A 57,671-nucleotide genomic window follows, 5' to 3' on the forward strand; every position below is an offset into this window, starting at 1 on the left:
CATGCTGATAATGAAATTGATAATTCGATGTCACTTCTTTCGTAAAAGGAAAATGGCGAATGGTCTTCGTCTCTTTCCCTTCCATTAACGTATGGATGCGATCCCAGTATTCACGCTTGTCTCGTGTGACACCCATCATTTTCGCAAAGAGATTTGGAATCTGTATCGTGTCCCGGTCTGCTTTGAAATTGGGGCGGATAAAGGATCGTTCCTTTGCGATTAAAAACAGCTCATCATACGTTGTCTTCAGCGTAATAGAATGAGGAGTATGATCTCTGAATTGCCACGGCTTATAGAGCATTGAATCTTCCGTGTGAAGCACCTCTTCAAGCTCTCTTGTCGAGCGGTACGCCACCGTTGATTTCCTCTCAGGCCTTTCAGTAGGGAACGGCTCAAGCTTTGAAGTCCCCGGGTACTGATCAATAAAAGTCAGCTTTTCTTCTGGATCTAATTCGCGGAACGAATCCTCGCCTTCTGGATGAAATAGCACAACATCACAGCCAATCAGCATGACATAGTAAAGAAAATAAAGCTGACTTTTATTCGCCTCTCCATACCAAATGACAGCCGGCATTTTTTCTTCGATATTGACTTCCTTCAGCCATGGACCTAGATGGTTATTTGAAAACTTCACGACATCCAGCAGAACCCGGCGGAAATCAGGATGCTGAAATCCACCTTCATGCATCTGCTTGAAATGCTCAAACACCTTGATCAATGAAAGACGAATATGCCGGTTCATTACAGGGTTTGGATGGCGTACAATCAGCTGTTCACCATCTAAAAAAGCCACAAAGCGATTCACGGACAATCCCTTTTCTTCTTGGTTAATCAAATGAATGCGCTGCAGCGCTTGAAAATGCTCTGGCTCAATATGACGATTGAGCGTTTCACTTAAAATATGCATGCCGTCTGTTTCGTATAATTCATGTAAATAAATAAAATAATCGGTTGCATCATGCGGAGTTCCAAGGACCCGGGCGGCGAGACGCGGCAAGGACAACGTATGCTCGTCCTTTACATAACCGTCTCTTTCAGGGAGCGGCTTTTTCAGCACGTTTTTCCAGGCTTCCTGCTCCGCCCGTGTATGGGTGACATTGATTTCTTTATAACTCACGCCGCTCCTTCCTTTCTCCTATATTTTCTCGAAAGCTACTACTATCATATCATTCAGCCTTCTACTTCTGCTATCGAATCGAAGGCTTTTTTGCGTTCATCATCTGCTCGATGACACAAGCGGTGATTTCATCTGCTGCGGCCATGCCAGATGCTGCTGTCGGCTCAAGGTCTGGGTCAAAGCCGAGAACTTCTCCATGCCTTGGGGCAAAGCCCATATCTGATTGACGAATGAGCCCCGCATCTAACAGAGAATCACCCGCACCATAGACGTATTCTAGCTGCAGCCTGTCCTTTAGAAAAGCAACAGCATCCCACTTATTAAGCGGCTGTGGAATAAAATAAAGCTTCCGTCCCTGAAGAGAAACCTGCCATCCTCTCTCCTCACCCCACAGCTTCAATTCAGTAAGTGGAATGTGAGATAGATACTCCTCTTTCATAATCAAATAAAGGAATCTTCCCTCTGCTGTACGGGTACGCTTCACCCATGCCGCAACTGGAAGCTCGGAGATCGCCCTCAGCATCTCTCTGACTGGCATACACTCCCTAAGTCTCTCATCAACAATGGCCTGCCAATCCTCAAGCGGCTTGCCATGATGAAGAATACAGCCCCCGTTTGTTGTGACAGCATACTCCGGTATAAGCTCTTGCTCAAAGAAGGTGATTCGTTCATACTGTGCGGTTGTTCTTGTCGTCACTGGAATGAACCAGCCTGATTGATGAATCGTCTGCAAAGATTTTTTCGTTTCAACAGACATATAGGAAAGCGGCCGTTCGTCCAGCACCTCAACTAAATCATACTCTCCTTCATACGCATACTGGTCAAGCACTCGATGTGAGTAAATCAGCGTCCGGTCTAAATCACTGGCAAATGCAAATGTCTTCATGACGTTTGCTCCAGCGGGCGAATTAACCCACAGCACGTGTAGGACATATTGGCATATTCAATGACAGGAACCCCTCTGTCCTCAGCCAAAAGCAAAATATGCTTCAGCTTTTCCTGAGATCCAGGCTGAATCAAGATTTTCCAAGGGATTCTTCTAAGCAGCACGCGGGTCGTCTCACCAACTCCCGGCTTAATCAAATGGGTATTTTCAATTTGAAACTCCTGACCGATTGCTTCAATGGATGCCATTCCCCGCCAATCTGCCGGCGTTCCCTGCGAGAGTATGGTTTCTGCTTTCTCTTGTACATTTGGTCCGAGGCTGGAAAATGCTTGTTCAATTGTATCCACATATAGATTGGACACATCCTCATCAAGCAGCTCTTTATAATACTTTGCCCCATGGAAATCATCGGCATTGATCCAGCGGTTGTTTAGTACCGTACGACTGACAAGCCCTGATACCGTCGAATTTAGGCAGGCACTTGGAATGAGAAAGTCCTCTCTCGTTCCGTATACATGTGTACAATAGCCGGGGTCTGCCAGCACAGCCAGTTCACTCGAGAGACGTACACCATACTTTTTTTCAAAATCAAGAACAGCTTTTTGGAGCTCTTTCGAAATCGCCCCTTTTCCAGTCCATCCATCGATAAAAGCAATTTCAAAACCTGGATGTTCTTTCAGCATATAATGCAGTGCATTCTCGTCTATTCCGCGGTCGCGAATAATAGAGATGCTGTAATGAGGCAGATCGACACCATACGTCTTTCGAATATATCGTTTGATCAGCACCCCGATCGGTGTCCCCGCACGCGCCAAACTGCAAAGCACGGTTTGGAAGCCTCGCTTTTTCACAATCTGTTCTGCTACAACAGCTACTGCTTCTGCTACCTTTTCCTTACTTTCTTCAAGAGATTGATAGAATAAAGTCATATAAGATGCCGTTGGTTTGTACTCAATTGGCAGCATTTCTGAATAATGCGCACCGCTCTGAATCGAACGCTCCCGCTCCTCTGTACTTTTCTCCATCTCAATAGAGGATAAATCTTTGAGTAAGAAGGTTACATCCTGCTCTGGATAGCTCCCCATCTTTGTATACACATTAGCCATTCACCTTCACCTCGTCTGATAAAGTCACAATATGCACATGCTTCACATGCCGCTCAGCAAATAAGTGAACAAGCGGAAGCAATGACTCCTGAGAGACCTTTTTCTCAAAAAAGAGAAATACATCATCATATTCACCTTTTGGAATGTTGTACACGTAGTGCTGAATTCGGGCATCCTCTGGATTCATAAAGGTAAACCCATTTTGGACAGCGTATCCATCCTTTTCGACTGGGTGAATAGGGCTTCTCGTTGTTGAATGAAAGAGAACACCTTGCCCCATGTGTGCAGACAGTCTCATTGGCACATACATCAGCTCACCTGTCCCTAAGCAGAGTGTTTGTTTTCCTTTGCGTTCCTGCCGCAGCTTCAATCCCGCTTCAGCAGCTGCTTGGTCGAGCGCTTCCGTATCTGCTGCATTTAAACCAAAACGGCCCGTTTCATGTATATATGGCGAATGACCAGCCGAATTTGCTGCATGAGAAAGTGAATATGGCACCTGCTTAAAGAAAGATTGAAGAGAGTGAAAAGAGAGACTTGGCTGCTTCTCTTGCTCCGCAATCTCATACGAATAAGCTGGCTCATCGAGCGTCTTGCCTCGAAAAATCATCTGCCCTTTTAATAAAGACAATGATGTGATGTGAATTCCAAGCTCCTCTTCAAGCTGGCACATGGCTTTCTCATGCTCCTCCGTCCGCCAGTCCAAAATGGAAAGAATGGTATAAGAATGCCTTGGATACTTTGCGTGAAGGTCACGAATGATGTTGATATTGGTACGGCCTGTCGTGACTTCATCATCTACTAACACGATGGGGCGGTCTGTGCGAAGTAATGCTTCGTCTGCATAACAAAGCTGATCTGTTGCATGCGAATGTTCTTCTTCAAATACCAATGACGGGTCAAGATCCAGCAGCTGTTCACGTGTCGTATGAATGTATGATGCGCCTTCTATCACATCATACACACCATGTCCAAGGGCTGTTGCCGTTTCCGCAAAGCCGATGACGACAGGCACATTGCCAGCTGAAAGCTTTTCTTCTTTGAGTGTTTCATAGGCTGCCGTTAACACCGTGTGATCATCCGTCTTGAGTGCCTCGACGATAAAATCTTGGTGCAGGGGCGTCTTTCCCGTTTGCTCTTTGGCATATGCCATCGCTAAAAGACCCGAGACAAGGAGCGGTTTTACTGGATGAACAGGAATATGCTTTCCAAGCACCCTACTAACGAATAAAAAGGCTCTTTTTTTGTTCACCCTTGCCGCCATCTCAAAAAGATGCTCTTTTTCCAGCTGGAGCTCACCCTCTTTGAGGTCAAGCTCAACCTCCATATGTTCCAAGATGTTCAGCGTATGCCGCTTCTGATTCTGTGAGTATGTCGATATAGCTTCTATTTTCATGAAACACCCCGTAAATGTCTGACTTAATTAAAATGTGCTCTGCCCACCTGTAATGGGGCTTCGTTTCATTCATCTTATTAGAGAAAGCACTCTTCATCACGCCAACTGTGCCGTCGGCATGTTCCAGAATGCTTAATGCATCCAAGTACTCTTCCTTTGTCACAACGTACATGCTTTGCACTGGCTTGAGATGTGTTGGATGGATCACTGTCTTTCCATGTATGCCGTTGGCTACATCGAGTCTTGTCTCTTTGAGTAAACCTTGTACGTCATCGAATTCAGATAAGGACAGCTCACCGCCCTTAGAAAGCGCACGGATGAAAGGTTTTTGTTCCTTTCTTGCAGGGCCAAAATGCTCCCATACAGCACCTGATACAACAAAGGAACGGCCAAAATAATTGATAATATCTGTGATCAAATCAGCAATCAATCTGATTTCATAGATGGTGGTGTCGCGATCACGGCGAATGCCATGTAGGCCGCAAAGATCCGTTGCCCCAATACGAATATTCAAAATATATTCTTCATCATTCAGCATGATCTGCTTTAACTCAGACAGCACCGTATATCTTGTTTCTTTTTCTAATAAATCGGGTGTTTCCAAAATGGGCATACCGTACAGCGTTGTCTTCGTTTGTGCGGACGCCTGTTTCAAGCTGTCCAAATAATCCTTCGCATTATGAATAGAACACTTTGGAAATACAAAGCCCGTCAATAAACGAAGAGATGGACCAAGCAAATCTGCCATTTTCAGCAGCTGCTCCGGCGAACGAACCCGAATAAATAAAAGCGGTATTTTTTCAGCCGTTTCAGGTGTATGCGTCAATTTGTCCGACAGTTTGGCGAGTTGTACCACTAGATTCTGTTCAGCCAGTTCCACTTCTTGATCACCGATGGCATCCTCTAAACAAAATACAACAGAGCAAAGCGCTTCATATTTCTGCGACAGCAGCATGTCTGCTATATCCTGTCTTGTCGCAGGCATATACAAAGTAGCACCTAATGCATGCGCAAGTACGTGCCTTGGCGTCATCAAATGCATCGCCCCCGGCCGTTTGAAGAAAATATCGTGCTGCCTCGCCTCTGATAAAAACTGAAAATACCGCATGCTGTGCCACCTCCTGTTGTTGAGAGAAAATCGAACAAATGACTTGATGATTCAAAAAAGGATGGAGCCGCTAATCAACTCCATTCCTTTTTGATCGTCCTATTCTTCTTTTGAAGCCGCAGCTTCGTTTGTCACTTCTTGATGTTTCTTCTTATTGATCTTATGAACAATAAACGTTCCGATAAATGCTAGGATAATAATCGCAAAGAATACAAGATGCGGGATTTCAATGTGAGCAGCACTCAAGCCCATTTTGATCGCAATGATCCCGATGAGAATAAACGCTGTATTCTCGAGCTCTGGGATACGATCAATGAGAACAAGGAATAACTGCGCGACTGTACGCATCATGAGAATTCCAAGCATTCCGCCTAATAGTAGAATCCATACTTCCTCAGATACAGCAAATGCTGCAAGAATACTATCAACCGAGAAGGCAAGGTCCATAATTTCAACAGAAATAACGGTTGCCCAGAACACACCAAAGACACGAACCATCCAGCCTTCTTTTTTCAGTTCCTTCGCTTCATCATCGCCGTCACCTAACCAGAAGTGCTTAATCACAAGCCATGCTAAGTAAGCAGCTCCGAGGACCTTAATCCACCAGAACTTAATAAGCAGCATCCCTACGCCAATGAATAGAAAACGGAAGAAATAAGCGCCAATTAATCCGTAGGTTAATGCCTTTTTACGCTGCTTTTCTGGTAAATGTTTCACCATCACAGCTAATACAAGTGCGTTATCTGCTGATAACAATCCTTCAAGCACGACAAGAGTCCCAATAAGCCCCCAAGAGACAGGGTCTGTTAATACCTCTGCCCACATATGCCAATCAAAAAACGAGGCATATGTATCCAACATATGTTTCAAAATGTCCAACTGGTTTTCCTCCTATAAGTGTAGAAGCATCAGCAGGCTTTCGCCTGCTGCTATTCTTGATCGCTGTTTCTTTCTCACTTAGGAAAAGGCCCTCATATGAGCTTTTGACAGCATCTCTTGAATTGATTTGTTTCTCTTATTTACACTTCTAACCCATAATTTTGACAAAGAGCTGCAAGTCCGCCAGAGAATCCGCTTCCGATCGCGTTAAACTTCCAATCACTTCCGTGGCGGTACAATTCACATACCACAACAGCTGTTTCAATTGAGAAGTCTTCGCCTAAATCGAAGCGAATCAATTCTTCCCCGCCCTCTTCATTTACAACACGAACAAATGCATTAGAGACTTGTCCAAAATTCTGGCTGCGCGCCTCTGCATCATGGATCGTAACTGTAATTCCGATACGATCAATGTTAGCAGGAATTTTCGAGAAATCAACGAGAATTTGCTCGTCATCTCCATCTCCTTCACCCGTACGGTTATCACCTGTATGAGTGACACTGCCGCTCGGATGCTGAAGGTTATTATAGAATACAAAATCTGTATCTTGCTGACAACGATTGTTTGCATCCACCAAGAAAGCCGAAGCGTCCAAATCAAATTCGGCTCCGCCAGAATATTTATTCGTATCCCAGCCAAGACCGATCATCACTTTCGTCAGCCCTGGGTTGGTTTTGGTTAAATCGACACGTTGTCCTTTTGAAAGCTGAATCGCCATATTCGTATCTCTCCTGTCTTTGAAAATAGGAAGTTATCGTTATCCGATATCTAAGCCGAAGTCCGTTGCAATGCGGGCAAGACCGCCTTGATAGCCTGATCCGACAGCTGAGAATTTCCATTCCCCGCCATGACGGTATAATTCACCTACAATAATGGCTGTCTCAATTGAGAAATCCTCTGCCAAATCGTAGCGAATGAGTTCTTCATTCGATGCTGCATTTAAAATACGTACATATGCGTTAGACACTTGTCCGAAATTTTGACTGCGCGCTTCTGCATCATGAATTGTAATGACAAATGAAATCTTCTCAATACTTGCTGGTACAGCTGCAAGGTCAACATTGACCTGCTCGTCATCTCCGTCCCCTTCGCCAGTGCGGTTATCGCCTGTATGTACGACACTTCCGCCTCCGCCAGTTGTTTGATTGTAAAAGACAAAGTCAGATGGAGAGCTTGCTTTACCTGCCGCATCTAAAAGGAAAACACTTGCGTCTAGATCAAAGTCATGTCCGCCGTCATACTTATTGACGTCCCAGCCAAGACCGACGACTACTTTTGTTAAACCCGGATTCGTTTTTGTTAAATCAATTTTTTGACCTTTCGCTAAAGAAATTCCCACTAGGAACCTCTCCCTTCTGTTTAAATATAGTTTCTCGTAATATCGGCAAGCTTCGCATCATTTGTACCATTTCCAAGCGCCGCAAACTTCCACTCATTCTCATGGCGATAAAGTTCTCCGACGATTAACGAAGTTTTTCCTGCATAGTCATCTTTTAAATTATATTTCACTAATTCTTGATTGTTAGAACGATCAACGATGCGAATGTAAGCATTTTGAATCATACCAAAGTGTTGGTTTCTTCTAAGGGCATCATAAATGTTGACGACAAACACCAATTTGTTCACATTGCCCGGCACCTTGCTCAAGTTGACGAGGACTTGTTCATCATCTCCGTCTCCTTCACCAGTCAGGTTGTCACCTGTATGCTCCACACTGCCGCATTTGCTTTTTAGGTTGCCAAAATAAATCAAATCTTTATTTTCCGTAAACTTATCATTTTTCAGCATGAGCACTGAAGCATCACAATCAACATCAGCGCCGCCTCCGCCGCCAAACAGCTTTCCTAAAAATCCGCCGCCTTGTGAGACAGGGTCCCAGCCAAGTCCAACAAGAATATTTGTTAGCCCTGTTTTCCCTTTTGTTAAATCAATACGTTGACCTTTTTCTAATGTAATCGCCAAATCAATCACTCCTCCAGCATAATAAAAATCTATTTATTAAGCGATGGACCCTATTAAAATCATCATACATGAAAATTCGACAAAATTCATGAAATGACATTGGAGCCTCTTACTCTTTTTTCTATTTACTAGTATATACGATCTATGTTCAAGATAGGTTTCAAACACTTTATATTTTTTTAACGAAAGATGCACATTGGAAATGGTTCATGTCGTTAATGAAGTGTTTCATGTGAAACATTGTCGAAAAATCACGGTGAACAGCTCTTGCTGATAAGGAGCGTATTGATGTGGTTTCATATGTTGATATAGAAAGATAAAAGCAAGGGATCAAAGGATAAACCCTTTCGTTTCCTTCCATCCATGGATTTCTTTATACTTATATTCAGCATGTTGATGAAAGGATGTTGATGATGCCATCACTTCATATATTAGATCAAGTCGCCATTCCTAAAGGTCAGTCTGCTCAGGAGACATTGATTCATACAACGCAGCTGGCCCAGCTGGCTGAAACGCTTGGGTATGAGCGCTATTGGTTCGCTGAACACCACAGCACAAGGGGGCTCGCTAGTACAGCGCCTGAAATATTAATGGCTCATATTGCGGCTCATACAACGACCTTGCGTACCGGATCTGGCGGTATTTTACTTCCTCAGTACAGTCCTTTTAAAGTAGCAGAGGTCACGCGGCAGCTTGAAGCCCTTTATCCTGGACGGATTGAGATTGGTGTCGGCAAATCTCCGGGCGGGATCGAAAGGACGAGACTCGCTTTGACGGACGGCGTGCATAAAGATCTGTCTCAGTTTGACCGCCAGCTGAAGGACCTTCTTTTTTACTTATCAGACAGCCTGCCTTCTGGTCATCCGCATGCAGGCGTGAAAGCTGCTCCGCTTGTTGATGCTCATCCGCCAGTTTGGCTGCTCGGACTTGGAGAAAATAGTGCCGTGCAGGCGGCGGAGCTTGGAATCAACTATATTTTTGGCCACTTTATCCATCCTGCACGCGGCACACAAGCATTTGAGACGTATCGATCACACTTTTCTCCATCTGTCTTTTCTAGGCAGCCACAATCTATGTTTGCCGTCTTTGTCATCTGCGGTGAAACAGATGAAGAAGCAGACAGGATCGCCAGCAGTACAGATTTATGGCTGCTTCGTGTTGAAAAAGGACTGGACAGCCGAGTTCCTTCTATAGAAGAAGCAAATGCGTATCACTACACCACACAGGAGAAGAAAAAAGTGCTGCAAAACCGCCATCGGATGATTGTCGGCTCGAAGAAAACGGTGAAAGAGCAACTACAGACCTTGATGGACCGCTATCAAACGGATGACATCATGATTCTGAACAATTCCTTTGATCCGATCGAAAAACAACGTTCCTTCAAGCGAATAGCAGAATTATTTTGAAGCCAGCTTTTCAGGCTTCTTTTTTACATTGTCATAAAAAATGGGAAATGTAACATCAAGATGTCAAAATCCTTCCGTCTGTCATCTGATCGCAAATGTGTCTTCTAATCGTTAGCGAACTGTAAACGCATAAGTGGTGTACCTTTTATATAGTAGAGGTACATATTCAATGAACGGTTTACGACGCTGAGAAAGAAGGAGATGACAGACATGAAAAAGAGACTCGATTGGGTTGATGCAGCTAAAGGAATTGGCATTCTGCTCGTGGTCATGGCGCATGTGCCCATTCCAGATTCGCTCAAGCAATTCATTTACTCTTTTCATATGCCGCTTTTCTTTTTACTATCAGGCATGATGTTTCGATCATCCTCATCCCCTGCTCTGTCATTTATTCAGAAAAAGACCAAAAGCTTACTCTTGCCCTATCTCTATTTCTCCATCATTACGTATGTATTTTGGTTCTCCGTTACCCGTTTTTTTGCATTCAAGGGACAAACGGATATTGATCCTTTCGTTCCGTTTACAGGTATTTTCATATCCAATGCAGATGAAGCAAGACTCACACATAACCCAGCGATTTGGTTTTTAACGACGCTCTTTTTAGTGGAAATTTTATTTTTCTTTATGCATCGTCTTTCAAAAGGAAAACCCGCTGCCGTGATCTTGCTGACTGTTCTTTGCGGAGGTGCTGGATATGCCTCTACCTTGCTTTTAGATCAAAGTCTTCCTTGGAACGCCAATGTCGCCTTGACGGCTGTTGTGTTTTATTCGATTGGATTTTTAGCAAAGCAGTGGTTTGTGGAATTAAAAACAGATCCAACTCTTCTTTTATGTACAGGTCTGCTTGTGCTAACGGCTTACATGCAGAGCTTTAATTCACGGATCGATATGCGCGTCAACGACTACGGTGATCTCTTTATTTTCTATGCATGTGCTCTGCTCGGTTCAGCTGCCGTGATTTATTTAAGCTTTAAATTGAAAACATCCCCTATTTTGACGTATCTAGGACGTAATTCTATTGTCATTCTTGTCTTGCAGTTTGCCGGCATCGATATCATGAAAGCATTTGTTTTTTATGGACTTGGTATCAATATTGCTGATACAGCGCAGCTCTCTTGGACACTTTTTTACACGATCGGCACATTGCTGCTCATGGTGCCATGCATCTCCTTCCTGAGCAAATACCCGATGCTGCTCGGCAAAACAGCCAAAGCCGCACAACGCTACGAACAAAAAACATCCGCCGGCTGAACAGGCGGATGTTTTTTGAATTAATCATTGATTTGAGAAGGATAAAGTGTCATTCCACCATCCACAAATAAGGTGGTGCCTGTGATATACGCCGCTTCCTTAGAAACGAGGAATGCAGCAGCGGCCCCAATCTCCTTCGGTTCACCAAAGGTTCTCATCGGAATTTTCTCAAGCTGCTTTTGTTTTTTCAATTCATCCTGTAAATCATCATTCGATTCGGTTGCCATGGTACCCGGCGCAATCGCGTTGATTCGAATACCTGCTTCGGCATAATCAAGAGCCAGCGTCTTCGTCATCATATTCATTCCGCCTTTTGAAGTGGAATAATGAACATTGAACGGGCGCGGAATTTCCTGATGGACACTGGAAATATTTAAAATAGACCCTTTGATGTCATGCTCCATCATATAGGCGAGCGCAGCCTTTGCGCCTAAAAATGCACCTGTTATGTTCACATCGATGACGTTTTGCCATTGCTCCAGCGTCATCTCATGCGGCAGCGCTTCTTCGCCGTTGAAGCCTGAATTATTGACGAATACATCTACTGTACCGAAATGCTCCAGTGCTGTATCCATGATGGCTTGGATGCCTTCCTCTTTGGAGACATCTGCGTGTACTTTCACCGCCCCACCTCCATGCTTCTGAATGGCTTGTACGGTCTCTTCAGCTCCATCTTCATCGCCTTTATAGTTCACAACCACATTCATTTCCTCTTGTCCAAACCGCAATGCGATCGCTTGTCCAATTCCTTTTGAAGAGCCTGTGACAATGGCTGTTTTCCCTTTTAAATCTTGATACATCTTCATTTCCTCCATTCACGTGCTTCATCTTGCTGATACACAATGGTTACCCATTTTGGAAAAAACAAAAACACAACCCTCTGCATTCGTACTCTAAGAGGGTTGTGCGTTTCATCAAGCTAAAAGGTGTTATAAACATTTTCACACGTTTCGGCGGTTGGCTGATAAAAGCAATGCGACTTATACCTTGCCACAAACGGCTGATTGTACCAAGTCGCCGGACAATCGCCAGGCGGTTTAAAATACCAAAGGCTGAATTTTGCTGGCCAAAAACGTTCTCCGTTAATATTTCTCCGCGCAAGTGTTTTTTCCGTTTCTCGTGCTCGCTGATAGAAGTAACCATGCGTGACCGCTTCGAATGCATGCTCCTGATAAATCATTTGTGGAATCGTACGCAGCCCTTTAAAGTCAGAGCAGTTGGCACGCAAACGATTGATGCCCACGTTTCCTACGAGCAGCATCCCTCGCCTCCCTTCACCTTCTGCCTCCGCTCTCAGCAGTCTGGCCATTAAATCAATATCAGAGCTTGTCGCTCTTACCACTGCCATACATCCACCTCCAGTTCGTTTCTCTTTTATTTTATGTAGCGTTTCTGTGTAGATGACTGCCATTTTGACATGAAAAAGCACGTTCAGTGTCGGCAGCCTGTCTAAATTTGCTGGACATGTGTCTCGCTGCCAACAACACTCAAACCAAGTGACCATATACATAACAGGAAGAAATATTCATTACTATATACTCATTTACAAGTCATAAAAATCCTTCTAATTGCGACATCATCTTCAAAAACAGTCATTTGAACCTATTCAATAATCCGACTCAAAACCTTAAAATATAAAATGTTGAGTTTCTACAGGAGATATCAAATAATAAATTACAAGTTTCCCCTCTCAACTTAGTGTCATTTTTACTACTTGAAGCCAATCAACCTCGGAAACGCACTGAGGTATTGACAGTACTTTCGCTTCATTCTACAGTAAAAAACATACAGTATTTTTCTTTTTGTGCAAAAAGAATGATATGAACTACAGCTTTTCAATGAAATTCACCATAAACCCGAGGAGGAAAACACGCCATGTTTAAAAAGAAATTATCCCTGTTTCTTCTGATCTTGTGTGTAACTGTTGTCGCTGCTGCTTGTAGTGGTGGAAAAGACAAAACAGCTGCGAAAGAAAACGATACCAAAAAATCTCTTGATGCAGCAGAGGTAAAGGTAGAAAGTGCTGAGTACACATTACCACCTCAATACGATACATCTGTACAGGATGATCAGTATGTACTAAAAGTGAATGTATCTGTAAAAAATATCAGCAAAGAGCCTCTCAATGTTGATAAAAGCAACTTCACGCTTTACCAAGATGACGCACAGGTATCTACGATCTCTCCAGATGACTATAACGAAGTATTATCTTCAAGCTCTTTAAATGCAGACAAAGTCACAAAAGGCGGTCTTTTCTTTGTTGTTGACAAAGAAAAGGACTATCAGCTTGTTTACACAGAGCCAGGCAGTGGATCGAAAAAAGATGACAAAACACTAGAATTCGATATTAAAGGAAAAGACTTAATGAAAAAAGCAGATACACTACAAGCATCTGCAAAAGCTCTTTCTTCTTATATTGATGTGATGATTTTTGGTAAGAAAAACGATGATTTCGAAAAACTAACAGGTGATAACAAATCAACTGTTGTGAACGAATTTGATAAATCATTCAAACAAGGTTACATCACTTCATCAGGTATTTCTTCTAGCTCAGCGAAGGACGAAAACCTTGATAAGCTTTTAAAAGCAGTAAAAGAAACATTAGCTGAAAAATCAAAAGTTTCAACAAAAACAAAATCCATCAGTGGTGATAAAGCTGTCGTGACTGTGACTCTGACACCAATCGATGCAAGTCCGCTTGTCGATCGTTTGAAAGAGAAAGCGACTGAGTTCTACAGCAAAAACCGTTCAGCTTCTTACGATGAAGCGCAAAAATACTTACTATCAATTTACCCAGATGAGTTTAAAAAATTAGGACCATCATCTTCTGAAGAAACAGTAGAAGTCAACATGAAGAAAAATGATATCGACCAATGGAAACTTGATTTGAACGACTACAAAACAAGCTCATTAGTTGAGAAATTCATCAAGAACTAAAGAAAAACCCCCGATTCCGGGGGTTTTTTCTTAATTTATTTCGGTTGTTTCCTATATTTGATTCCGAAATACAGACAAGAAAGCAAGAAAATCGCCAGCCACACCCACTGAATATCCACCATAAATATAGTAATGGCTGCTACTATTAGTATAGTGAGATCGAGCTTTTTTCATAACGAGAATATTTCATGAAGAAGAATTCCCCTTTTCAGCTTCATATTCTTTAATGATCTCAATTGGATCAACCGCATCTTCCTCTTGTGCGTATTCCTCTACATAAGGAGTCGTTAATTTTTTAAACCTTTGCTCATCGTCTACTAAAGTAATATAGACATCATATCCCTCATAATCAGAAGGGAATAACGTTGCAGTAGAACTACCGGTTTCTAAAGCCTTGTCTATTGCATTTTTTAATTCTAATAAACCTACCCTGTTTCCCAAAATAAAGGCTTCAAAATGGTGTGTTTGCTGAGCATATATATTACATAGTCCTAACACATCATCGTCATCTGTTTGATAAGACATACCCGAACTTCTTTCTTTGGTAAAATTAGGATAATTATATCATTTCCTCTTCCATCATGCTATCGCGAGCCTCTTTTATATGTATCTCTGAATATAAAAAACTTGCAGAATATATCTGCAAGTTTTTCTTTATTTTGCAAGCATCCATTTCTCTTTCATAAACAAGCTTCTGACGATGACAAACAGGATAACGACTGCCAAGGCCGAGGAACCGAGTGTCAGGGTGATGGACATTGGATCAATGATCCCAAACATCAGTTGCTTACACAGCGCATGAATATTCAGGAATGGGATGGCAAAATAATACGTATCTAGCTGCGTAGCACCTGCTCTCATAGTAAAGAACATTGGGAGCACACCGAGTGTAATGATCATGGACATGTACGACTGTGCTTCTTTCACTGAGCCCGATATCACGCTGAGCAGCAGTTCAATCATGGAGACCATGAAGGAGAAGATGATTAACGCCGCAAACATGACGCCGATAATGCTCCACATTTGATCACCAAAGTTCAGAGCCTGCTTCAGCTTTTCTGTAAAGAGCAAAGTGGATAGAAGCAGCATGCCGATCGCCACAATCCCACTTAAAATACCGAACATAGAGACAGCGAGCCATTTTCCGATGAGAATCTGTAGTCTGCTGGCCGGTGTCAGGAATAAGGCTTCAATTGATTTTCGGTCTTTTTCACCTGCTACAATATCAAGCGCAGCCGGCAAAGCTCCTGAGATCACGGAGGTTACCAAAATCATCGGAAGGAGAATCGACAACAGCATAGCGGTCACTCCGTTTTCCCCTTCATCCCCTTCTTCTACATCAACGGACTGCACCTCAAACGGATGAATAACGGACGTATCGATTTGATCCGCTGCTAAACGCTTCTCGACCACCTGGTTTTGATACTGCTCCAGCAATGATTGCAGCATTTGAACTGTGATCACCGAATCATCATCTGTCGTATATCCGTGAATTTTAATGGCGAATGGCTTTTGATGCTTGAGCATATCGCCAGCCTCTTTCGGCATTTCCAGGTAAGCATTTGCCTCCCCATCCTTGACGGCTTGCTGCGGATCATCAAATGTTTCAAGGTGTAGGTTTTTGACCTCTTTGATCATTTGGTTCATTTCGCCTGGTAGCTGTTCATTGATGGCGACTGTATAGGCTTTATCCCCTGGATCTGCAATCATGCTTTCATAAAAGAACACCAGTCCAAGCATGGTCAAAAGAGGAATCAGTACGGTTAAGAGCAACGTTTTTCGATCCCTTAGCGCATCTGTCATTTCTTTCAAAAAGACGGTTTTCCACATTATGAAATCCCCCTAGCGAGCTTCGACATAAAGATATAGTTCAAGTCTTCACTTTGTTCCTGTGCATATAATTCCGGAAGTGTCCCTTTGTAAACAAGCTCTCCTTGATGAATCATCATGACACTGTCACAAAGCTGGCTGACTTCTTCCATGATATGGCTTGAAAAGAGGATCGTTTTATTTTGCTGCTTGAGCTGATGGATAAAATCTCTGAAAATATTACTCGACGTGATATCTAAGCCTGTTGTCGGCTCATCAAATAAAATAATGTCAGGATCATGAATTAACGTTCTGGCAATCGCCACCTTTTGTTTCATTCCTCTTGAGAATCCTTTCACCTTGCGATCCATGTATTGTCTCATCCCAAAACGCTTTGCCAAATCCTCTATTCTTGCTTTGATTTCATGCTGATCTAAGCCATATAATTTGCCAAAGTATTCAAGGTTTTCTCTTGCCGTCAAACGATCGTAAAGCCCCGTCTCTCCACCAAACAAGACACCAATTCGCTTTTTCACTTCTGTTGCTTCTTTCACTGTATCAAAGCCTGCGACAGTGACTGTTCCGTGTGTAGGCTCTAATAATGTGGCTACGGCGCGCAATAATGTTGTTTTTCCTGCACCATTTTCTCCTAGGATGCCAACGACTTCCCCTTCCTTCACGGAGAACGTCATGTGTTTCATCGCTTTCACGACTTTTTTCTTATCTTTAAACCAGCAGCTGCAATCGCTGAGTGTAATCATTTGGTTCGCCCCTTTCAACTTTCTAATCCTATGATAGAAAAAATAACGCTTGCCTGATATAAAAATGTCGCGAAACGTCCTTTTTCTGTCTTGAAATGATCTATTTCAAAAAAACAAATGGTAAAATAGACAAATAATAAGAATAGTCATAGGTGATTTTTATGATAAAAGTAGGTCTCGTCGACGATTACCGAGTAGATTTAGAAAAGTTGCACGCCATTGTAGGCAGGATGGAGGCTGTGGACATCGTCTTTGTCACGCAGTCAGCAGAGGATGCATATGAGAAGGTCAAAAAAGGAGACATTGATCTGCTGTTTGCTGACATTGAAATGCCCGGAATGTCCGGTTATGAATTAGCGGACCTCATTCATTCTCACGCACTGAATGTCGATGTGGTCTTTGTGACAGGAAACAGTGGATATGCAGTCCATGCATTTGATTTGAATGTACATGATTATATTATGAAACCCTACCAAGCTGATCGAATTGCCAAATGCTTAGAGCGTTATATGTCCACCAAGCAGGAGAAAAGCATTCATGGACGGCTTCTCATTAAACAGCAGTCAGATATTCATGTGCTGCAGAAAAAGGATGTCATTTTTGTTGAGCGAACGGGCCGGTCAACAACTATCGTGACAACGACAGGAGATATCCAGACCTATCAGACATTAAATGAGCTAAAGGGCGATCTGGCTGAAAAGGATTTTATCCGCTCCCACCGATCGTTTATCATTAATATTCATTACATTAAGAATTTCTCGGCGTATGCTAAAAATTCGTATATCGTGTCTTTTGAAGGTACAGATAAAAAAGCCATGATGACCAAGCAGCAATTAGAATTCTTTAAGAAATACTATTTTTAAGGAGAACGAACGTGAACGCTTTCTATCTTGGATTTCGCATTTATGCCCTCATATGGTTAGGTCTTGCGTTTCATGCGGCTGCTGAAGCCCTTCTGCCGCTATCATCCATTGTTTTGTGGCTTCTTACCTTTTGCGCGGTGTGTGTTTATACATTTTTCATGTACAAAAGATTTTTGCCTCATACGAGTGGTTATGTGATATTAGGCGCTTTTATACTCATTACCTGCACAGGCCTTTTGCTGTTTCTAACGCAACAGAATGGGCTGAGCTGTCTTTTGGCGCTCATCATCATGGTGACAGTCGATATCCTCTCATTGAAGGTGATGCAGACAGAGAAACAGTTAAATGGGCGGCTTCAAGAGCTCATAAACGCGGAATCAAGAACCAACGAATTACTTCTTGAGCTGCGCAGTAAACATCATGAAACAGCCAGACATTTAAATGCCTTTTCCGCGTCGAACGACGAGCATGAAATCAAAGATTTGATTCAGCAATACGTCAAACATTTCCCATGGATGAAAGGAGAAAATGCATATTTGGCCGCTACCCTCCACCCCTTCTTTCAACGGGCTGAGAAAGAGGAGATTGCACTTTCACTAGACCTTCAAGCACCCTTTTCATCGCTTCCTTTTTCAAAGGCGGATCAGGTTAGTTTTACTGGCAACCTGCTTGATAATGCTCTAGATGCAGCGATTGAAGCGAAGCAAGCCGGAAAAGAGGGCAGCATCTCGGTCACGACCTCTATTCGGAGCGGACTATTTTTAATCCATTGTGAAAACAGCACAAAAGGTATGGAAAAACACGTGTTAGATCATTTATTCAAAACTTTTGGCCGTTCGACAAAAGGCGGCGATCATCAAGGCATGGGGACGTATATCATTCAACAGCTTGTAGAAAAGGCAGACGGTACACTTGATTTCACTTACCGTTCTCCAAATTTGCGGCTCGTCATCAAAATCCCTCTCACCATGTCATAAAAAAAGGTGCATAGCTGCACCTTTTTTTAGTGTTAAGAGAAGATTTTATCGATTTGATTGATTTCCTCTTCTGTTAGTTGAACATCGTTTGTTTTTAGGTTTTGCAGCACTTGGTCTGCTCGTTTGGCCCCTGGAATAATAGCATCAATGCCATCCTGCGCTAAGAGCCATGCGAGTGCGACGTGTGCTGTTTCTGCATTCTTTGATTGAGCAATGGCTTTTAGCTTGTCTACTTTTTCGAGATTTGAAAGGAATGCATCGCCTTGGAAAAGCGGGTCCTTTGCTCGAATATCATCAAATGTCGCATCTTTTGTAAATTTCCCGGTCAACAAGCCTGATGCCAATGGGAAATAAGGAATAAAGGAGATCCCATGCTCGACGCAGTATGGAAGAAGATCCTGCTCTGCCTGACGTTTCAGCAGAGAATACTCCGATTGAAGCACGTCTAAGTAGCCATCTCGGTTAAAGGCTTGAAGCTGTTCAAAATCAAGGTTTGATGCACCGATTGCCCTGATTTTCCCTTCATCCTTCAATTCCTTTAATGTGCCTGCTACTTCTTCGAGCGGCGTGCGTCCATCCGGGAAATGCATATAGTACAAGTCAATATAATCAGTTTGCAGTCGTTTCAGGCTATTTTCGACCTGCCCTCTTAAGAAATCACGGCTGTTATCAAGTTCAATTTGGCCGTTTACTTCCTTATGAGCTCCTTTTGTCGCAAGGACAAGCTTTTCTCTGCCGCCTCTTTTGGCAATGATCTCACCGATTAATTCCTCTGAACGGCCCAGCCCATAAATAAAAGCAGAATCTAAGAAATTGACACCTTGATCAAGAGCCGTCTCCACAAGCTCCCGTCCAGCATCCTCACTAAGATTCGGGAATAAATTATGCCCACCTACTGCATTCGTACCAAGCCCTATCGGATTTACCTGCAAATCAGTTCGTCCAAGCGTTACCTTTTTCAAAAGCTCATCTCCCTTATCTACATAATCATCCTTATTTTCCCACGAATCATTTCCAACATTCAAGTATACCGCTCTCTAAAATCAACCCGCAGGTGGACGCCGCGAAAATAGAAGATGCGTATGATGAAGATAGACTAAAACGAAAAGGAGATCTTGTCATGACCATTCAAATTGTCATCATTATGATTATTCTGCTTTTAAGAACAGGCAAGGAAAAAGAAATCCGCCCCATCAGGCTTCTCATAGGACCGCTCATTTTATTAGGCACACTCTCTTATTCCTTGACCCAGCATATTGAAATCACGGCGATGAGCCTGCTTGCAATGATTGTCTTTGCACTCGCAGGTTTTGCAATCGGTCTATGGAGAGGTAAACTATACAAAGTAACATATGATCAACAGTCGGGACGTATCACCGCCGCCAGCTCACTCTATGGAACACTTTTTTTCATCGGAATCATCCTTATCCGGATGACAGTAGGCTCAATTGTACAGGATGGCGGTCATTCCCTGATCATTTTCGCAAATGGCCTGACATTCCTTCCAATCGGCAGTATGATCGGATTACGTTTTATTCTTTTAAAAAGATATATGAACATCAAGGCATCTGCTGCTATTAACTGACAGACAGGAGTTTTTGATATGTACCTTCAGCAGCCACTCAAGCTTTTAGGTCAAATAAGGCGAAAATTCGTATTAGGCCTTGTATTGACCTATATGTATATTCAAATGTATGAGTCCCTTTCAATAGGCGAATTGGTGTTTCGCACCTTCGTCTATTTGGTGTTTCTCCTTTGTCTTTTTCCAAAAAGCAAGCTGTCACCTAAAAAGCAATTTTCTATGCTCCTCTTGATGTGGATTCTGACACATCTCTTGTGGCTAGTGACAGATCAGATTCAAGACAGTATTGGACTGACCTTTTTTATGATCGGCTTTATCGCTTTTCGTTTTTCAGAGGCGCATCATCCCTATCTATTTGCTATCATCTTTTTCACCAGTGGGGTCAGCTATTATATAAACAATTTTTCTTGGAACATGGTGATCACTCTCCCGCTATTCCAGCTACTTGTGTATACACTTGTTTTGATTTCTAGAATGCGTCGGCGTGAACAGGAATTAAAGGAAGAACACTTCGGAGAACTGCAATTGGTTCACAAGGAATTATCAGAAGCCCATGAACAATTGAAAAAGGCGCATATGGAGCTTGAAGAAGCGACCGTTCAGTCACTCCAATTTGCAGTGCTGGAGGAGCGAAGCAGAATTGCACGTGACCTGCATGACAGTATCGGTCACCAATTAACCTCGATGATTGTCCAGCTGCAGTCTTTGCCCTACCGTTTAAAGCAGGAAGAACCAGAGCAGATGACGCAGACGTTTCAGGAGCTGATCCATATTTCTAAAAATTGTCTCACCGAAGTTCGTTCTGTGGTTCATCATATGGCGTCAGATGATGCAGGTCTCGGACTTGCCGGACTTCGCAGCCTCATCAAGCAAGGAGAGATATCGGGTGAGCTTGACATTCACTTTCATACAGAGCAGCTTACGTATAAAAAATGGCCGCTCTCCGTATCTGAACTGCTTTACCGCATTTTACAAGAAGCCATCACCAATACAATTCGCCATGCCAAGGCGACCGCGATGACCATTACACTATCTAACGACCAGCATGAGCTGATGATGAACATTGAAGACGATGGATATTTGACCAGCGAAAAAGATATTTCATTTGGCTTTGGACTGTCAGGCATGAAGGCACGGTGTGACGCAGCAGGCGGTTCCCTCAAGGCGTCCATACGCGAGCCGCACGGCTTCTGTATTCATATTCAAATTCCTATCAAGGAGGACTTCAAGGCATGACAAACCCTATTAAGATTAGCATTATTGATGATCAGCCGCTGATCCGCCAAGGATTTCGTTATATTGCAAGCGCTCAAGAGGATATTGACGTCATATGGGAGGCGTCAGACGGTCAGGAGGCGGTTGAGCTTTGCTCGATCAACACACCAGACGTACTGCTGATGGATGTACAAATGCCTGGAATGGATGGCATCACGGCAACAGAGCACATTTTAAAAAAGCATCCAGATGTAAAAGTTGTGATTCTCACGACCTTTGATACGGAAGAATACGTCTTTGACGGAATTCGTGCAGGGGCAGTCGGTTATTTGCTGAAGGATACAATGCCTGAGGAATTAATTGAGGCCATCCGCACCGCCTTTGCTGGTGAATCTGTCTTTCGAACGGCAGCCTCTGAGCACATGATGGCACGAGCTCTTCAGCAGGCAAATGATACACATCACACTCATCTGCTGCACGAATCATTCACAGAACGTGAACGCGATGTATTACAGCAAATGGCCTATGGCTTAAAGAATGAAGACATTGCTGATCAATTATTTATCAGCAAAAGTACGGTAAAAACGCATGTGCACCGTATTTTACAAAAGCTCAATGCACAAGACCGTACACAGGCTGTCGTCTTCGCCATCCGGCACCGCCTCGTGAAATAAAAACTACCTTCACTTCAAGATTTTTATACAAAAAACATTTAAAACCTAAAATAAATCCATAAATCAATACTTTTTAACTAGTATATTGTGCTTATTTAATTCCTTATTTTATAGGTGATTGTGTTAAAAACTATCAAAAATAGGGACTAAAACCTATTCCTCATCATGAATGAATTTCGATAGAATGAATAGTGCAAATCGTCATTAGGATATTTTCCCCTTTAACACCCGAATATACCAATCTATCTGTTTCTTTTTTCATAGTCAGATAGCGGGAAAGAAATGACGAAAGAAAAGCAAAGGAGCTTCAACTGTGAATCTTAAAAAAATAAGTGCACTCCTCATGATTTCATTCGTGATGATCATCTCTGCAGCCTGCCAGAGCTCAACCAAATCAACCGACGCTGATCAAAAGTCAACAAAAACAGCAGAGGTAAAAGTCAATAGCTACGAATATACGTTACCAGAAGACTCAACAACTACCCTAAGAGACAATGAATTGGTACTAAAAGTCAACCTGACGATCACAAACAAAGGTGACAAAGCCCTTTCATTATATAACTCTGACTTCTCCCTTTATCAGGACGATGCCAAAGTATCTGATTTAAAATTCTACGGCAGCAAAGACCGTCTTGACCTTGGTTCATTGAACAAAGGCAAGTCACTTTCAGGAGCTCTTTATTTCCTAGTAGACAAAGGGAAAAAATATCAGTTCGTCTATCAGGACAGCATCAAGAAAAACAGTGATCCCATCCAAATCGACCTAGATGGAAACAAAATACTCGATTCAGCAAAAAAGCTGGATAACCCAGCAAAAGCGTTATCCGCTTATACCGATATTATTGTTTTTGATAAAAAGAACGATGAATTCGCAGATTTAACGGGTGACAACCAATCGGATGTCGTCAATAAATACCATGAGATGTTTGTAAAAGACTTCAAAAGAAGTGCAGGAATATACGGAAATGAAGTGAGTGACCGAGATATTCTGTCGATGTACAAACGCATTCAAAACACCATGAAGGATAAAGCCAAAGTAGAAACAAGTGTGAAAACCATCTCTGATGACGAAGCAAAGGTTGTCGCTCAAGTAACCGGCATTGATGCTTCTAACTTAAAAGACAAGCTAGACAAGCAAAGAGACGAGTTTTACAACGGGAAAATCCGTTCTAAAGAAGAATTGTATAAAAAAAGCTTAAACATGTACGCATCTGAATTCGAAAAACTTCCTCCCGTTTCCAGCCCAGCTGAATATGAAGTGAAAATGAAACGTAATGGGGATGGTCAATGGAAAATTGACCTCAACGATTATAATACAGAGCAGTACATGAGTGGTTTTATTAAAACGAGATAATCTAAAAAAAGACGCTGGCCTCTGAAGGTGCCGCGTCTTTTTTAGATTATATTGTCGCCTCTTGCTCTTCTTTCACCGCTTTTTCGATATCTTTAAAACGGCTCGATACAGTAGACGCACTAATGCCATACTTTTTCGCTACTTGTGATTGAGAAAGCGGGGCATCGCTTGCAAGTGAATGAATATAGTATTCGATTCCCGCAGCAAATGACGCTGCTTTACGGATCACAGGTGATTTCTGATCACAGTAGGCTTTCCAAACCGTTAAAGCACCGTCTGTCAGGCTCTGGTCACCGTGCTCCTTCATTCCGTCTTCAATCAGCTTAGCTGTTTCCAGCTGAACGTCACTTGCCCAGTCCATACGATCTGCTGATAGACCTGCAACGCCTTCTGTTTGAGCAGGTGTTTCTGATTCTTCTACTTCTTGCTTCGCAAACATACACTTCAGCACATCAGGGAATGATTCTCTCATAAATGTGCTGCGCGCCTCTCCATTTGCTTCATATGCGTCAACAAGCTGGCGAACTTGAAGAAGAAGAGTATCTGTAAACTCTTTCGCAAACATCGTATATTGAATGAAAAACTCTGCCTTTTCTTCAAATTGAACAGGAAAACCAAGCACGAGACTTCCCTTATCAGGCAGTACCGTTTGATCAGGTTTTACATCTACTTCAACCTTCTCCGCTGTTATCATATTCTCAAAATAAAGAGACTCGTCCGTTTTTTCATTTAATAAAAGCAAAGATGGTTCCATGTCTGTCCAAGATTGGACAACTTGTCTTGTTTTCGGACGGGTAATATCCTCTGCTTTCTTTGTCAGGAATTCTTGGAAAATGGTCTCTTTCTGATCAGTTAATGGACGGAAGAAGATGCCCCATACACTCAAATGGAAAACTGAGATTTGTTGCGTTTCTTTATCCATATCTGCAAGGAAAGAAAACTCATTAATGAATTGATTGATCGCTCTCTGATGCTTAGAAAAAGCATAATTCATTAAATCCTTTTGAACTTGTACAGCTTCCTTAAACACAAGCTCAGACGTTTGTTCTCCGCCTGATTTTTGACCACAGCAATGTTTATATTTTTTTCCGCTTCCGCATGGGCAGAGCGCATTTCGTTTAATTTTTCCCAAAATAAAACCTCCGACATTCTAGTCTAACCTCACTATTTTAACAAACGATTGCACAGGAGGGTTTTATTTTCAAGAAAAAAGAAAAATCTGAATGATCAGTTAAATTATAAAAACACCTGAAAATCACGATAGATCATAGGAAAGACAGACTTTCTCTGTTTATTTTCTCCAATCATACCAACAGATTTTCCTCAGCTCATTCCTTCGAATAACTGCTTTGCCTCAAAATAAAAGATTTGAACGAATTTCTTCGTATTGACTCTGCCTGTCGATCCTGAGGGAGAAGATGTCTTCTGCATTTCTTTCATTCTTTGGCTGACATCGGTAAAATCGAAAAACTTCGACGCGTAGTGCTCAAACTTAGGATTTGAGAAATCTGTTAATCCTAGTGAGGCAAAATGATTCAAGGAATGATGAATAGCTCGTCTAATCCGCTGCTCCGCCGCTTTCACTTCCCGCATCACCTCTACATCGGTTGCACCATGATCCAGTTTTCTTTCTGCTGTTTTGATAAACAGCTGCTTTAGCGGCGGGAAATTGACCTCATGAGAATTGGCTGACTGTGTTTCATGTAAGTAGATGAGTATCTCCAGTAAATCCTTAGAGCCGCTCTCGCCGACAATTCCAAGCTCAGATAAGAGGAATTCCCCAGCCTCTTTCATCGTTCTTCTCTTCGCCCCAACGCCCGCACCTTGAGAAATCACAGGCTCTAATGGCAGCACGTGGCGAAGAGAGGCTTGTATATCGTAAATCGATTTTTCCAGCTTGATACGCTCCATGACTTTTCGAATCACACTGACGATTTCAATACGATTGACAGGCTTATGGATATAATATTCAATCCCTAGTTCATAGGCTTCTGCCATCATCTCTTTCGCTTCTACTTGGGAAATCATAATGACCTTGCCTTTGAATTCAGGGTGGATATGGCGAATGGTTTGAATGCCATCTCTAGCAGGCATTAAAAGATCAATCAAAAGGATGTCTACTTTCTTGAGGTTCAGGGAATGTGCCTCTAATCCAACTCCGTCACCCGCTTCATCTACGACCTCTCCCAAATCCTCATCCTCTATGATTTGACCTAAAATCGAGCGTATTGCACGATCATCATCTGCAATGAAGAATCGCATACACTCACCCTCTCTGTATTAAATTTTGTATAGGAAGTACAAGCAGAAAAGCTGCACCTTTTGTTTCTTTTGGTTCGATTTGAATATGACCGCCAAGCTCTTGAACCAGCTCTCTCACATAGGATAAGCCAATCCCTGTAGACGGTGTTCCAAATGCATCAAATTTGGAGGTATACCCTGGATCAAACACAATCTCTCTCATTTTTTTAGGAATCCCTGGTCCGTCATCTTCAATCCGAATCTCTATTTTATCATGACTTCCTTTCAATTCGAGTGAGATCATCCCGGTGTCTTTTATTGCTTCGACTGCATTGGCCATTAAATTATTAATCAGCGATAAGAAAATAAATACATGATAATCATGCAGATGAATGCCCCTTATATCAGATGTAAAGGAGATGTTTTTCCCAAGAGATAAAGCATACTTCTCTTGAATGCGGATCACAATTTGAACAAGCTCTTCCGCCTTCATATAGTCTTGCATATTTTCCTTCGAAATCAGCTTTGAAAGCCCAGCATAAATACGCTGATTATCCTTTTTCACTTCATGAATTTCTCCTGCAAGCTTTAGCAGCTCCTGACTCACTTTTTTCCCTGCTTCGTGTTCATGCAGCAAACGATAAAGCCGGTATGATTCCTGCGTAATATGCTCTGTATGTTTTAACGTTTTCTTTAAATGAACCGTTTCTTCATATAAATTCGAAATGACCATCATCATATGCTCATTTTGTTTCATGATCTGCTTTTCTCTTGATTGAGCCTCATACAGCTTCATCATATTAAAAAAACTGATCACCACAAAGCTGTGAGCAAACGCAATGAAGAACATATCGCTCAGCTTTGATAAGGTCATCGTTGTATCAAACACTAAGAATTGTACAAACAGCTCGACAAAATCAGCAATTAATTCGATCATCAGACCGATGATCCCAATGAAAATAGAGCGCTGTTTAAAACGTCCCGTACGGACGGCAAAAAACAGGAAAGCATAAGTGAAATAGAAAAAGAAGCTTGGGAATTGCTGATAAAATGATGAAGCCAGATCAGCATTCTGCTGAATCAAATCTAAGCCTACCCGAAAAAGCACAATGGCTGCGCCTGTTAAAAATCCCGGCAATAGCGGTCTAGATTTTCTTAAGAGTAATAAGCAAAAGAAAAACGCAGGTGCGCCAAAGCTGATGCGAAACGTCTCATTCACAGGATAAAACTTCAGCTCTCCTGCAAGCGGCACAATGACCATCATAAAAATTAAAATGAATGCGTCCTTTTTGACAAGCTGATTTAAACTCAAATGACTGACATCCCTTCCCCTGTTTGCATAGCCACAGTATACAAGGAGACTCTTTTCTCCACAATGTACAAAAAAATAATTTTCACTGCTCCTTTTATCCTCAAAATCCTTTTTTATGACTATTCTCCGGGGCAGCAAGGTGACCTTTCAGCTATTCAGTGTTTTGATCATTGACGACAATAATAGGAATTGTTTAGACAATCATCGACAGACTGATTTTTATTTGTAAGTTTTTCTGTAGATTTACGTCAGATTGTGTAGTTTCCAAGATAAATTGAATGAACAATTTTAGTGAAACTATATGTAAGCGTTTTCTGAATTTTCACTAAAAACCCTTTTTGTTTTTCCGCCGACAATGCCTTCATTTGTACATATATTTAGGTGTAAAGGAGTGGTGCAAGCAGCGCATGACAAGTTCTTTGAAGATGTGTAACATGTTTTCGTGCCTATTTGATCGCATTTTTTGTCATCCGCCAATTCAATAGGGTACTTTTTGATTTTTGATTGGAGGAATCGTATGAAAACAGCAATTTCTAAAAATACACAACACGCATGCCAGTCTTCTGTTGATCAATGGGCAGAAGAAATACGTCCGTATTACACAAACGGGCAGAATGCTGGCTACATTCCAGCACTTGGAAAAGTGAATTCCTCTCAACTTGGTATCAGCGTGATAGGCCCAGATGGATCATCTGTACGATATGGTGATTGGGACGTTCCCTTTACCCTGCAAAGTATCTCAAAAGTCATCAGCTTTATAGCTGCCTGTTTAGGAAGAGGCGTACCTTACGTCTTGGATCGGGTAGATGTAGAGCCAACTGGTGATGCATTTAATTCCATCTACCGTCTTGAGATGCATAAACCAGGGAAACCCTTTAATCCAATGATTAATGCTGGAGCTATTACCGTATCCTCCATCCTTCCTGGAAAGACTTCTACAGAAAAGCTAGCATATATTTTCGATTTAATCGAAAACTTAATAGGTAAGCGTCCTTCTGTTAATGAAGAGGTTTATCAATCAGAATGGGCAACTGCGCACCGCAACCGTGCTCTTGCTTATTACTTAAAAGAAACCAATTATTTAGAATCAGATGTCGAAGAGACATTAGAAGTGTACCTAAAGCAATGTTCCATCGAGGTCACAACTGAGGACATCGCCTTGATTGGACTAATTATTTCAAGTGATGGCTACCATCCCTTTAAACAAGTCCAAGTCATCCCAAAAGATATCGCAAGACTAACAAAGGCATTGATGCTGACATGCGGCATGTATAATGCATCTGGTAATTTTGCTGCTTTCGTAGGCGTACCAGCGAAGAGTGGTGTGTCTGGAGGAATTATGGCTTGCGTTCCGCCAAGCGCAAGAAGAGAATTTCCGTTTCAGACAGGCTGTGGAATCGGTATTTATGGTCCCGCCATTGACGATTGTGGTAATAGCATTACCGGTGTCATGATGCTGAAAAAGCTCGCCAAAGAGTGGGATCTCAGTATTTTTTAAAAAAATAGGATGAATTAGAAGAGGTGATGTTATGAATGATTTATTAACAACAACAAATGGTTATCTATGGTCATATATTATTGTTGCACTATTAATTCTTGTCGGTCTTTATTTCACATTCAGGTCTCGTTTCCTTCAAGTGCGTATGCTTAAGGAAATGGTGATCGTTCTGAAAGAAGGAACAAACAAACAAAAATCTGGCGTATCGCCATTCCAAGCCTTTGCTATTAGTATGGCGGCTCGGGTTGGAACTGGGAACATTACTGGGATTGCGATTGCAATTGCCATGGGTGGTCCGGGTGCTATTTTTTGGATGTGGCTCCTAGCCATTATCGGTTCCGCGTCAAGCTTTGTTGAAAGTACGCTTGCCCAAGTGTATAAAGTAAAAGATGCATCAGGCTTTCGCGGTGGTCCCGCTTACTATATTGAAAAAGGCTTAAAGAAACGCTGGATGGGGATCTTGTTTGCTGTATTAATCACCATTTCTTTCGGTATTGTCTTTAATGCTGTACAGTCGAACACTATTACCATTGCTTTCGAAAATTCATTTGGTACAAATCGTTTGGTCGTAGGCGTCATTATGGCTATCGGATTTAGTATCATCATTTTCGGCGGGGTCAAAACGATTGCCAAGATGGCAGAATACATTGTGGTCTTCTTAGCTGTCGCTTATATTGGTATTGCTCTTTTTGTCATGATTACAAACATTACTGAACTGCCTGGTGTGGTCAAGACTATTATTTCACATGCATTCGGTATTGAGCAGTTTGCAGGAGGTACCATGGGTGCCGTCATTATGGAAGGGATTAAACGGGGTCTATTCTCAAACGAAGCTGGGATGGGTAGCGCACCAAACGCTGCTGCAGCTGCCGTGACGACCCACCCTGTAAAGCAAGGACTGATCCAAGCATTTGGTGTCTTAATTGATACTCTGATTATTTGTACAAGTACTGCCTTTATCGTCCTTTTCTCAAGTGCATATAAAACGACAAAATTAACAGGTATTGAGCTCACTCAAGCATCTTTGAGTGAACACATCGGTCCTTGGGCTTCTGGTGTTCTTGCCATTATGGTTTTCTTATTTGCGTTTAGTACGCTAATCGGGAATTATTACTATGGTGAAACGAACATTGAATTCCTTAAATCAAGCAAAGCATGGTTGATTGGATACCGTATTGCGGTCATTGCCATGGTTTTATTCGGTGCTGTAGCAAGTGTTCCTTTTGTTTGGAATCTTGCCGATCTGTTTATGGGCTTAATGGTCATCGTCAACCTCATTGCCATTACCATGCTATCTAAAGTCGCCTTTGCAGCATTAAAGGATTATTCACGGCAGAAAAAAGAGGGGAAAGATCCAGTCTTTTATAAAAATGCCGTTCCAAACAATGAGAACATTGAATGCTGGGATGATGAACCTGCTCCGTTGAAAAAGAATCATATCGGGTAAATCACAAAAGCTCTGGTCCCCTGACCAGAGCTTTTTTCTTTAGATCAAAAATTCGAGTATGAGTTTGTTCACCACTTCTGGCTTTTCATGATTGATCCAATGAGAAGCATCATCGACAAAAATCAGTTGGCCATTAGGGCAAATCTTTATCGTTTCCTTTGCCAGTTTTCTGCTTAAAAACTTGTCTTCCATCCCCCAGATCATGCGAACAGGTACTAAAATACGTGTAGATATCGGCTTTTCAAAGCCGCCCTTTTTAATGGCACGATACCAATTCAGCATGGAGGTCAAGGCGCCTGGCTGCGTCCAAGCCAGCTTATAGCTTAATATATCTTCTTTCGAGAACAAATGTGGTCTTGCCGTCAGTCCGATGGCTTCATCCAGTTTTTGAAATTGATTTTCTTGGAGTGCTGCCTCTGGCACATTCGGAAGCTGAAAGAAAGCAATATAGGAGCTTTTCTTCCACTGTGGCGGATAAAATGGAAGAACCTTCATCATGACCCGCGGATGCGGCATATTGACAATGATTAATTTCTCGACATATTGAGAACGGGTTGAAGCCAAATGCCAAGCAACAGCTCCGCCCCAGTCATGTCCGCCGACAATCGCCTTTTGGTTCGGGCTCAGCGTCTTGATCAAACCCACAATATCATCTCTCAGTTGATCTAATACGTAGGATTCGACTCCTTCTGGCTTGTCACTTAGATGGTAGCCTCTTTGATCAGGAACGACAACACGATAGCCTGCCTCAGCCAAGGGGATGATTTGATTTTTCCAGCCGTACCAAAACTCAGGAAACCCGTGGAGCAGCACAAGCAGCGGGCCATTTTCCGGTCCAGCCATTGCTGTATGAAGTGTTACACCATTTGTTTGGATTGATTGAAACTCAATTTGTTCCATTCCTTTGCCACCCTTCTCCTTGTCCTTTTATTCTTCCAACATAGCATATTTTCCATTTTTCAGAAAATAAAAACACTCACAAAAAAACCTTCACTATGGTGAAGGCCTTTGTTCTCTTCTCAGCGTGATAGAAAACCTTTGCAGCCCTAGGAAGGGCGAGTACCGGAGCGGAGCGAATTGGGCATTCGTGAGCACCGGCACGCAGACCTGACACAGAATGCGAGGGTTTGTCTACACGCTGAACCTTCACACTGGTGAAGGTCTTCGTCTATTTCATATAATTCAGAACCCAGATCAACCCATTTTTCCGGTCCTGTACTTGTCCGTGAAGTGCGCCAAAGAAGGTATCCTGTAATTCGACCAGTACATCTCCATCAGCTTCCAGCGCTTCATAGACAGCCTTTAGTTCTTCTTCATTGTCAAACTGCATGATCAATCTCAGATTCTCTGGCTTTGGTGTACGTCCAAATGTATCTGAAAAATGAAGCAGTGATTCCCCAAGGTGCAATTCAGCATGCAGGACACGGTCTTGATGTTCATTTAAGATCTGAATATCCCCACCAAAAATCCCTTGATAATATTGAAGAGATTCTTTCACATCTTCTACAACAATATAAGGACTAACACTAATCATACCCCTCATCCTCCTCTTGTTCCGTCCATCATCTCTTTTATAGCTTATCCCAAATCGTATGAAAAAAGGCACAAATCGTCAACGGATTTGCACCTTTTTCTCATGAAGATTTCGCTAATTCACTGTGTTTGTTTGAATACGCTGCGTACATGACGACACCGATTAACAGCCAAACCCCAAAGTAAAGCCATGTCCGGCCTGGTAAGTTGAGCATAAGGAACAAGCAGCAGCCCATTGATATAATCGGCAAAACCGGCACAAAAGGAACCCTAAAGCCCCTCTCAAGCTGCTGATGTGTTTTTCTCAGAATAAGCACAGATAAACTGACCATTGCAAACGTTAATAACGCACCGATATTCGCTAAGTTGGACAGATCCTTCAAATCAATAAAGCCTGAAATAACAGCTGTCATTCCGCCAATCATCCATATGCTAGCAACAGGCGTATCGCTTTTGTTTGTTTTTGAAAACACTTTAGGCAAAAGTCCGTCTCGGCCCATCGCATAGGCAATTCGAGTTGCTGCATAATTATTGGCGAAAATCACAGCCATCAATCCAATGACCGCACCAACCGAAATAATACCAGCCACGCTATTTTGATGTACACTTTGCAGGACATAGGACATAGCCTCTGTGACATTCAGCTTTGTATAGTGCACCATGCCTGTCATGACCAAACAAACGACAATGTAAATGATCGTACAAATAAGTAATGAACCTATGATCCCAATTGGCAGGTTCCGCTGCGGATTTTTCACCTCTTCTGCTGAAGCAGAAATCGCATCGAACCCTAAAAAGGCAAAAAATACAGCAGCAGCACCGGCAATGACGCCTTCTGCACCAAACGGCATAAACGGCTGCCAATTGGCTGGCTGTACATAAAAGCCGCCTACTACAATGAAAAGAACAATAATACCGAGTTTCACAAACACCATGATATTATTAAATTTTTTACTTTCCTTCGTTCCTCTAGATAAGATCCACGCAATCAGTAAAGCAATGATAATCGCCGGCAAATTCATATATCCGCCTTGCTCCGGCCCAGCTAAGAATTGATGCGGAATCGAAATTCCAAATCCTTCGAGCAAGCTGTTGAAATAACTCGACCAGCCGCTGGCAACAGCTGAAGCAGTCAGCATATAGACGGATAATAAGGTCCATCCCATTAAATGACCTACAAGCTCGCCCATGGTCGTATATGAATAAATGTACGCACTGCCGAATACAGGAAGCGCTGAAGCCATTTCTGCATAACAAAGTGCTGCCAAACTGCACACAATGGCTGCAATCGCAAAGGAGAAAATGACAGCCGGTCCAGCATCCTTAGCCGCTGTAATTCCAGTTAACACCATAACCCCTGTGCCAATCACTGCCCCTATACCAAGAAGCGTGAGATCGAGCCCGCCCAGCGTTTTTTTTACCTTTTGCTGTCTGCTCTGTTCCAACAAATCGTGAACGTGTTTCTTACGAAGAATATGTCGCAAACCCTTTCCCTCCAAAACGTTAGAAAAACAAAAAATCATTCAAATTTCATTATAGCAGAATAGGTACTAAGCATTCACAACCAATTCACGTAAATCTTTCTTCATGATTTTACCAAGCTTGTTTTTTGGCAGTGCACTGATGAAATGAATGGATGGCACTTTGTAATCTGCCAAACGTTCCTGACAATAGTTCACCACATCTTCTTCGCAGAAATCGGCGGATTCGTCTTTTACGATATATGCACTTGGCACTTCACCATATAATTCGTCCGGCACCCCGATGACAGCTGATTCAATCACACCTGGAATTTGTTCAATGACTTCTTCTACTTGATCAGGATAGATATTATCTCCGCCGTATAAAATCACATCTTTGTATCTGCCTGTGATAAATAGAAACCCGTCTTCATCTAGATAGCCTGCATCTCCCATATGGAACCAGCCATCTTTGAGCACCTTCGCAGTAGCGTCAGGCTGATGATAATAGCCTAAGAAATAAAATGGGCTTCTCATGACGACTTCGCCAATTTCTCCAGCTGGCAGTGTTTCCTCAGTCTCAGGATGAACGATTTTCACTTCTACATCTGGATCCACTTTACCAGCAGAGCCCATTTTATCCTCGCCCATCGCAGGATGCCACGCACTGACAACCCATGCTTCCGTGCTTCCGTAGCCATGCATCATCTGAATGCCTGCTTCTTTGTAGTCCTTAATCAAACGGACCGGCACCTTCGTACCGCCAGAAATCGCAATTTCAAAGGATGAAAGGTCATACGAACCGCGCTTCATTTCTTCCAGCATGTACGTATAAGCTGATGGGAAAGCCATCATGAACGTTATTCTTTCTTTTTCGATCGTTTCTAAAATGCGCTTCGGTGTTGCATCATGTAAGAAAACAAGTGTATACCCTTCAATGGCAGCAGCGATCAGATGATTAATTGAACTCATATGATAGAGAGGGTGACTCGCCAAGTACCGTTTCCCTTTCAAGTCAAATCCTCGATTCCCGCGTCTTGTTAAAAATTGATAGATTCGTCCATGTCCGACCATACAGCCTTTTGGATTCCCCGTTGTCCCAGAGGTAAATAAGATCATCGCTAGATCCTCTTCTGATACCTCTTCCGCAAGATTACTGCCATCATTTGAAGCCAATATGTCTTCAAACAGCTGCGTTGTTTTCGCATTTACACCAGATTCCACCATGAGACAGTTGTCTAAAGACACATTCACCGCAGCAATCATGTCACGGAATTCTCGGTCAAAAAATAAAGCCTTTGGCTCTGCTTTTTTCAAAATACCTTCCAGCTCAAAAGAAGTAAGCTGCCAGCTCAGCGGAACTGCGACTGCACCTGCTTTAATGGCTGCCAGCATAATCGTTGAAAAGTGATGATGGTTTTGACAAATAAAGCAAACGCGGTCACCTTTTCGAATTCCTTTTTGATGTAAGTAATGAGCAAGCTGGTCGATGCGTTTTGCATATTCTTCAAATGTATAAGACACCCCTCCGCCAGTTACCGCCTCAATTTGTGAAGAGCGTTCCATTCTGTCGTTTAGTAATGCCTGTAAAGTATTCAATATCTTCATCTCCAAACGTTTGATTTCCAATAGCCAATTTCCAGCGAATTGGGTTGGCAGATTTTATCTCATTCACATTCTAAAATAAAAACAGCTGAAAGTAAAATCATTTCATTTTGGAATTGTTCTTTATATTAATTGATAATATAGGTAATTTTATAGCCGTCTTCCATTTTGGTTTAAATCATGTTGATTATTATGATAAGATAGACCTAGTAATTGATCGGAAATGCGAATGCAATAGGAAAAGAGGTATGGAGAATGCAACATTTCGAGCTAGAGGCAAGTTTGTTAGACCATGCACTGACAAAGTATTTAAAGGCGACGAAACAAATAGATGAAGAAAATATTCCGAAAAACGTCACGAATGTTAAAGGGTTTATTTTACGTATCATCTACCGCCATCAATCATGTACTGTGAAAAATATTCTGCAGGAAGTTTCATTATCTCCCTCTGCAACAACAACCGCTCTCAATCACTTAGAAGACGAAGGGCTGATCATCCGCTCTCGAAATAATAATGACCGCCGTACTGTGTGGATTGAACTCTCTGAATCGGGTGAACAAATTGCTAAACAAATGATCGACAATCGCCAGCTGCTTGTGAATCAATTGTTCAACCACCTTTCAGAGGAAGATAAAAAAACATTTTTTGAATTAATCGAAAAAATGATGGACGAGCACACATTAAAGGCTTAGGAATACTCCTAAGCCTTCTTTTTATGGTTTTAAAACGACCTTTATACAATCATCCTGTTTGTCATTGAAGATGTGGTACGCATGAGCAGCTTCATCTAATGGCAATTTGTGAGTAATAATCGCTCTAGGATCAATTTCACCGCTTGTCACTTTTTGATAGAGCTTTGACATGTATCCTCTCGCCGGGGCCTGGCCCATTTTCAGGGTGACGTTTCTTGCGAAAAAAGCGCCTAATGGAAACATGTTGTACAGGCCGCCGTACACACCCGTCATCTGCACTGTTCCACATTTGCGAACGGCTTTTGTGGCAATTTGAATGGGTCCGATCGTTCCGCCTTGCAGCTTGAGCTTTTGCTCAATTTTTTCAAGCGGCGACTTCTTTCCATCCATTCCCACACAATCAATCACAACATCGGCTCCGCCCTTGGTGAGCTCCTTTAACGTTTCTCCCATGTCGGGATCTTCTGTAAAATCAAAGACCTCCACGCCGCTCATTCGTTTTGCATGCCGCAGGCGGTAATCGATGTAATCGACGGCAATCACACGTTCTGCCCCTTTTTGCCAAGCAAATTGCTGCGCCATTAACCCAACAGGTCCGCAGCCTAGCACGATGACCGTATCGCCTTTTTTCACACCTGCGTGCTCTACGCTCCAATAGGCGGTTGGCAGGACATCCGATAAGAAGAGCAATTGTTCATCCTCCAGCTCACAATCATCTGGGATCTTAAACGGGGTATAGTTGCCAAAAGGTACGCGTAAATACTCTGCCTGTCCTCCGGGGTAATTCCCATATTTCTCACTATAGCCAAAAAGTCCACCCGAATCGTAGTGCGGGTTTGAGTTGTCACATTGGCTTTCTAAGTGATGATCGCAATATTGGCATTTACCACATGCAACTGTAAATGGAATGACGACACGGTCTCCCTTTTTTACGGCTGTGACATCCGGGCCAACTTCCTCCACAATCCCCATTGGTTCATGCCCAATCACATAGCCGATTGGAAGCGGGAAATTACCCTGATACAAATGTAAATCTGATCCACAAATTGCTGTTGATGTAATACGTATGATCACATCTTCCCGATCTTGAATCGACGGTGCATCTACTTTCTTCACTGCAATGCTATTTTTCCCTTGATAAGTAACAGCCCTCACATGCCCTTCCTCCTTTAGCTCAAGTCATCTTTACTTAGCTTCACCTTGAATGAATGGTTCATTCATCAAATGAGAAATTTATGTGGAGGAGGCAAAAAACAAAAAAAGCCTGTCGATTGTTTCGACAGACTCATGATGTCGTGTAACGCGTTACACAATTATTCCTTTTCAACAAAAAACAAATCATATTGAGTGGAAGTCTCCCGATTGAACATGAAATTCCCTTCTTGAATAAAATAGGGACATATACTTGGGCTTGGAGATTCTTCAAACTGCTCATACACCTGCTCAATTTCTCCTGGAAGCAGCAAAACCAACATTTTATTTGAATGAGACACAAATTCATAAGAGTGAATCGTATCCGGCGGGATATAGGCAAAGTCACCCGGCATCAAGCAAATATCCTCTCCGTTCAAATGAAGGTTCATCTTCCCTTCCACACAATAGATTGCTTCTGTATGAACTTGATGATAATGCGGCGGGAAATATTTCTCCTTCGCTCCTTCAACCACAAAATGACTGAATCCGCCTCCTGTTGTTTCTACTGTTGCAATCAGTTGATGAATCTGACCATCAATGATGTATTGCTTCCCTTCACCAGCCTCTAATACATAAGGCTGTACCTCGTGAGGAAGCTGACTATGAAATAAAACGGAGGGCCTCGTTGTATTAGACAGTTCTCTGATTCCATGCATGAGGATGATATCGCTTTCTTTTTCAGCCTGCTGAAAACTGGATGCATCGAAAGCATGATGAGTCATAGACCATTCATTCTGAAAAAGCCTCTTCCCAATTTGCTGATAGACATCTGTCATTTTTCCGCCCAGCGTATATGAAATAAATCTTGTTTTATGACTATGCATTCTGTAGCCATGAATCGTTTTGGGCGGGATATGAATATAATCAAAGGCTGTGACCATGTATTTTTTACCGTCCAGCATCACTTCAAGCTTTCCTTCCAGCACAAAAATGGTTTCAAATAAGTGCTCATGACAGTGCAACGGGAAATAAGCTCCTTTCCCACCTGTGATTAAGGCAAGCTCAAACAGCTGATTCGTTTGATTTGCTTCTGCCAGCATATGAACAAGCTGATTCTCCAGCCCATACAGCTTTCCGGAACCAGACACGGTATAAAAAAAGGTACCTTCGGATTGCTTCATCGATTGCGGTTGCTCCGACATCCCATCACTCCTCATGACAAATTGACTATCTATATTATATAGACCAATTGATATAATAGATAGACAATATGCGAGAGATTTTACTCTTCTCGCATAAATAAGTGTCTAAGGTAACTTTTTACGTGTTCTAAAGGGGTCGTTTGTTTGAGTGCAGTGGTCATCGATAAACCCCCGATGACCATTGAGTGAAGGAGAGAAGCCAGCTCATCCGCTTTGTTTTCTTCATACCCGCTGTTCATTAGCTTTTCTTTTACAAGCTCCTGCCAGCGGATCATTTCTTGTTTGCATGCAGCATGAAGCTGCGCGTTTTCAGGCTTGGACTCTGCCGCAAGCAAGACAATTGGAATCCCTCTTTCACTTTCTTTCTCCATAAATCCTCGAATGATCTTGGTCATAAAACGATCGATGGCGATATATGGGTCATCCGAATAGGCAAAGCCTTCTTCAATTTGATTGATGACCTTTTGACTAATGTATTCAACAGATGCAATGGCCAGCTCTTCTTTTCCATTTGGAAAGTAATAATAAAGAGAGCCTTTAGGTGTGCCGCTCTCTCTGATAATTTGATTCAATCCTGTCGCATGGTATCCCTGTTTACGTAAAAGAAGTGCTGCCGTTTGAATGATTTGTCCTTCGTACTCACGTGTGACACTCTTTTCCCTCCATAGACCAAAGTCGCTTATCATGCGTTATCGATTTAATTGACTAGTTCCTTTCCAAATCGAGGATGTCTCCATTTCCGCCGCAAGCCTGAGCAGCCAGTCCTCTTTTCCTTTAGGTGCTGTCACCTGTACCCCTAGAGGCATGCCCGCACTAGTAAGATGAACAGGAACACTCATTGATGGCTGACCTGTTAAGTTGGCAAGCTGTGTAAATGGGGTGTAGGTCAAGCTCTTGAGGAACATGTCATAAATCAGATCCTGCTGTGCTTGCATGGAAAGAGATGACACACGTAAAAGTGCGGCTGTTTCCTGATCTGAATGCATAAGCTCACCTACCTTTGGAGCTGAATAGGCAGTAGCTGGTGTCACATAGAGATCGTAGGTTTGATGAAATGATGCCATTTGTGCAGCAGCCCGATCCCACGCATCAAGACTTTCTGTATAAGCAGCAGCGGTCACATTCTTGCCAGCCTCCGCCAGCACCCATGCCACGATGTCCGTTTCCTCCGGCTTTACTGGACGCCCTAACGAACGAGCCAAGGAAGTGAATAACGCAGACATTTCTCCGCTGTTCATCACGTAATATTGCTGCATGAGATGAATCCCATTAATTTCCGGCTTGGCTTCCTCTACTTGATGACCTTGCTCACTCAGCCATTTCACTGTTTGCTGAACCGCCTGCTTCGCTTCCTCACTGACCTTCGTGCCAACTGGAGATTCTACGCTGTAAGCAATTCGCATAGAAGATGTACGTTTCGCCAGATCCTCTTGGTAACTGCCATCGTATAACGGAGTTTGGAAAGCAGCTTCAGGCTGAATGACTTGAAGAAGATCAAGAAGGGCTGCACTGTCCCGTACTGTTTTTGTAAGTGTAAAGTCGATGGAAGCCCCTTGCCACTGCCTTCCTGCGCCTGGGCCTACTGGCGTTCTTCCCCGCGTAGGCTTAAGGCCGAACAAACCGGTAAAGGATGCTGGAATCCGGATGGAACCACCGCCATCACTTGCTCCGCCAGCAGGTACAATGCCGCTTGCAACAGCTGCTGCTGTCCCGCCGCTTGAGCCTCCCGGAGAATAGTCTGTATTCCAAGGATTTCTCGTTGGACCATGTAACGCAGGCTCCGTCACATTTCTTAAACCGAATTCCGGTGTATTTGTATGTCCGATCATGAGAAAACCAGCCTGCTTCAACCGATCAACAAAGTGCGAATCCGAATTTGCTTTTACATCCTTTAACAGCAAAGCTCCTGCTGTCAGCGGTTCATTTTTTATCCCTTGTGATATATTTTTCAGGACAAACGGAACGCCCGCAAATGGCTGATACTCATGTAACTCCTTGATGTCTTTTAAAACTTGTTCTTGTCTCGTCCGTATCACAGCGTTTAGTTCTGGATTGACCTCATTCAATCTATCAAATGCCGCCTTCATAAGCTCCTCGGGCGTTACCTGCTTATTCCGCACAAGTGCTGCCAAGCCAGTCGCATCATACGTCATATACTCTTTTACGTTCATCAGCATGTCCTTCTTTCTCTTATCATGATGTCTCTATTGTCTACTAGAATTCTATGAATTTCAATTTCAGGTTACTTGTAAAAATAACTTTCTGAACAAGACGACAATTCTACTATCCCATCCCTCTGCTTTCTCCGATATAATAGAGAAAAAAAGACCGAGGTCATCGGATGAGAGGAGCCACGCATTGAAAAAGAAATTACTTATCGTCATTGCGTTTCTTCTTGCGTTGACAACTGCTTTGCCCTTCCATTCGCAGGCAGCTGCACCGCCAAAAGAAACAGATGTCATCATCGTCTATAAAAATCAAAAAGGAAAACAAACAGCTATTGAGGAAAGTGAGAAAGTGAACGCACAGTACATACATCTTCCCGCTGTCGCTGTGACAACAGATGAACAAGCGGTCACCTCACTCAAAAAAGACCCAAACATCGCTTACGTCTCAAAAAACGTAAAGGTCAAACTCGCGGCTTCTACTGTAAAGAAAACAGCCGCTGCAACTAATCAGGATGCATTGGTACAAAAATCTTACAATCTGCAAAAACTAAATATCAAGCAAGCAATAAAAGAAGGCGTCACTGGTAAAAATGTAAAAGTCGCCGTATTAGATACTGGCATTTTCTCACACGAGGATTTAAAGGTAGCCGGCGGTAAATCATTCGTGAACTACACATCCTCTTATAAAGATGATGAAGGACATGGCACACATGTCGCCGGCACGATTGGTGCGCTTAATAACGATTATGGAACAGTCGGCGTCGCTTCCGGTGTGAAGCTGTATGCTGTGAAAGTGTTAGATAAAAAGGGAGAAGGCGACCTGTATAGTTTGCTTCGAGGCATCGATTGGGCGATTACCAACAAGATGGACATTATTAATTTAAGTTTAGGCTTTGAAGACAATATCCCCATCTTGCGTTCAGCAGTAGATGAAGCCTATAAAAAAGGACTGCTTGTAGTCGCTGCAAGCGGAAATGATGGGAAAAAGAATGATATTAGCTATCCTGCCGCTTACAATAGTGTCATTGCCGTTTCTGCAACAACTTCCAAAGACAAACTCGCGTCTATCTCGAATACAGGAAAAGGGATTGAATTTTCTGCCCCTGGCGAGAACGTCATCAGCACTTATTTAAAAAATGAATATTGGTATGCAACGGGGACATCACAAGCCACGCCGCATGTCACAGGAATGCTGGCACTGTTAAAGCAGCTTCATCCGAAGAAAACAAATGCACAGCTTCGCACTTTATTGCGCAGCTATACAGTGGATCTTGGTGCAAAAGGGAAGGATCCGCAATTCGGCTATGGCCGCGTGCAATATGTGCCGCAATCCACCTTTTTAAAGGCTGCGGCCAGTGCTGTCAAAACAGCCGAAACATCTAAAAAGCAGGCAGATGTCAATCAAGCCAAAACAAGAATTGGCCGGCTCACTGCAAGCAAGCAAAAAACAGCACTCACAGAACGGGTGAAGAAAGTCCAAGCAGCCATTGATATCCGCTCGGCACGCGCAAAGGTCAAAACAGCCGAAAAGAACAAAACACAGGGCGCTATTAAAAGTGCTCAAACGGCCATCAAAAAACTAAATAAAGGCAAAGAAAAAACAAGCCTGCAAAACCGGCTTGACAAGGTCAAAAAACAAGTCGCTTATCAAAAGAAAGTGACGGACGCTAAACAAAAGGTCAAAAAAGCGGAAGCCAAACGAACAAAGAAAACAAAAGCAGCGGCTCAAAGCGCTGTCAAACAGCTAAAAGCCTCCAAAACAAAAACCAATTTACAAAAACGATTAAACCGTATTAAGGTCTAACAGAAAAAACGATTCCTTTCAGCGAGGAATCGTTTTTTCTATCTCAACATCGGCTCAAACAAGCTGTGATGATATTTCCCTTCGGCATCTGCCCTCACTTGATCGAGAATTTTTTCTAACGAAGCCGTCACGCCTTCTAATGCCCGGCGTACTGCGCCGTTCTCAAAATCCGCTAAACTCTCCGGCAATTCATCTTCATCCAGTACATAGACTTCACCAGTCGGAAGAACGAGAAGATCAATAATGAGGTCTTCAAACATGACCAGCTGGGCGTTGAACTGTGTATCTCCCACAATATTAAAATAAGATCCTAGTTCCTTCCCTTGATCATCTCTCCAGAAATATATGTTATATGGACGATCCTTCCAATAATAAGCGGTCGTATAGCTCCCTTTTGGAATGGTTAGAAAACCAGCACCTGCCCTCATCGTAAACGGGTCTTCAATCTTATGAAACAGCACAGCCTGCTGTCCCTGTGCATCTAACAGCTGACAGGTATGTTCCACAACTTTCTGATCGTATTTGATTTTTCTCTCGATGACTTCATCCCAACGATCCACATGCAGCGAAAACAACATGTCACAACTCCCTCTAAACATCTCGTTTCTTTCCAGTATACACCGATTTTTTCTGAAGAAATAAAGGATTGCCTCATTTACTTATGGAAGACCTATGATGAGGTGAAAGAAATGAACGGAATCACGATTCTTGAAAACTTTACACAGCTTGGACAAATCATCCTCATGATTTGCGGCTATGTCCTTTATTGGCAGCTGGTGAAAACGAAGAAAGAACGAAAGCTGTCTCCTTATGAGCGCATGTTAAAATTCTTTGTCATGTTCGGTTTCATCTCGTGGGTGGTATCCTATTGGGCGCTGGCACTGTGGGCGTAAATTGAAAAAAGGAAGAGCTTGTCATGGAGGTAAGCTCTTCCTTTTGCTGCACGTTATACTATGAACCTGCCGGCTGTTCTTTCTTGATCACATATTGATAGCTCTTGACATGTGTCCCATTTTGGTTCACAAATTCTTTATCAAGCGCACGCTCAAAGCCCATTCTTTCATATAGGCGAATGGCGGCCTGCATTTTATCAGATGTATGAAGATACAGGACATTTTCGCCCCATGATTGCGTCAGTTCAATACTTTTACGCAACAATGATTCTGCAATGCCTTTTCCCCTCACATCGGGATCTACTCCTAAAAACCGGACGATGGCTGATGTAATGCCCATTTCGGGTTTGTCATACGCTTGCTCTGATGACCGGAACATTTGCAGCGTCCCCACGACCTTGCCGTCATGTTCCGCCACAAGCATCAGCTCCATGTTCGGATTATCTACAGCTGCTGCAAGCGCGGCAGAATACTTTTGCCAGCCTTCCTCTGTAAATTGCGGCTCATACTGTGCATAGGATTTGATCAGCACGCGTGTGATGGCCTCATGATCTTCTTTGACTGCTTGACGAATAATCAGCTCTTGCTGCTTCATGTCAGCACCTCCTGCTCTCTATTAGTGGGTATACGTATCATGCAATCACTGCATGCGATCACCTTACTTTTTTCTCTACTCATTCAATGTAAAGAGTCTCATTCGAAAGATCAATCATTTTGCACGGAATCATCTCTGAAAATTTTTCATTGAAAAGGAACGCTTGATTCATTATGCTGTGTTGAGGAAGTATACGAGGAGTGTTGTCATCATATGAGTTCTTTATCTTATCCCCAAGAATCGAAAAAAAATCGATTTCTCCTTGCCGCATTGCTCGGATCTTTAACAGCCCTTGCTCCGCTGGCAATGGATATGTATTTACCTGCTTTACCTAATATCGCCCGTGACTTTGAAGCAAGCACGGCGCTGTCTCAGTTAAGTCTCATGGCTTGTTTGATTGGACTTGCTCTTGGACAGCTGATTGCAGGTCCAATCAGTGATACAGTCGGCAGAAGAAAGCCGCTCATGATTGGATTGATCATTTTTATTGCAGCATCCCTTCTTTGTACAGTGGTCACATCGATTTGGACGTTCATTCTTCTTAGATTGATTCAAGGACTTGCTGGTTCAGCTGGCATTGTCATTGCACGAGCCATTGTCCGAGATCATTATGAAGGATCAGAAATGACGAAATTCTTTGCACTGCTGATGTTAGTCAACGGGGTTGCTCCGGCAGCGGCACCTATCGTGGGCGGACAAATGTTACGGTTCACGACGTGGCAGGGTGTGTTTGTTCTTCTAGGAATCCTCGGAGCGCTAATGCTCCTAAGATCAATGTTTTCATTGAAAGAAAGCTTACCTGCGGAACGCAGACAGACTGGGGGCTTCAAACAGATCCTAGGTGCGATGAAAATTCTAGCGAGCGATCGTCTCTTTGTTGGATATGCCCTATCACAAGGTCTTGTCTTCGCAGCAATGTTTGCCTATATTTCTGGTTCACCGTTTGTGCTTCAAGAGATTTTTAACCTTTCTCCACAAGGATTTAGTGCCGCCTTTGCGGTAAATAGTCTTGGGATTATCACGGCTGGACAAGTATTTGCCCGAGTCGCTGCGAAAATCGGTGAAGAGAAAGTTCTTCGCATTGGATTGCTGACAGCTGCATTAGGGGGAGTCACTTTATTTTTCATGATCTCAATTGATGCAGGATTGTACGGTATTCTGATTCCGCTGTTTTTTGTTGTCTCAAGCGTTGGAATTGTCGGCACATCTGCGCCGTCTCTTGCGATGCAGCATCACGGAGCGCATGCAGGAAGTGCAGCTGCACTGATCGGTGTGGCGCAAATGCTGCTAGGCGCTTGCATGACACCTCTTGTCGGACTAGCCGGAAGCCAAACAGCCTTTCCAATGGGTCTAATCATTATGCTTTGTGATCTAGGCGCACTTTGCTGTTATTTCTTCTTTGTGGCCCGAGCGAAAAAAAGACCCGCATAAGCGGGTTTTTTCATTTATTATGGCTTGCTCCAATTGATGGTGCGGAACACGTTACTCTCGTCATTGTTGTGATATGCATCTAAATCAAAGCCTGATATTCCAAAACCAATTGCCATGACAATTCCTCCGGCAACGGTGAAGATGATCCCCCATTTGATGCATTGCTTTTTTAAATCATTCACGTTCATACTCTCACGACCTTCTTTTTAAACATTCCCATGAATGCCTTAGTGGTTTGAATAGTCATTTGCACAAATAGCTTTGTCAAATACGCTGTGGCTATGCCGCTTAATAATCCGACACCTAATAGAAGAATACCAACGCCAACCTGCGTCACCACCACATGCAAACCGTCCTGAAAAATAAATGGAGAACCAATGATGCTCCAAAAACCGCCGAGCAGACCAGTAAGCGTCAATGCACCTGTCACGAGTGGAATGCACCAAATCACCATATACACAGAAAGAATCAGCAGGAAGACTGTTGCTAGAATACTGCCCCATAACGGAAAGCCTAAAATGAGAATGGAGAGTCTCGTCGCTTTTTCTCCAAACGTCGGCACCTGAACGGTTTTTATTCCTTGTTCCTTCATAATCCCTTCAGCGATCATAGCAGGCTGCCCGACTTGATGAACCGCTTCCTCTTCACTGTAGCCATCTTCCTGATAATCCTCAATCATTTCATCGTAGTATTCGATAAACCGATCACTATCTTTGTCACCTAGAAGATGCAGATGCTTCTTTAGGCTGCTCAAAAATTCTTTTTTATTCATTGCCCTGTCCTCCAGAAATAAAGTCGTAAATCGCCATCACCTGATCCCATTCCTCTAAAAACTGCGCCATATGCTCCCGCCCGCTTTCTGTCATGCGGTAGTATTTTCTTAATCGACTGTTATGTTCCTGGGAATAGGTCTCCACATAATTGTTTTGCTCTAAACGCTTTAAAATCGGATATAATGTCGATTCTGAAATCTCAATACAATGGGACATATCTTTAATGATTTGATAACCATAGGAATCGCCTTTCTTTAATACCGCCAGTACACAAAATTCCAGTAATCCTTTTTTTAATTGTGCATTCATGTTTACAACTCCTAACTCTTTATACTATACATTACATAGTATTGTGTGACAAGAGGTATAGAGAATAAAAAAAGACCCTTTTTCGGGTCTTTTAGCTCTTTGTCTTCTTTTCAGCGTGATAGAAAACCTTTGCAGTCTAGGAAGGACGAGCACTGGCGCGGAGCGAATGTAACCATTCGTGAGCACCAGCGCGCAGGACTGACAAAGAATGCGAGGGTTTGTCTACACGCTGAAAGACCCTTTTTAGGGTCTTCTCATTTTTATATATTTACAAATCCTTCTCCGAACACATCGCGTACGTCATGGACAACAACGAATGCGTCTCGATCTATTTTCTTAATAATTTTCTTAAGGCGCATGAGCTCCTGCTTTTGAATGACCGCGTAAAGAATTTCCTTCGATTCCTTTGAATAATGACCGCGTCCGTTTAAAATCGTTACGCCTCGGTCCAGGGTGTGATTGATTTCTTCCGCAATATCATCTTTGCATGAAGAAATAATCGTCACTGCCTTTTTCGTGTTAAGTCCTTCTATCACGAAGTCCATCACCTTTGTCGCCACGTACAGCATCACAATGGTAAACATTAATTTTTCTGCACCAATAATAAAGTATGAAGCAAATACAACGATCAGATCAAAGAACAAGATGGCATAGCTCACGTTCCAGTCTAAATACTTGTTGGCAATTCTTCCGAGAATGGCAGAACCCGCCGTTGTTCCACCGGCTCTGAGCACAAGACCAATCCCAATTCCGATGATAATTCCTGCAAAAATCGCTCCAATAATCAATTCATGAACATTCACGACCCATGTTGTGGTCAGGTGCAAAAATAGAGAGTTACTTGCAACGGCAACCACCGTATAAATCGTGGTCTTTTTGTCCAAGTATTTATATCCCACAAGTAATAAGATGGCATTCAATACAAGGTTCGTCAGCCACGGTGCTATTTCAAACAAATAATAAAAAATAATGGACAGCCCCGTGACGCCGCCTTCACCAAATTCAAGCGGAATGACAAACATGTTCACTGCTGCGGCAAATAAAAAAGAACCAACTAGAATCATCGCTATATCTTTTACACATTTTTTCAATTTCTTCTTTCCTCCTTTTTTGAGCATATAAAAAACCCTCTTTCTGCACGAAAGAAGACAGTCGTTGGACAACATAAAAATCAAAAGACGGCGCCTTTTGATGAAGCTTTCTGAAATCAATCTTTCCATAATATATATCTCTTTTTAGAGGCTGTCAATGACTTGGTTTTCTATTATTTTGACTGCATTTTTATGCATCAAAACCCGCATGTTTTCAGGGTTTTTCCGCCCTACGATGCTTTTTCCTCTCCTTGACAAAAACACTTTAGTCATTTAAACTACTGCCTCATATCATATCCATCATTTCCGATCTAAAAAGGAGGCTGTTTGATTCCGATGAATCCTATTCAAAGCCGTTTACAGGCTCACGCACCTTTGATTTTAGACGGTGCATTAGCAACAGAGCTTGAACGAAAGGGCTGTAACTTAAACGATCGTTTATGGTCAGCCAAAATACTTATTGAACAGCCACAATTGATTCAGCAAGTACACTTGGACTACTTCCAAGCAGGTGCTGACTGTGCAACAACCGCCAGCTACCAAACAACGATTGAAGGCTTTGCTGAAAAAGGCTATTCAAAAGAAGAAGCGATTGAACTCATGAAACGCTCTGTCACTTTAGCGAAAGAGGCACGTGATCTTTTTTGGCAGGATGAAGCGCGTCGTGAAGGACGGACAAAACCATTTGTTGCTGGATCTGTAGGGCCATTCGGCGCTTATTTATCTGATGGTTCAGAATATAAAGGAAATTACGGGCTCTCAGAGCAGGCTCTCATTGATTTTCACAGACCAAGAATTCAGGCATTAGTAGAAGCGGGTGCAGATATTCTTGCATGCGAAACGATTCCTTGTCTGATTGAAGCAACTACCATTGCAAAGCTGCTGCAAGATGAATTCAGCGGGGTATCTGCTTGGATCACATTCAGCGCAAAGGATGGCCTGCACATTAGTGAAGGTGATTCCATACGAGAATGTGTACAGGCGCTTGAGCCTTATGAACAAATCGCTGCTGTCGGTGTGAACTGTACGTCGCCGCAATTTATCACTTCTCTCATTCAAGAAATGAAAAAGGGAACGAGCAAACCGATTGTGGTATATCCAAACTCAGGTGAAATATATGATCCTGAAGAAAAGGTATGGAACGGAGATACGTCTCATCTTACTTTTGGCGAATGTGCGCATCAATGGTACAAAGACGGCGCGCATATCATCGGCGGCTGCTGCCGCACGACTCCAGAAGATATCAATGACATCTTAAAACGAACCACATCATAGCATCATGAATCATCACACATACTTCTAAGCAAAAGGGCGGGAAGACATGGAACAAGCAAAAGATCAGTCACAACAATATCAACGAAAAATGACGAGCCGGCACCTGTTCATGCTTTCTCTAGGCGGCGTCATTGGAACAGGGCTCTTTTTAAGCTCGGGGTATACCATCAATCAGGCCGGACCTGCGGGAACCATTCTTGCCTATCTTGTCGGGGCTTTAATTGTCTACCTCGTGATGCTTTGTTTAGGCGAGCTGTCTGTCGCAATGCCGGTCACAGGGGCTTTTCATACGTATGCAACAAAATACATTGGACCTGGTACAGGCTATACGGTCGCTTGGCTATACTGGCTGACGTGGACAGTGGCACTCGGTTCGGAATTTACAGCGGCAGGACTATTAATGCAGCGCTGGTTTCCAGACACTTCGGTTTGGATGTGGAGTGGCGTTTTTGCTCTTCTCATCTTTTTACTGAATGCATTTACAGTCAAGTTTTTTGCAGAATCAGAGTTTTGGTTTTCCAGTATTAAAGTGATGGCTATTATTCTCTTTATTATTCTTGGCGGAGCTGCCATGTTTGGTTTGATCCCATTAAAGGGCGGTGAGGCCGCTCCGTTCTTTTCTAATTTCACTGGCGAAGGCGGGCTTTTCCCAAACGGCTTTTTACCGATTTTAATGACGATGCTTGCTGTCAATTTTGCTTTTTCAGGTACGGAGTTGATTGGGATTGCTGCGGGTGAAAGCGTCAATCCTGACGAGACCATTCCAAGAGCAATTCGCACAACCGTCCTGCGTCTCGTGCTGTTTTTCGTTGGAACGATCGTTGTGTTGGCTGGCTTGATTCCAGTAGAAGAAGCCGGGGTGATCAAAAGCCCATTTGTCGTGGTATTTGATCGTATCGGGATTCCTTATGCCGCAGATTTCATGAATTTTGTCATCCTGACCGCGATCTTATCTGCCGCAAACTCAGGATTATACGCATCATCTCGTATGCTTTGGTCGCTTTCTGAGGAACGGACACTTCCTAAAAAACTGGCGAAGCTGACGTCAAAAGGCATTCCTTTGAATGCACTCATTTTAAGTATGATCGGTGGTATTCTTTCTTTGCTATCAAGCGTGATCGCACCAGAAACGGTATACCTTGTCCTTGTGTCAATCTCTGGACTGGCCGTTGTGGTTGTATGGATGGGGATTGCTGCCTCACAGTTTATGTTTCGGAAAAGATTTTTACAGGAAGGCGGACAGCTTCATGATTTATCCTTTCGAACACCGCTCTATCCAGTAGTTCCGATTGCAGCCTTCCTCCTATGTCTTGCATCTGTCATCGGCATTGCCTTTGATCCAAATCAGCGGATTGCCCTCATCTGCGGCATTCCTTTCATTGCGCTCTGCTATGCTGCCTATTACGTGACAGCTTGGATTCAGAAAAAACGAGAAAAACCTGGTGTATAAACATCAGGTTTTTTCCATCTGACAAAAAAGGATATCACTAGTAAAAGAAGCACACTTTGGTATATGATAGGAATCTATGATTTTCAGGATGAACCAAGGGAGTTGTCGTGAATATGGAAATGACCATTACAAGAGCATTAAGTGAACTGAAAATGTTAGATAAAAGAATCAACCGAACCGTTGATGAAGCCGTACTTGGTGGATTGATGATCGGGAAACATATACAGCACGGATTTCAGAATCAAGAAGAGATTGAGAAAAAGGCAAAGGCTGATGATCAATCGATTCGATCTTTAATCAAACGCCGGAATGCCATCAAATCAGCCATCGTTGTATCAAATGCGACAACAACGATTGATGTGGCGGGTGTCCGTATGACGGTGGCAGAGGCGATTGAACGAAAGACGTCGATAGACTACGATATTCGTTATTTACGGAAAATGAAACAGGTGTACAAAGAGCTGGTCGACAAAGCTGAACAAACGAATGAAGATGTGAAAATGAGACTTGATCAGCATTTAGAGACCTTGTTTGGGAAAGATGGAAAGACCCAAGCGGCTGCCAACCAAGAGATCGTGAAGTCTTTTCTAGCTGAAAATGAGGCGGTGATCATCGATCCGCTTCGCCTTCGAGTGAAAATTGAACAGCTTTCGAAAGAAATTGAAGATTTTCAAATGGAAGTTGATTTTTCCTTGTCTGAAAGCAATACACTAACGAAAATACAGATCGATTAATTGATTTTGTTAGTGAGCCGAAAATCGATAGGACTAAACACCTCCGAGGGAAAGGTCATTCCCTCCTCATCTGATGATCATCTTAGGATGATCCTTGATAAAAGCTCAAAGCTGAACGTTCAAGGATCAAAGTTCAAGTGTGAAAGTTCTTATCTATCAAAGCTCAAGATGAAAAGTTAAACGCTCGATCGAATCTGGGAATAACGGCTGATGAGTGTTTGTTTATCGACTCTTTCGGTTGCCGCCCAGCAGGTTTGCTAACAAAAAGAAAAGGATGTCACTTGATGACATCCTTTTTTTCTATGAGATTAGTAACGTGATGTATATGCCAAATGGTACACACTTGTGACATTTGAAGATAGTTTGATGTCGTTTGACGTGAACGTCACTGGAACGATATCGTAGTAATGTGTTGACCAGCCTGCATTATTGTATGATTGGTAGCCTGCACCTGCAGGAACTTGAAACGTCAGTGAAAACTGTCCATTCTCGTCTGTTGTGCCTGTCGCTGTTTGAGCATATGATTTGATGGCTGCTTCAAAATAAAGCTTGATCGGCTGATTAGGCATGAGGTTTCCGCTTGCATCTTTTAGTGTCCCTTTAAACGTAGCTGGATAATAAGAACCCACGCGATATTTACTGCCATAGCCGTAATTCACTATTCCACTATCGGCTGCTGTGACACTTGTTACTTCTACTGATGCTGGTACTGCCCCTGTTTCTTCAGCATGTGCAAAGCTTGGGAATACGAGAAGCAATGATAGAAAGAAAGCAAACATGATTTTTTTCATCGATAAATCCTCCTTTTTTTTCCTACTATATTACTATCGACATTAATTGGTATATTTCCAGTTAAAAACAAAAAAACCTCCCTTTTCTTAGAAAGGGAAGTTCTTCTTTTATTTTTTCACAACCACTTTTACCGCTTTGCTTTCTCTTTTTCTCACATCTGACGCGGTCACATATAAAACCGTTTTGGCTTTCTGCGGTTTGATTTGGGCAGTAAATGCACCCTTGCTATTGGTTTTGACTGTTTTGATGACTTTCTTTGATTTGTTTTTCACTTTAATGGTCAAGCCTGCACCCGCAGTCCCTTTGACCGCTTTACTTTTGACGGTTACTTTGCTCACTTTCGGCTTAGCTGGTGCTTTGCCTTTTTTCACGACGGTTTTGAGCGTCGTAGCGGCCTTTCCTTTTGACATTTTAATGTGAAGGACCTTGTTTTTGTTCTGATGCTTAATCTTCACACTAAAGGTTCCTTTTTTGCCTGCTGTGCCTTTTCCAAGCAGCGTTTTGCCTCTATACACAGAAATAGCAGCGCCAGCTTTTGCTTTACCTGTCACCTTTTGATGCTGATCTTCCACTTTGTTCACTGATGCATTCAATTCGACAGCACTTAATGCAGCAAATGCATTCAGTCTGCCATGTCCTGTCATCCAATCAATTCCTGGGATTTTAGGATCGACAATTGGCTCCTCGTTTTCATCATAGAAAACGTCGTCTTTTCCATCAATAGATTTAAATGAGATGTCATCTGCTGTACTTTGCAAAAGATTTCTCACTTGATTTGGCTTTAAGGATGGATTTTTAGAAAGCAGTAACCCTGCTGCTGCTGCCACATATGGTGTCGCCATTGATGTCCCGCTAAGGTATGAGACATTCCCATCAGGCATTAGGCTCGGAATATCCGACCCTGGAGCTGACATGCTCAGTCCTTTGCCATAGCTTGAGAACTCAGCGGCAATATCCATACGGTTGCTTGCGCCAACCGCCATTGCGTATTTTGACGTGGCAGGGTAGCCCATTTCTGGTACGCCATCATTTCCACTTGCCACGACCACTAGTACATTTCTTTGTGCAGCATAATTCATTGCATATTCAATCACTCTGCTGTAGTAGCCGCCAAGGCTCATGTTGATCACCTTTGCGCCTTTGTCCACTGCATGCTTGATTCCAAGTGCAATATGCTCTGTATCGCCAAAGCCATAGGCATCCAGCACCTTCACCGGAATGATGCCCGTATGTTGATTGAGACCTGCCATTGAGTAATGATTATCGGATTTTGCGGCAATGATGCCTGCCACATGCGTACCGTGTCCATTGTCATCAATCGCATCTTTGTTTCGTCCAATGAGATTCGCACCTAAGTCTGTACGAACAGTCCCGTTTAAATCTGTCAAACGGCTGTCTACACCTGTATCCACAACAGCAATTAATGTCTGCTTCATTTTGCTTGTGCCAATCAGTGTATTCATTTGTTCAAATTTGACGTCAGCGCCTTTTTTCCCGCTGTTTTGCGCACTGTTTTTCAGCGGCCACTGATAACCATACTGCGCGTCGCTGCTTAGCGCACGATAGGTTTGAACAGGCTCTGCAAATTCAACATTTGGCATGCTGGAAAGCTTTCTTGCCGTGCTTTTGATGACCGCTTTGCCTGCTTTTAGTGTCTTTCCAGCGGATTCTTGCCCTGCTGGCACATCATAGACATACATTCCTTTGAATAAAGGACTGACTGACTGTGATGTCACACGGTTTTCTTGGATGCCGTAGCTTTTCATTTTCTTTTTCGCAGATTGAAGTGTTTGGCCATCCTTTAATTTAAAAATGATCTTATTCGTTTTAACCTTCTCTTCTTTTACAAGCTTTTGTTTCTCTAATACATAACCAACTGACTTTCCTTCAAGCTGATCGATGCCCATTTTTTGACTGACGGCTTCTAATTCCTTTTTTAAATATGCCGGACTTGCTTCTTTGAGCATATCAAAAAGGGAGCCGATCACCTGCTGTTCTTTTTCTGTTACGATATGACCGCTAAATGCACCATTTTTCTCTACGTCACTTAGCAGTGTTTTTAATGTGAGCAGATGGTTGTAAACCTTTTGCTGCTCTTTTTGATGTTTGATGAGCTTTGATTTGAGAAACGGCTTTGTCTTTTGGAGCAGACGCGAAAGCTTTTGACCTTCTGCCGTTTCATTGAATCGTTTATCTTCGATTGTACGAATCGATTGGAGAATTTCACGCCCGTACTTTTTCTCTATAATGATGATTTCAGGCTCATCTTCTTCAGGAAAAACAGGTTCAGAAGGCGGAAGATTAGCTCCTTTATATCCGATTGTATATGCCGCATCCTCTTCCTCATCACGGCTGTCTTCCTCTGATCCTAAATAGAGCACTTTGACATAATAGGGACCTGACCATGCATGCGGGAAGTTGATCTCTGTCTCTCCGCTTGCTGTGTCCACGCGATATCTTGAATATGTGTCATCCTTCATCGCTCTGTCCTTGCTTGGATAGACCGATACAGACAGCACTTGTTTACTTTTCACAGAAATTTGCATGTGTGTATGTTTTGCCACCTCTTGTGCAGATGGCGTGATTTGATACCACGACTCTTCCTTTTCATTCTGTAATGTACCTGAGATGACTTCACCATTTTTTAACCCAATGGCTTCATTGACACTTGTTCCATGACTGGCAGCTGCTGCCTCGTATCCAGGTAATACTGCCATACATAGAATGATGGCCATGAGTACGATCACACAGGATTTGACCTGCTTTTTGAACATGAAAAGACCCCCTTATCTTTTATAATACCTTGGAAGAATATCACAGAAAGACATTTAGTAGAATCTGTTTTTTACATAATTAAACTCGTTTTAAGCTAGGATTTGAGATATTCAGTCAGCAAGACGGATAGCTTCATAAACTTTTTGCCATTTCAAACGGAAAATGATGCTATTTAACCATGCTGAAAAGTACATTACAATCAACTTGTAAGCGCTTAACAAACAAGAGAGAAGGGATCAGCTTGTTCCAAAAAGATCATGTTTTCACAAAAGTAAACGGACGATCAAAGAATGAGATTTTACAATACATTTCCGAGAAAGCTGAAGACCTTCAGATTACAAACAATCAGGCGGGGCTATTAGCAGATTTGTTGACACGCGAAGACGAAGTCTCAACAGGACTTCAGCAAGGCTTCGCCATTCCACATACAAAAAGCTCCGCTGTACAAACGGCTTCACTTCTTTTTTTAGAACTTGAACAACCCATTGAATGGGGAAGCTTCGACGATTTGCCCACAAGCTATTTATTTACACTGCTCGTTCCACTAGAAGAAGCAAATGTCACACATCTGAAATTACTGTCAGGTATTGCGACAAGCCTAATGGAACCTGCTTTTATCGAGAAGATTCAACCAGGTCAAACAGCTGATTACTATTACGAAGTCATTGAACAACAATTGAAAGAGGGGATTACACAATGAAAATTGTCGGTGTCACTTCATGTCCAGCAGGGTTAGCTCATACTCCAATGGCAGCCAAAGCGTTAGAAAATGCAGGTAAACAGCTTGGACACGAGATCAAAATCGAACAGCAGGGGATTATGGGACAGGTGAACGGCATTACAGCAGAGGAAGCGCAGCAGGCAGACCTATGCATCATTGCCTCAAATCAGCATATCAACGATGCGGAACGCTTCTCAGGCATTCCCACTGTACGTGTCGAGATCGGACGTGCCTTAAAAAATGCCGAACAAATTATCACCAAAGCTGTAGCACTTGTTGAAAAGAAAAAGTCTGAATCTCAATAAACATGAGCAATGCCATATAGAAAGGAGCAAAGAAAATGAAAGCAAAATTAAAAGTCATTGAAGGCCATCTTATGACCGGTATTTCTTATATTCTTCCTGTAATCATCGGTGCCTCACTTATCGTTGGTTTAGCAAAACTGGTCGGATTAGGGTTCGGTGTTTCAGATTTAAACACCTATAAGGATGCTGGCGGCATACTGCACGGTGCCTATTTAATGGAGCAGGTAGGCTGGACAGGCATTGGCTTAATGAACGTCCTGCTCGCTGGATTTATCGCCTATTCGATTGCGGATAAATCAGGTCTTGCGGCTGGTTTTATCGGCGGGGCCCTTGCCAGCTCAACAAATGCCGGATTTATAGGTGCCGTCATCGCAGGCTTCTTCGCAGGATATGTTGCTCTTTTTGTGAAAAGAAAAATTCAAATTCAAGGCTCTGCAGCTGGGCTCGTCCCTCTGCTCATCCTTCCGCTTATTACCGTTGGCTTAACCGGACTTCTTATGTCAGTTCTGCTGGGCGGCCCATTAGGCGCTTTGAACACGGCATTAATTGAATGGATCAAAGGCATGGTCGCTGATGGAACAAGCACACTCGCGCTCGCTCTCATTTTAGGTGCGATGATTGGCTTCGATCTTGGCGGACCGGTGAATAAATCAGCGTGGATGGCTGGTAACGCCCTCTTCCTATCAGGTGTCTACCTCCCTGCCATTCTCGTCAATATTGCGATTGTCATTCCACCGCTTGGATACGGGCTTGCGACATTGATTCGAAAACGCAACTTCTCCCCAACCTTTAGAGAAGCCGGACGAGGCGGCCTTGTCATGGGCATTATCGGTATTACGGAAGGGGCGATCCCTTTTACCCTCGTCAATCCTTTGAAATTGATTCCGCTCAATGTTGTCGCATGTGCTGTTGGAAGCGGGGTCGCTGCATTATTAGGAGTTCATGACATCATGCCGCCAATTGGCGGGCTATACGGCTTCTTCTCAGTCGGAAACTGGTGGGCTTATTTAATCGGAGCCCTTACTGGCGCACTCGTCATCGGTATTGGCGCCAACCTGCTTGTGAATTTCTCTGAGAAAAAAGAACCAAAAACGCCGGAACATGATCAGAAGCAGAAAGAAGAAGACGATTTTGACCTTGTGCTAGAAGGATAATTCGAACGAAGAAAGGTGTCGTTGATCAATGACTGTCAATGTACATGTGATTCCACATACTCACTGGGACCGGGAATGGTATTTCACCACCTCCCGCTCCCGTATTTACTTAATGAAAAGCGTAATGGACATTTTAGATACCCTTGAAACAGATGAAAGATTCCATTACTTCATGCTCGATGCCCAGGCTTCCTTATTAGATGATTATTTGAAATGGCGTCCAGAGGATGAGAATCGAATCAAGAAGCTCGTCACAGCGAAACGTCTCATCATCGGCCCATGGTATACCCAAACCGACCAGCTCGTCATTTCAGGTGAATCGATTGTGCGGAACCTGCAATATGGGATTGAACGCTGTCAGCAGTTCGGCCACGTGATGAAAGTCGGCTATGTCCCTGATTCCTTCGGTCAATCCGCACAAATGCCTCAAATTTATCGCGGCTTCGGCATTGTCGATACGGCATTTTGGCGCGGCGTTTCTGACCATATGACGAACCATACTGAATTCAATTGGCGCGGTGCTGACGGCAGTGAAGTCTTTGCTGTGAATCTGCCATTCGGCTACTACTACGGTGGAAATATCCCTGAGAAGGATGAGGACTTACAAGCCTTTTTATCTGAAAAAATCGGTGCACTGCAAGCAAAGGCAACCACAAAGAATGTCTATTTCCCGAATGGTTTTGACCAAGCTCCAATTCGCAAAAACCTGCCTGACTTATTAGAAAAAGCCAATGAACTTGACGAGCATCACTATCAAATCAGCAGTTTAGAAAATTATATTGCAGCCGTGAAAAAAGAGCGGACATCTTTTGAGACATTACACGGAGAGCTTATTCATGCGAAGCATATGCGGATTCATAAATCTATTTTTTCAACACGAGCAGATTTAAAAATCTTAAACAATCAAATTGAAAACTATCTCGTCAATGTGATGGAGCCGATCCTAACGATCAGCTATTCGCTTGGACACGACTATCCACATGATACGGTTCGCGATATTTGGTACCTCATGTTTGAAAATGCAGCGCATGACAGCATTGGCGGCTGTAATAGTGACACGACAAACCAAGATGTCTTCTTCCGCTACAAGCAGGCAAAGGAAATCGCTGAGAATCTTGTAGACTTGCACATGCGTCTCATCACTATTCGACTGCAAACAGAGCAGGAAATCACGTTCACGTTGTTCAATACACTGCCTTCAAAGCGTTCTGAAGTCATTGAAGTCGAGACCTTTATCACGGAACGTCCATTTACGCTAAAGGATGCAAATGGACGAACGCTTCAGTACACAGTGAAAAGCAAAACCGATGTCACAGATTATGTGCTGGCACAGCAAATTTCTCTTAACCCAAGTAAAGAAGTGTACATGCCAAAGCAAGTATGGAAAGCCGTGCTGCTGATTGAAGCCCTCGACTTACCGTCAGTTGGTTATACACAGGTCAGCATGGTCTTCGATGAATCAAGCGAATCGGCATGGGAACAAACTGAAGGACGCGTGATTGAAAATATGTATTACCGCATTGCGGCAAATGACAACGGAACACTGGACATCACAGATAAACAAACTGGCCGGACATTCTCTGAGCAAATGATCTTTGAAGACAACGGAGATGATGGGGATTCCTACAACTATTCACCCCCTCGTGAGGACCTGTATGTGTCATCCAAGGATCTTTCGTCAGCAGACATCTCAGTGGCTAAAAGCAGCCTGCAGCAAGAGCTGACCATCAAGCTTCAGCTCACTGTCCCTTACGACCTAGAGGAGCGCTCTCAGCAATTGGCTGCGACTTCACTTCCGATCACAGCGAAGGTAGCATTAAACAAAGACGATACTGTCATTCGTTTTCATGTAGATGTCGATAACCATGCAATGGATCATCGCCTGCGTGTTCTCTTTGATACAGGCATCGCATCAAACGTATCACTAAGCGATCAGCAATTTGGTACAATCGAACGCCCAACAGAGCTGACAAAAGAACTTGAATGGTGGAACAA

Annotated in this window: 56 protein-coding genes (2 of these 56 cut by a window edge); 22 read left to right on the top strand and 34 right to left on the bottom strand. The window is 42.9% G+C overall.

Features of this window, described 5'->3' with window-relative positions:
* The 9 genes from AAZR19_RS12250 to AAZR19_RS12290 form a co-directional block, all read right to left on the bottom strand.
* Positions 1 to 1,117, bottom strand: the 5' portion of a protein-coding gene (locus AAZR19_RS12250) for a YceG family protein (protein WP_218676864.1). Its footprint begins 500 nt before the window's first position; the window shows 1,117 of its 1,617 coding nt (coding positions 1-1,117); the start codon lies at positions 1,115 to 1,117; its stop codon lies off the left edge, out of view.
* A 70-nt stretch (positions 1,118 to 1,187) separates the two neighbouring features.
* Positions 1,188 to 2,003 (bottom strand): HAD family hydrolase, encoded by an 816-nt coding sequence (locus AAZR19_RS12255; RefSeq protein WP_087976280.1) that lies wholly within the window; start codon positions 2,001 to 2,003, stop codon positions 1,188 to 1,190.
* Positions 2,000 to 3,109 (bottom strand): cysteine protease StiP family protein, encoded by a 1,110-nt coding sequence (locus tag AAZR19_RS12260; protein WP_041106668.1) that lies wholly within the window; start codon positions 3,107 to 3,109, stop codon positions 2,000 to 2,002. Before AAZR19_RS12260 ends, AAZR19_RS12255 begins: the two co-directional genes overlap by 4 nt.
* Positions 3,102 to 4,433 (bottom strand): phosphoribosyltransferase family protein, encoded by a 1,332-nt coding sequence (locus AAZR19_RS12265; RefSeq protein ID WP_087976281.1) that lies wholly within the window; start codon positions 4,431 to 4,433, stop codon positions 3,102 to 3,104. The genes AAZR19_RS12260 and AAZR19_RS12265 overlap by 8 nt, the downstream gene beginning before the upstream one ends.
* Positions 4,423 to 5,610, bottom strand: a complete 1,188-nt coding sequence (locus tag AAZR19_RS12270; RefSeq protein WP_087976282.1) for an HpcH/HpaI aldolase/citrate lyase family protein — start codon at positions 5,608 to 5,610, stop codon at positions 4,423 to 4,425. The genes AAZR19_RS12265 and AAZR19_RS12270 overlap by 11 nt, the downstream gene beginning before the upstream one ends.
* 99 nt (positions 5,611 to 5,709) lie before the next feature.
* Positions 5,710 to 6,489, bottom strand: coding sequence for a TerC family protein (locus AAZR19_RS12275; RefSeq protein WP_034283214.1), 780 nt, complete (start codon positions 6,487 to 6,489; stop codon positions 5,710 to 5,712).
* Positions 6,490 to 6,629: 140 nt separating this feature from the next.
* Complete coding sequence (locus AAZR19_RS12280) at positions 6,630 to 7,208, bottom strand: TerD family protein (RefSeq protein WP_007498343.1); 579 nt, start codon at positions 7,206 to 7,208, stop codon at positions 6,630 to 6,632.
* A 39-nt stretch (positions 7,209 to 7,247) separates the two neighbouring features.
* Positions 7,248 to 7,829 (bottom strand): TerD family protein, encoded by a 582-nt coding sequence (locus tag AAZR19_RS12285; protein WP_039176267.1) that lies wholly within the window; start codon positions 7,827 to 7,829, stop codon positions 7,248 to 7,250.
* A 20-nt stretch (positions 7,830 to 7,849) separates the two neighbouring features.
* Positions 7,850 to 8,452, bottom strand: coding sequence for a TerD family protein (locus AAZR19_RS12290; protein WP_024427228.1), 603 nt, complete (start codon positions 8,450 to 8,452; stop codon positions 7,850 to 7,852).
* Positions 8,453 to 8,865: 413 nt separating this feature from the next.
* Here AAZR19_RS12290 and AAZR19_RS12295 point away from each other — a divergent pair, with 413 nt between their 5' ends.
* Positions 8,866 to 9,858 carry an LLM class flavin-dependent oxidoreductase gene (locus AAZR19_RS12295; RefSeq protein WP_076840677.1) on the top strand — a complete coding sequence of 331 codons (993 nt, stop codon included), beginning with the start codon at positions 8,866 to 8,868 and terminating at the stop codon, positions 9,856 to 9,858.
* Between the two features lie 210 nt (positions 9,859 to 10,068).
* A complete protein-coding gene (locus tag AAZR19_RS12300) occupies positions 10,069 to 11,109 on the top strand; it encodes an acyltransferase family protein (protein WP_076840676.1) in 1,041 nt (346 codons plus the stop codon).
* A gap of 20 nt (positions 11,110 to 11,129) precedes the next feature.
* On the opposite strand, the gene AAZR19_RS12305 is transcribed toward AAZR19_RS12300, so the two are convergent.
* Both AAZR19_RS12305 and AAZR19_RS12310 read right to left on the bottom strand, forming a co-directional pair.
* Positions 11,130 to 11,909, bottom strand: coding sequence for a glucose 1-dehydrogenase (locus AAZR19_RS12305; RefSeq protein WP_024427225.1), 780 nt, complete (start codon positions 11,907 to 11,909; stop codon positions 11,130 to 11,132).
* A gap of 119 nt (positions 11,910 to 12,028) precedes the next feature.
* The gene (locus AAZR19_RS12310) at positions 12,029 to 12,457 is read right to left on the bottom strand and encodes a cell wall hydrolase (protein WP_024424361.1); all 429 of its coding nucleotides are present in this window, start codon (positions 12,455 to 12,457) and stop codon (positions 12,029 to 12,031) included.
* Between the two features lie 527 nt (positions 12,458 to 12,984).
* Between AAZR19_RS12310 and AAZR19_RS12315 the strand changes: the two genes are divergently transcribed.
* Positions 12,985 to 14,046 carry a DUF4352 domain-containing protein gene (locus AAZR19_RS12315; protein WP_041116540.1) on the top strand — a complete coding sequence of 354 codons (1,062 nt, stop codon included), beginning with the start codon at positions 12,985 to 12,987 and terminating at the stop codon, positions 14,044 to 14,046.
* Positions 14,047 to 14,232: 186 nt separating this feature from the next.
* Here the strand turns inward: AAZR19_RS12315 and AAZR19_RS12320 are convergent, their stop codons facing one another.
* The 3 genes from AAZR19_RS12320 to AAZR19_RS12330 all read right to left on the bottom strand — a co-directional run bounded on the left by AAZR19_RS12320 (position 14,233) and on the right by AAZR19_RS12330 (position 16,616).
* Positions 14,233 to 14,571 (bottom strand): hypothetical protein, encoded by a 339-nt coding sequence (locus tag AAZR19_RS12320; RefSeq protein WP_434703310.1) that lies wholly within the window; start codon positions 14,569 to 14,571, stop codon positions 14,233 to 14,235.
* A gap of 129 nt (positions 14,572 to 14,700) precedes the next feature.
* On the bottom strand, positions 14,701 to 15,876 hold the full coding sequence (locus tag AAZR19_RS12325) for an ABC transporter permease (RefSeq protein WP_434703312.1): 1,176 nt from the start codon (positions 15,874 to 15,876) through the stop codon (positions 14,701 to 14,703).
* A complete protein-coding gene (locus AAZR19_RS12330; RefSeq protein ID WP_025092774.1) occupies positions 15,876 to 16,616 on the bottom strand; it encodes an ATP-binding cassette domain-containing protein in 741 nt (246 codons plus the stop codon). The genes AAZR19_RS12325 and AAZR19_RS12330 overlap by 1 nt, the downstream gene beginning before the upstream one ends.
* 161 nt (positions 16,617 to 16,777) lie before the next feature.
* Here AAZR19_RS12330 and AAZR19_RS12335 point away from each other — a divergent pair, with 161 nt between their 5' ends.
* Positions 16,778 to 17,479, top strand: a complete 702-nt coding sequence (locus AAZR19_RS12335) for a LytR/AlgR family response regulator transcription factor (protein WP_025092773.1) — start codon at positions 16,778 to 16,780, stop codon at positions 17,477 to 17,479.
* Positions 17,480 to 17,490: 11 nt separating this feature from the next.
* The gene (locus AAZR19_RS12340) at positions 17,491 to 18,456 is read left to right on the top strand and encodes a sensor histidine kinase (protein WP_395894285.1); all 966 of its coding nucleotides are present in this window, start codon (positions 17,491 to 17,493) and stop codon (positions 18,454 to 18,456) included.
* A gap of 32 nt (positions 18,457 to 18,488) precedes the next feature.
* On the opposite strand, the gene AAZR19_RS12345 is transcribed toward AAZR19_RS12340, so the two are convergent.
* The gene (locus tag AAZR19_RS12345; protein WP_034283198.1) at positions 18,489 to 19,418 is read right to left on the bottom strand and encodes an aldo/keto reductase; all 930 of its coding nucleotides are present in this window, start codon (positions 19,416 to 19,418) and stop codon (positions 18,489 to 18,491) included.
* Between the two features lie 158 nt (positions 19,419 to 19,576).
* Here AAZR19_RS12345 and AAZR19_RS12350 point away from each other — a divergent pair, with 158 nt between their 5' ends.
* The 4 genes from AAZR19_RS12350 to AAZR19_RS12365 all read left to right on the top strand — a co-directional run bounded on the left by AAZR19_RS12350 (position 19,577) and on the right by AAZR19_RS12365 (position 23,281).
* Positions 19,577 to 20,041 (top strand): DUF1453 domain-containing protein, encoded by a 465-nt coding sequence (locus AAZR19_RS12350; protein WP_229137071.1) that lies wholly within the window; start codon positions 19,577 to 19,579, stop codon positions 20,039 to 20,041.
* Between the two features lie 18 nt (positions 20,042 to 20,059).
* Entirely contained in the window at positions 20,060 to 21,274 is a 1,215-nt protein-coding gene (locus tag AAZR19_RS12355; protein WP_076840670.1) for a sensor histidine kinase, read from the top strand.
* Positions 21,271 to 21,927, top strand: coding sequence for a response regulator (locus tag AAZR19_RS12360; protein WP_076840669.1), 657 nt, complete (start codon positions 21,271 to 21,273; stop codon positions 21,925 to 21,927). Before AAZR19_RS12355 ends, AAZR19_RS12360 begins: the two co-directional genes overlap by 4 nt.
* Positions 21,928 to 22,240: 313 nt before the next feature.
* Positions 22,241 to 23,281, top strand: coding sequence for a DUF4352 domain-containing protein (locus tag AAZR19_RS12365; protein WP_326350022.1), 1,041 nt, complete (start codon positions 22,241 to 22,243; stop codon positions 23,279 to 23,281).
* Between the two features lie 46 nt (positions 23,282 to 23,327).
* On the opposite strand, the gene AAZR19_RS12370 is transcribed toward AAZR19_RS12365, so the two are convergent.
* From AAZR19_RS12370 to AAZR19_RS12380, 3 genes are all read right to left on the bottom strand, one after another.
* Positions 23,328 to 24,413, bottom strand: coding sequence for an SEC-C metal-binding domain-containing protein (locus AAZR19_RS12370; RefSeq protein ID WP_041106216.1), 1,086 nt, complete (start codon positions 24,411 to 24,413; stop codon positions 23,328 to 23,330).
* A 191-nt stretch (positions 24,414 to 24,604) separates the two neighbouring features.
* Positions 24,605 to 25,543, bottom strand: a complete 939-nt coding sequence (locus tag AAZR19_RS12375; protein WP_041106214.1) for a response regulator — start codon at positions 25,541 to 25,543, stop codon at positions 24,605 to 24,607.
* A 4-nt stretch (positions 25,544 to 25,547) separates the two neighbouring features.
* Positions 25,548 to 26,834, bottom strand: coding sequence for an ATP-binding protein (locus AAZR19_RS12380; protein WP_326350023.1), 1,287 nt, complete (start codon positions 26,832 to 26,834; stop codon positions 25,548 to 25,550).
* Between the two features lie 517 nt (positions 26,835 to 27,351).
* Here AAZR19_RS12380 and AAZR19_RS12385 point away from each other — a divergent pair.
* A complete protein-coding gene (locus tag AAZR19_RS12385; protein WP_076840664.1) occupies positions 27,352 to 28,332 on the top strand; it encodes a glutaminase in 981 nt (326 codons plus the stop codon).
* A gap of 31 nt (positions 28,333 to 28,363) precedes the next feature.
* The gene (locus AAZR19_RS12390) at positions 28,364 to 29,779 is read left to right on the top strand and encodes an alanine/glycine:cation symporter family protein (RefSeq protein ID WP_041106210.1); all 1,416 of its coding nucleotides are present in this window, start codon (positions 28,364 to 28,366) and stop codon (positions 29,777 to 29,779) included.
* A gap of 39 nt (positions 29,780 to 29,818) precedes the next feature.
* Here the strand turns inward: AAZR19_RS12390 and AAZR19_RS12395 are convergent, their stop codons facing one another.
* The 4 genes from AAZR19_RS12395 to AAZR19_RS12410 form a co-directional block, all read right to left on the bottom strand.
* A complete protein-coding gene (locus AAZR19_RS12395) occupies positions 29,819 to 30,679 on the bottom strand; it encodes an alpha/beta fold hydrolase (RefSeq protein WP_041106207.1) in 861 nt (286 codons plus the stop codon).
* A gap of 268 nt (positions 30,680 to 30,947) precedes the next feature.
* Positions 30,948 to 31,313, bottom strand: coding sequence for a VOC family protein (locus tag AAZR19_RS12400; RefSeq protein WP_025092526.1), 366 nt, complete (start codon positions 31,311 to 31,313; stop codon positions 30,948 to 30,950).
* A gap of 100 nt (positions 31,314 to 31,413) precedes the next feature.
* Positions 31,414 to 32,796, bottom strand: a complete 1,383-nt coding sequence (locus AAZR19_RS12405) for an amino acid permease (protein ID WP_041106205.1) — start codon at positions 32,794 to 32,796, stop codon at positions 31,414 to 31,416.
* Positions 32,797 to 32,862: 66 nt separating this feature from the next.
* Positions 32,863 to 34,371 (bottom strand): class I adenylate-forming enzyme family protein, encoded by a 1,509-nt coding sequence (locus AAZR19_RS12410; protein ID WP_041106203.1) that lies wholly within the window; start codon positions 34,369 to 34,371, stop codon positions 32,863 to 32,865.
* Positions 34,372 to 34,632: 261 nt separating this feature from the next.
* Here AAZR19_RS12410 and AAZR19_RS12415 point away from each other — a divergent pair, with 261 nt between their 5' ends.
* Positions 34,633 to 35,070, top strand: coding sequence for a MarR family winged helix-turn-helix transcriptional regulator (locus AAZR19_RS12415; RefSeq protein ID WP_012008812.1), 438 nt, complete (start codon positions 34,633 to 34,635; stop codon positions 35,068 to 35,070).
* Positions 35,071 to 35,091: 21 nt separating this feature from the next.
* On the opposite strand, the gene AAZR19_RS12420 is transcribed toward AAZR19_RS12415, so the two are convergent.
* The 4 genes from AAZR19_RS12420 to AAZR19_RS12435 all read right to left on the bottom strand — a co-directional run bounded on the left by AAZR19_RS12420 (position 35,092) and on the right by AAZR19_RS12435 (position 39,577).
* A complete protein-coding gene (locus AAZR19_RS12420; RefSeq protein ID WP_041106200.1) occupies positions 35,092 to 36,225 on the bottom strand; it encodes a zinc-dependent alcohol dehydrogenase in 1,134 nt (377 codons plus the stop codon).
* Positions 36,226 to 36,383: 158 nt separating this feature from the next.
* Entirely contained in the window at positions 36,384 to 37,406 is a 1,023-nt protein-coding gene (locus tag AAZR19_RS12425) for a quercetin 2,3-dioxygenase (protein ID WP_076840660.1), read from the bottom strand.
* 80 nt (positions 37,407 to 37,486) lie between these two features.
* On the bottom strand, positions 37,487 to 38,092 hold the full coding sequence (locus AAZR19_RS12430) for a TetR/AcrR family transcriptional regulator (RefSeq protein WP_434703320.1): 606 nt from the start codon (positions 38,090 to 38,092) through the stop codon (positions 37,487 to 37,489).
* 3 nt (positions 38,093 to 38,095) lie between these two features.
* Positions 38,096 to 39,577, bottom strand: coding sequence for an amidase (locus tag AAZR19_RS12435; protein ID WP_226015234.1), 1,482 nt, complete (start codon positions 39,575 to 39,577; stop codon positions 38,096 to 38,098).
* A gap of 187 nt (positions 39,578 to 39,764) precedes the next feature.
* Between AAZR19_RS12435 and AAZR19_RS12440 the strand changes: the two genes are divergently transcribed.
* Positions 39,765 to 41,378 carry a S8 family peptidase gene (locus AAZR19_RS12440; protein ID WP_256928174.1) on the top strand — a complete coding sequence of 538 codons (1,614 nt, stop codon included), beginning with the start codon at positions 39,765 to 39,767 and terminating at the stop codon, positions 41,376 to 41,378.
* A gap of 38 nt (positions 41,379 to 41,416) precedes the next feature.
* Here the strand turns inward: AAZR19_RS12440 and AAZR19_RS12445 are convergent, their stop codons facing one another.
* Positions 41,417 to 41,956, bottom strand: a complete 540-nt coding sequence (locus AAZR19_RS12445) for a DUF402 domain-containing protein (protein ID WP_434703322.1) — start codon at positions 41,954 to 41,956, stop codon at positions 41,417 to 41,419.
* A 111-nt stretch (positions 41,957 to 42,067) separates the two neighbouring features.
* Here AAZR19_RS12445 and AAZR19_RS12450 point away from each other — a divergent pair, with 111 nt between their 5' ends.
* Complete coding sequence (locus tag AAZR19_RS12450) at positions 42,068 to 42,271, top strand: hypothetical protein (protein ID WP_076840656.1); 204 nt, start codon at positions 42,068 to 42,070, stop codon at positions 42,269 to 42,271.
* A 58-nt stretch (positions 42,272 to 42,329) separates the two neighbouring features.
* On the opposite strand, the gene AAZR19_RS12455 is transcribed toward AAZR19_RS12450, so the two are convergent.
* A complete protein-coding gene (locus AAZR19_RS12455) occupies positions 42,330 to 42,866 on the bottom strand; it encodes a GNAT family N-acetyltransferase (protein ID WP_434703324.1) in 537 nt (178 codons plus the stop codon).
* Positions 42,867 to 43,079: 213 nt separating this feature from the next.
* Between AAZR19_RS12455 and AAZR19_RS12460 the strand changes: the two genes are divergently transcribed.
* Complete coding sequence (locus AAZR19_RS12460; protein WP_076840654.1) at positions 43,080 to 44,297, top strand: multidrug effflux MFS transporter; 1,218 nt, start codon at positions 43,080 to 43,082, stop codon at positions 44,295 to 44,297.
* Between the two features lie 17 nt (positions 44,298 to 44,314).
* Here the strand turns inward: AAZR19_RS12460 and AAZR19_RS12465 are convergent, their stop codons facing one another.
* From AAZR19_RS12465 to AAZR19_RS12480, 4 genes are all read right to left on the bottom strand, one after another.
* Positions 44,315 to 44,485: a hypothetical protein gene (locus tag AAZR19_RS12465; protein ID WP_164512186.1), complete on the bottom strand. Its 171-nt coding sequence runs from the start codon at positions 44,483 to 44,485 to the stop codon at positions 44,315 to 44,317.
* Positions 44,482 to 45,069: a DUF1700 domain-containing protein gene (locus AAZR19_RS12470; RefSeq protein ID WP_041106184.1), complete on the bottom strand. Its 588-nt coding sequence runs from the start codon at positions 45,067 to 45,069 to the stop codon at positions 44,482 to 44,484. Before AAZR19_RS12470 ends, AAZR19_RS12465 begins: the two co-directional genes overlap by 4 nt.
* Complete coding sequence (locus AAZR19_RS12475; protein WP_024424392.1) at positions 45,062 to 45,379, bottom strand: PadR family transcriptional regulator; 318 nt, start codon at positions 45,377 to 45,379, stop codon at positions 45,062 to 45,064. Before AAZR19_RS12475 ends, AAZR19_RS12470 begins: the two co-directional genes overlap by 8 nt.
* Positions 45,380 to 45,639: 260 nt before the next feature.
* Positions 45,640 to 46,470 (bottom strand): YitT family protein, encoded by an 831-nt coding sequence (locus tag AAZR19_RS12480; RefSeq protein ID WP_024424393.1) that lies wholly within the window; start codon positions 46,468 to 46,470, stop codon positions 45,640 to 45,642.
* A gap of 336 nt (positions 46,471 to 46,806) precedes the next feature.
* Between AAZR19_RS12480 and mmuM the strand changes: the two genes are divergently transcribed.
* The 3 genes from mmuM (at position 46,807) to AAZR19_RS12495 (ending at position 49,929) form a co-directional block, all read left to right on the top strand.
* Positions 46,807 to 47,745: a homocysteine S-methyltransferase gene (mmuM, locus tag AAZR19_RS12485; protein WP_434703327.1), complete on the top strand. Its 939-nt coding sequence runs from the start codon at positions 46,807 to 46,809 to the stop codon at positions 47,743 to 47,745.
* A gap of 46 nt (positions 47,746 to 47,791) precedes the next feature.
* Complete coding sequence (gene mmuP, locus AAZR19_RS12490) at positions 47,792 to 49,195, top strand: S-methylmethionine permease (RefSeq protein ID WP_024427433.1); 1,404 nt, start codon at positions 47,792 to 47,794, stop codon at positions 49,193 to 49,195.
* Between the two features lie 113 nt (positions 49,196 to 49,308).
* Positions 49,309 to 49,929: a hypothetical protein gene (locus AAZR19_RS12495; RefSeq protein ID WP_087976297.1), complete on the top strand. Its 621-nt coding sequence runs from the start codon at positions 49,309 to 49,311 to the stop codon at positions 49,927 to 49,929.
* 308 nt (positions 49,930 to 50,237) lie between these two features.
* Here the strand turns inward: AAZR19_RS12495 and AAZR19_RS12500 are convergent, their stop codons facing one another.
* A complete protein-coding gene (locus tag AAZR19_RS12500; RefSeq protein WP_041106180.1) occupies positions 50,238 to 50,720 on the bottom strand; it encodes an Ig-like domain-containing protein in 483 nt (160 codons plus the stop codon).
* Positions 50,721 to 50,828: 108 nt separating this feature from the next.
* A complete protein-coding gene (locus AAZR19_RS12505; RefSeq protein ID WP_434703330.1) occupies positions 50,829 to 53,495 on the bottom strand; it encodes a S8 family serine peptidase in 2,667 nt (888 codons plus the stop codon).
* A 242-nt stretch (positions 53,496 to 53,737) separates the two neighbouring features.
* On the opposite strand from AAZR19_RS12505, the gene AAZR19_RS12510 reads away from it, so the two are divergent.
* The 4 genes in view from AAZR19_RS12510 to mngB are tightly spaced (at most 35 nt apart) and all read left to right on the top strand, a layout consistent with a single transcriptional unit that may run on beyond the window.
* A complete protein-coding gene (locus AAZR19_RS12510) occupies positions 53,738 to 54,196 on the top strand; it encodes a PTS sugar transporter subunit IIA (RefSeq protein ID WP_434703332.1) in 459 nt (152 codons plus the stop codon).
* Positions 54,193 to 54,522: a PTS fructose transporter subunit IIB gene (locus AAZR19_RS12515; RefSeq protein WP_024424400.1), complete on the top strand. Its 330-nt coding sequence runs from the start codon at positions 54,193 to 54,195 to the stop codon at positions 54,520 to 54,522. The genes AAZR19_RS12510 and AAZR19_RS12515 overlap by 4 nt, the downstream gene beginning before the upstream one ends.
* Before the next feature lie 35 nt (positions 54,523 to 54,557).
* On the top strand, positions 54,558 to 55,676 hold the full coding sequence (locus tag AAZR19_RS12520) for a PTS fructose transporter subunit IIC (protein ID WP_024424401.1): 1,119 nt from the start codon (positions 54,558 to 54,560) through the stop codon (positions 55,674 to 55,676).
* A 28-nt stretch (positions 55,677 to 55,704) separates the two neighbouring features.
* Positions 55,705 to 57,671, top strand: the 5' portion of a protein-coding gene (gene mngB, locus AAZR19_RS12525) for a mannosylglycerate hydrolase (protein ID WP_434703334.1). It continues 697 nt past the right edge of the window; only the first 1,967 of its 2,664 coding nucleotides appear in the window; its start codon is at positions 55,705 to 55,707; the stop codon falls past the right edge of the window.

It is taken from the genome of Bacillus sp. Je.9.29.b (assembly GCF_051129925.1).
GTDB lineage: Bacteria > Bacillota > Bacilli > Bacillales > Bacillaceae > Bacillus > Bacillus safensis.

Coding starts and splice junctions, on each gene's coding strand:
- AAZR19_RS12255 (WP_087976280.1), bottom strand. CDS start 2,003: ATGAAGACATTTGCATTTGCCAGTGATTTAGACCGGACGCTGATTTAC.
- AAZR19_RS12260 (WP_041106668.1), bottom strand. CDS start 3,109: ATGGCTAATGTGTATACAAAGATGGGGAGCTATCCAGAGCAGGATGTA.
- AAZR19_RS12265 (WP_087976281.1), bottom strand. CDS start 4,433: ATGGAGGTTGAGCTTGACCTCAAAGAGGGTGAGCTCCAGCTGGAAAAA.
- AAZR19_RS12270 (WP_087976282.1), bottom strand. CDS start 5,610: ATGCGGTATTTTCAGTTTTTATCAGAGGCGAGGCAGCACGATATTTTC.
- AAZR19_RS12280 (WP_007498343.1), bottom strand. CDS start 7,208: ATGGCGATTCAGCTTTCAAAAGGACAACGTGTCGATTTAACCAAAACC.
- AAZR19_RS12295 (WP_076840677.1), top strand. CDS start 8,866: ATGCCATCACTTCATATATTAGATCAAGTCGCCATTCCTAAAGGTCAG.
- AAZR19_RS12300 (WP_076840676.1), top strand. CDS start 10,069: ATGAAAAAGAGACTCGATTGGGTTGATGCAGCTAAAGGAATTGGCATT.
- AAZR19_RS12305 (WP_024427225.1), bottom strand. CDS start 11,909: ATGTATCAAGATTTAAAAGGGAAAACAGCCATTGTCACAGGCTCTTCA.
- AAZR19_RS12310 (WP_024424361.1), bottom strand. CDS start 12,457: ATGGCAGTGGTAAGAGCGACAAGCTCTGATATTGATTTAATGGCCAGA.
- AAZR19_RS12315 (WP_041116540.1), top strand. CDS start 12,985: ATGTTTAAAAAGAAATTATCCCTGTTTCTTCTGATCTTGTGTGTAACT.
- AAZR19_RS12320 (WP_434703310.1), bottom strand. CDS start 14,571: ATGTCTTATCAAACAGATGACGATGATGTGTTAGGACTATGTAATATA.
- AAZR19_RS12325 (WP_434703312.1), bottom strand. CDS start 15,876: ATGTGGAAAACCGTCTTTTTGAAAGAAATGACAGATGCGCTAAGGGAT.
- AAZR19_RS12330 (WP_025092774.1), bottom strand. CDS start 16,616: ATGATTACACTCAGCGATTGCAGCTGCTGGTTTAAAGATAAGAAAAAA.
- AAZR19_RS12335 (WP_025092773.1), top strand. CDS start 16,778: ATGATAAAAGTAGGTCTCGTCGACGATTACCGAGTAGATTTAGAAAAG.
- AAZR19_RS12350 (WP_229137071.1), top strand. CDS start 19,577: ATGACCATTCAAATTGTCATCATTATGATTATTCTGCTTTTAAGAACA.
- AAZR19_RS12355 (WP_076840670.1), top strand. CDS start 20,060: ATGTACCTTCAGCAGCCACTCAAGCTTTTAGGTCAAATAAGGCGAAAA.
- AAZR19_RS12360 (WP_076840669.1), top strand. CDS start 21,271: ATGACAAACCCTATTAAGATTAGCATTATTGATGATCAGCCGCTGATC.
- AAZR19_RS12375 (WP_041106214.1), bottom strand. CDS start 25,543: ATGCGATTCTTCATTGCAGATGATGATCGTGCAATACGCTCGATTTTA.
- AAZR19_RS12385 (WP_076840664.1), top strand. CDS start 27,352: ATGAAAACAGCAATTTCTAAAAATACACAACACGCATGCCAGTCTTCT.
- AAZR19_RS12390 (WP_041106210.1), top strand. CDS start 28,364: ATGAATGATTTATTAACAACAACAAATGGTTATCTATGGTCATATATT.
- AAZR19_RS12395 (WP_041106207.1), bottom strand. CDS start 30,679: ATGGAACAAATTGAGTTTCAATCAATCCAAACAAATGGTGTAACACTT.
- AAZR19_RS12400 (WP_025092526.1), bottom strand. CDS start 31,313: ATGATTAGTGTTAGTCCTTATATTGTTGTAGAAGATGTGAAAGAATCT.
- AAZR19_RS12415 (WP_012008812.1), top strand. CDS start 34,633: ATGCAACATTTCGAGCTAGAGGCAAGTTTGTTAGACCATGCACTGACA.
- AAZR19_RS12425 (WP_076840660.1), bottom strand. CDS start 37,406: ATGTCGGAGCAACCGCAATCGATGAAGCAATCCGAAGGTACCTTTTTT.
- AAZR19_RS12430 (WP_434703320.1), bottom strand. CDS start 38,092: ATGATAAGCGACTTTGGTCTATGGAGGGAAAAGAGTGTCACACGTGAG.
- AAZR19_RS12435 (WP_226015234.1), bottom strand. CDS start 39,577: ATGAACGTAAAAGAGTATATGACGTATGATGCGACTGGCTTGGCAGCA.
- AAZR19_RS12445 (WP_434703322.1), bottom strand. CDS start 41,956: ATGTTGTTTTCGCTGCATGTGGATCGTTGGGATGAAGTCATCGAGAGA.
- AAZR19_RS12450 (WP_076840656.1), top strand. CDS start 42,068: ATGAACGGAATCACGATTCTTGAAAACTTTACACAGCTTGGACAAATC.
- AAZR19_RS12455 (WP_434703324.1), bottom strand. CDS start 42,866: ATGAAGCAGCAAGAGCTGATTATTCGTCAAGCAGTCAAAGAAGATCAT.
- AAZR19_RS12460 (WP_076840654.1), top strand. CDS start 43,080: ATGAGTTCTTTATCTTATCCCCAAGAATCGAAAAAAAATCGATTTCTC.
- AAZR19_RS12465 (WP_164512186.1), bottom strand. CDS start 44,485: ATGAACGTGAATGATTTAAAAAAGCAATGCATCAAATGGGGGATCATC.
- AAZR19_RS12470 (WP_041106184.1), bottom strand. CDS start 45,069: ATGAATAAAAAAGAATTTTTGAGCAGCCTAAAGAAGCATCTGCATCTT.
- AAZR19_RS12475 (WP_024424392.1), bottom strand. CDS start 45,379: ATGAATGCACAATTAAAAAAAGGATTACTGGAATTTTGTGTACTGGCG.
- mmuM (WP_434703327.1), top strand. CDS start 46,807: ATGAATCCTATTCAAAGCCGTTTACAGGCTCACGCACCTTTGATTTTA.
- mmuP (WP_024427433.1), top strand. CDS start 47,792: ATGGAACAAGCAAAAGATCAGTCACAACAATATCAACGAAAAATGACG.
- AAZR19_RS12495 (WP_087976297.1), top strand. CDS start 49,309: ATGGAAATGACCATTACAAGAGCATTAAGTGAACTGAAAATGTTAGAT.
- AAZR19_RS12500 (WP_041106180.1), bottom strand. CDS start 50,720: ATGAAAAAAATCATGTTTGCTTTCTTTCTATCATTGCTTCTCGTATTC.
- AAZR19_RS12505 (WP_434703330.1), bottom strand. CDS start 53,495: ATGTTCAAAAAGCAGGTCAAATCCTGTGTGATCGTACTCATGGCCATC.
- AAZR19_RS12515 (WP_024424400.1), top strand. CDS start 54,193: ATGAAAATTGTCGGTGTCACTTCATGTCCAGCAGGGTTAGCTCATACT.
- AAZR19_RS12520 (WP_024424401.1), top strand. CDS start 54,558: ATGAAAGCAAAATTAAAAGTCATTGAAGGCCATCTTATGACCGGTATT.